Source organism: Parafannyhessea sp., from assembly GCF_051876455.1.
Taxonomy (GTDB): Bacteria; Actinomycetota; Coriobacteriia; order Coriobacteriales; family Atopobiaceae; genus Parafannyhessea.
Map to the genome: position 1 here is coordinate 1 of NZ_JBJEHW010000093.1, position 53,151 is coordinate 53,151.

Sequence of the window (53,151 nt, forward strand, 5' to 3'; positions counted from 1 at the left end):
AGGCGGACTTCTTGTGGGGCTTGTTCGGGAAGATGCCCGCCTCGTTCATGGCGTACAGGATGCGCCTGTGGACGGGCTTCAGGCCGTCTCGGACGTCGGGGAGCGCACGGGCTGTGATGACGGACATGGAGTACTCGATGAAGGACTGCTCCATCTCGTGTCCGAACTCGTGGAACTGCAGGCGGCCGCCATGCACGTCCACGCCGTCGCCATCGCCGCGGTTGTCGCCGCCCATCTCGAGCTGCGCGTCCTCGTCGTCCTCGTCCTCGTCGTCGGAGTCGTCGTCCGAATCGTCGTCCATGCCGGCCTCGTCGGCCGCGTCAGGGTCGTACACGGGGGCGTCCGACTCGTCCGCCTCCGCGCGGTCGAGCAGACGCTGCAGGTCCTCCGGCAGGGTCGCGCCGTCACCCGACTGGTCTTGGTTCTGCCCGTTTACGGGCGTGTTCTTCTCATCTGCCACTTAGCGTGCCTTTCTTCGTGGTTCCGCCTCGGGAGCCCTGTCTTACGCATCCAGGAATCGGGCGTCCTTGGCGTGGTGCTCGATGTAGTCGCGCCTGTACTCGACGGACGTGCCCATGAGGTGGGATACGGCGAGCTCCGCCCTCGCGGCGTCCTCGATCCCGATGCGCTGGAGGATCCTGGTCTTCGGGTCCATGGTCGTGTCCGCGAGCTGCTGCGGGTCCATCTCGCCCAGGCCCTTGTAGCGCTGGACGGTGTACTTGCGCTGCTTGCCCTCGGCGTCCCTGGGCACGTACTGCTCGATGGCCTGCGCGAGGAGCGTTTCCTCGGGCGTCTTGCCGTCCGGGTACACGTAGTGGATCTTCTTGCCCACCTTCACGCCAAAGATCGGTGGGCACGCGCTGTAGATGTAGCCGGCGTCGATCAACGGGCGCATGTACTTGTAGAAGAACGTCATCAGCAGGATGCGGATGTGCGCACCGTCGACGTCGGCATCGGTCATGATGATGATCTTGTGGTAGCGGGCCTTGTTGATGTCGAAGTCGCCGCCGTCGGTCGTCACGCCCGTGCCGATGGCCGTGATCAGGCTCTGAATCGTGTCGGAGTTGAAGGCGCGGTGGTCACCAACGCGCTCGACGTTCAGGATCTTGCCCCTCAGCGGAAGGATCGCCTGGATGTCGCGACGACGGCCATCCTTGGCCGAGCCGCCTGCCGAGTCACCCTCGACGATGAAGAGCTCGGTCATCGACGCGTCCCTCACGGAGCAGTCGGCGAGCTTGCCGGGAAGCGAGGCGGACTCGAGGATGCTCTTGCGACGCGTGGCCTGCCTGGCCTTCTGCGCGGCAAGACGGCCCTTCGCGGCGCTCGAGGCCTTGCGGAAGATCTCCTTGCCCTGCTTGGGGTGCTCCTCGAGGTAGTCGGCGAGGCCGCGTGAGACGATCTTGTTCGTGAGCGTCCTCATGTACGAGCTGCCGAGCTTTGCCTTCGTCTGGCCCTCGAACTGCGGGTCGGGAAGCTTGACCGAGATGACGGCAGTCAGGCCCTCGCGGATGTCGTCACCCGTGAGGTTGGCCTCCTTCTCCTTCAGGAGCTTGTGGCTGCGCGCGTAGTCGTTGATCGTCTTCGTGAGCGCGGTCCTGAAGCCCTCGAGGTGCATGCCGCCCTCTTCGGTGTAGATGTCGTTCGCGAACGACATCACGTGCTCCGAGTACCCGGTATTCCACTGGAGGGACACCTCGACCTCGCCCTTCTTCGCGAGGGGCGTGTCCTCGTCGGTCTTGCCCTCGATGTAGATGGGGCGAGAGAGGCCCGGAAGGACCGGCTTCTCGTACTGCTTTCCGTCCCAGCCGTTGAGGAACTTCACGAAGTCGTTGATGCCGCCTGCATAGCAGAACTCCTCGACGCGCGGGACGAGCTCGCGCTCGTCCGTCAGCACGATCTTGAGGTTCTTGTTCAGGAACGCCGTCTCGCGCAGGTGGTTGCGCAGGGTGTCGTAGTTGTAGACGGTGGTCTCGAAGATCTCCTCGTCCGGCCAGAACGAGATCGTGGTGCCCGTGGTCTTGGACTTGCCCACGACCTTCATCTTCTCGGTCGTCTTGCCGCGCGAGAACTGCATCTCGTAGATCTTGCCGTCGCGCCTGACCTGCGCGATGAGCTTCTTCGAGAGCGCGTTCACGACCGAGACGCCGACGCCGTGCAGGCCGCCGGACACCTTGTACGCGTTGTTGTCGAACTTGCCGCCGGCGTGCAGGATCGTGAGGACGACCTCGAGGGTCGGCTTCTTCTCCGTGGGGTGCATGTCGACGGGAATGCCGCGGCCGTTGTCCACGACGGTGATGGAGTTGTCCGCGTGCACCGTCACGGAAATCTTGGTGCAGTAGCCCGCCATGGCCTCGTCGACGGAGTTGTCGACGATCTCCCAGACCAGGTGGTGCAGGCCCGTCTCGCTCGTGGTGCCGATGTACATGCCGGGACGCATGCGCACGGCCTCGAGCCCCTTGAGGACCTTGATCTCCTGACCGTTATAGTTGTTCTTCTCTTCTGCCACTCACTTTTCCTCTCTACAGAGCAATAAAGCGCACCGTATATTTTAGTGAGCGCGTCGGATTTCATTGGGCCAAATACAAAATGGGTGGTCGAACTACCGAAAAATCACGTCAAAGGGCCTTGTAAGGCCGATATTCGCGAGAAAATCAATTCCCCGCCCTTTTTAGCATTTCCCTTCGCAGCGAGAGTTCCATCGCCCTTCTCGCCTTTTCCCTCAGGCCGTCCGGCAGGTCGCGCGTCATGTCCTCCACGCGGCGCTCCTGCTCTGCGGAAAGCTCGGGGAGCTCGAGGCGCTCCTCGCCATGGTCGAGCGACTGGTAGGTTCCCGAGTCCTGCTTGCGCATGTGCCGCGAGTCGGAAAGCCTGAAGCGGATGCCGGATACCTGCAGACCGTACCCGTGAAGGCGTGCCAGGTAGATCTCCTTGTTCGCGCTGAAGTCGGACAGGCGTGCGTGCGAGTCCACGTAGACGCACAGCACGGGGTCGCGGCCCTTCTTGACGGGCGACGTGTCCAGGAACACGCCCGTGGTGTGCTTGCGCTCCACGTCGCCGTTCGCGCCGTACCACGCGGCGCGGGCGCGCTGCGCGTCGCTCATGTGGGCGCGCATGTCGGACCTCACGACGCCGTCGAGCAGCGACGAGAGGGACGAGTCGTTCCTGAAGCGCTCCGTGTCGTAAACGTAGTCGCTCGCATATGCCTTGCGCTTACCCAACGACGTTCACGACCTTTGCCTCTTTTAGCAGGTCATCGGGGAAGTACCCCAGGTTCGTCGTCGTGACGACGGTCTGGATGCCGGATTGGACGAACCTCGTCATGGCGTTCCGGCGCTTCTCGTCCAGCTCGCTCATCACGTCGTCCAGCAGGAGCAGCGGCTGCTCCCCCACCACCTCGCGGGACAGCGCCACCTCGGCCATCTTCCACGCGAGCACGATGGAGCGCTGCTGTCCCTGCGAGCCAAACGCCCGCGCGTCGCGGCCGTCTATCGTGAAGCTGACGTCGTCGCGCTGCGGGCCCACGGTCGTCTGCTGGCGGCGGAGGTCGGTGTCCCTCTCCTCCTGCAGGCGTCGCGCGAAGACGTCGCAGATCTCGTCGCGAGAGGAGCCGGACAGATCGACCCCGAGGGACGACACGTAGGTGCAGTCGAGCTCCTCTCCGCCGGCGATCTGGCCGTAGACCTCTCGCAGGTGCGTCCTGAGCCGCTCGAAGAGCCTGAGCCGGGCCGCGAGGAGCGTCGCGCCGCCAAGGGCCACGGAGGCGTCCCATGCGTCCAGGAGCGCCAGGTCCGGGTAGTCCTCCTTCAGGAGGCGGTTCCTCTGCTCAACGGAGCGCAGGTAGGCGGAAAGGACCTTTGCATAGCCCGCGTTGGCCTGCCGGCCAAAGCCATCGAGCTCGTCCCTTCTGTACGATGCCCCGCGCTTCACGAACGACAGGTCGTCCGGGTTGAAGAGGACCGACATGAGCGTCGCCGGAAGGTCCAGGGCGACGCACTTCTTCCCGTTGCGGAAGAAGCGCCGCCGCGTGGGCTCGACCTCGCACGCGACGTCTATCACGCGACCGTCGCCCTCGAGCCTTGCGTGTATCTTTGCGGACTCGCAGTCCTCCCGGATCTGCTGGGAGGGCTTCGGCTTCCTGAACGAGGAGCCCGCGGTCAGCATCTGCAGCGCCTCCACGGTGTTCGTCTTCCCCACGGCGTTCGGACCCACCAGGATCGTCATGCCGTCGGAAAAGTCGATGCTCTTCTCCTCGAAGTTCCTCCAGTCCCTGAGCCCGAGCGTCTTGACGCGAAGTCCCACGGCCTACATCCTGACCGGCATGAGCAGGTAGAGGTAGTTGATCCTGGAGTACGACTTGAAGATGCCCGGCTGCATCGTGCTCTGCAGCTCCAGGGTGATCTCCTTCTGGTCGCTCGCGGCGTTGACGCAGTCGAACACGTAGTGGTAGTTGAGCGCGATCGACATGGCGCTGCCCTCCACCTCGACGGGCAGGAGCTCGGTGGACTCGCCCTGGTCCGGCGAGCTTGCGGAAAGCTTCATCACCTTGCCGTCCGGGTCGATGTCAAAGCGGACGGACGGGTTGGTGAGCGCGATGACGGAGACGCGCTTGAGCGCCGCGGAGAACTGCGCCACGTCGATCTTGACGGACGTGTTGCAGCTGGGCGGCAGGAGCTGCTTGTAGTTGGGGAACGTGCCGTCGATCTTGCGCGACACGTACGTGGTGTCGCCAAACGCGAACACGACCTGGCTGTTCGTCGTGCCGATGGTGAGCCTGTCCGTCATGGACGGCAGCGTCAGCACGTCGTGGAACGTGTTGCCGGGGACGATCGTCTCGAACGCCTCCTGGAGCGAACTCGTCTCCACGTTGGAGTCGCACACCGCAAGACGGTACGAGTCCGTGGCGACCAGCCTGATCGTGTTGTCCTCCACGGTGAGAAGGACACCGGACAGGATGGGTCGCGACGTGTCCTTTGAGGTTACCTTGTACACCTTACCGACCATCTCGGAGAGCAGGTCGCTCGGCAGCTCGACCGTACGCTCGAGGTCGTACTCGGGGAACTCCGGGAAGTCGTTGGCGTCAAGGGTGTTGAGGCGGAACGAGGACTTGTCGCACTGGATCGTCAGGACCCTGTCACCGCCGTCGAAGAGCACCGCGGAGTCGGGCAGGGTCTTCACGATGTTGGTGAGGATCTTACCCGAGACGACGGTCGCGCCTTCCTCCTCAACGTCCGCCGCGATCCTGTGACGGATGGATATGTCCAGGTTCGTCGTCTGGAACTCGAGCATGCCCTCCTGGGCACTTATGTATATGCCCGAGAGCACGGGGAGGGTCGAGTTTGACGCCATGCCCTTCGCCACCACCGAGAGGGCTTGTGCAAGGGCTGACTGGCTTACCGTAAACTTCATTTGGGACCCTCCGTCTTTATTAGTACTTATATATAAAAGAAAAGGTAGGAGTAATAATAGGCAGTGTAGAAAAGTCGAAAAGTAAAGAGAAGTGCAGCTAGACGCAATAGTTACGAAAACTCAGACGGCTTCAATTTCCCTTCGGTCTTTCGACGCTACAGGATGTCGAAAACTTCTTTCTTCGTCGTCCCGTCACTTTTCTTCCCTTCTCGACAGGATTTCTTCCAAGTTTTAAAACGACCTCGGCCTTCCTAGCGGTTGTCCGTAATGCTGTCCTGCAGGGTCTGCACCCTGTCCTGGAACATCCTGTCTTCCTTTCGGGTCTTGTCGACCCAGTAGATGCTGTGCTTGACGGTCGCGTGGCTGCGTCCGCCAAACTTCTTGCCGATGTCTGCCAGCGTGTTGTCGGTCAGCTCGCGCGTCAGCCACACCGCCACGTGACGCGGCTCCATCAGCTCCTTGTTGCGCTTGGAGCCCACCAGGTCCATGTGCGACACGTCGTAGTACGCCTCGACGGCCTTCTGTATCTGCTCGACGGATATGGTCTTCTGCCCGGTCGGCCACTTGGCGTTGGCAATCTTTATGATGTCCTCGCGGCCGATCTTCTCGCCCTGGCGCTCCTTGCGCGACGCGGTGATGAGGCACGTGTGCACGAACCCCTCGATGATGCGGATGTTCGTGCCGGAGCGCTCCGCCATGAGCTTGCGGTCGTCCTCGGATATGGTGCCCGTCATCCCGGGCACGTGCTCGCGTACGGCGTCCTGCTTCATCATGTCGTAGAAGTTGTTGATCAGCTTCAGCTTGAGCTCGTAGTCTGGCACCTGGATGCTCACGGTCACGCCGGAGTCCATGCGCGAGGTCTCGCGCTCGTCAAACTTGCTGTCGCCCATGCCAAGCTGCGAGGGTGAGCGGTCCGCCGCGAGCACGATCTGCTTGCCGTGCGACATGAGCGCGTTGTACGTCTCGAAGAAGAAGCTGATCGTGCCGGCCGCGCGCCGCATGTTCTGGATGTCGTCGATTATCAGCACGTCCACGTTCTGGTAGTTGCGCACGAGCGCGGCCTTGGCGGGCGTGTCTCCCACGTTCATTGCGCTCACGTAGTCGTCCACAAACTCCGTGCCGGTCCTATAGACGCACAGCCGCGACGGGTCGTTCTGCGCAATGTAGTTCTGTATGGCGCGCAGCAGGTGCGTCTTGCCCAGACCGCTCTTGCCATAGATGAAGAGCGGGTTGTAGCTCTTGTTCTCCCCGTTCGCGACCTGCTTGGCCGCGTCGAACGCGAACTCGTTCTCCTCGCCGGAGACAAAGCGGTCAAACGTGAGCTTCGAGTCCGCCGGGTCGATCTCCTCCTTGGCGAAGTCGCTCTGCTCCTTCGGCGCGCTTGCGGCTGCCTTTGCGACGACCGGGCGAGAAGGACGTGCCGTCGTGGTTGCGGGCATCGTCTGGGGTGCGGCCGCGGGCGGCTCCTGCGCCGCGACAGCGCTCTCGCGTGCGTTGATGCGCCCGACCTCCTCGCGCGTCATCTCTGACCCGGTCTCGACGGGATGGGGGCTCGTGTCGTGGGAGAGCGCCACCTCAAACGTGACGTGCTGGAACGCGGCCTGCTCGAGGCACTCCTCGATCACGGGGGTCTGCTCGGCTATCTTGCGCTGGGCAAATCCCATGTTCGTGGAGACGACCAGCCGCTCGCCGTCAAACGAGACCGCCTTGCAGCTCCTGAGCATGGCGAGCGTCGGGGCTGGCAGCCCGCGCTCCGCCAGGAGCGACAGGACGTCCGTCCAGAGTGCGATCGCGTCTGATTCTTGGGTAGAAGTCATCCTCACCATTTACCTCTGCAATGTTGAAAAGTGCCAACATTATATGATGAAAACTACCCCGTTTGTCCACTACGTTTGGGTGCCTATTGAACGCCCGGCTGGCCGCCGGCCTGCTGCGCGTACGACCTGCCCAGATCCGTCAGCACGTACTTCTGGGCCCCCTTGTTCTTCCGCACGAACCCGGCCTTCTCAAGGCGCTGCAGCTCCCTCGTCCACGTGGGCTGCGAGCTGCCAAACTGTCGCGTGAGGTCGGTCGGTCCCACTGCCTGGTTCATCAGCAGGTATCCGAGCACGGTGCGCCCGCGCTCGGACAGCGTGGGTGCCGCTGCCATCTGTGGCTGGGGCGCCGCGGCCTGGCCCTGCGCAGGTGCGTATCCCGGATAGGGACTTGTCTGCGGATACTGGGCGTACTGCGGAGGATACGGTTGGTACGGCTGGTACGGCGCCTGCGCAAACCCCTGCGTCCCCGCGCCGTAGGGCTGTGCCGGGTACGGCGTCTGGCCGTACGCGGGCATGCCATAGCCGGGGACCGGGCTTCCCGCCTGCGGGTAGCCAGGCGCCGCCGCGGCCTGCTGGGGTGGCATCGCGTAGGGCTGTCCCTGCGGTGCAAGCTGCGGAGGAAGCGGCTCCTCCTCTTCCTCCTGCACGTTGGATATGGTGACGACCGTCCCGCCGGAGATGTTGTCGTCAATCGTGAGCGTCCCGCCGCGGTCCTCCATGTACTGCTGCACGTAGGGAAGCCCGGAGCCAACGCCACGGATGTACTGCTTCATCTCCTCGGAGGCGCTCGTCGTGCCGTATTCGAGCGCAAGCTCCTTCGACTTGATGCCGGGTCCCTGGTCCGAGAACCTGATTGTCTCCCCTCCGTCGAGGATGCTGATCGTCGGCTCTATAAAGTATGCGTGGATGAAGTTCTCCACGATCTCCCTTATGACCATGAATGGGATGGTGCTGCCCTGCTCCTTCGCGAGGCGCACGACCGTCGTCGTTATCTCCTCCAGGTACGAGCGAACGTCCTTTGGCTCGACCACCACGACGCGCGGCGCGGCCGATGCGTCGTCGTACACGGCGATGCGGGCGGGATATTTCACCTCGAGACTCGGCCCGTCTGTGGAGGTTTTGGGGGTCTCGTCATGCCCGTCACCTGCGGATGAGCCCTCCACAAACGGATAGAAGTCGCGCGCCACGTCCAGCCCTTTCTCCAACGTTTTCAACATTTCATGAACCTATGTCGAAAACCATTCATCGAGAATATTCTGCGAATGAAAGATTTCGACAACTTGTGAAACGTTGTTGATAACTACAGAAAACGGTTTCCACTCGGGTGAAAAATCATAGCATCATTCGGAAACATAACCGCAGATGAAGCGGAAGGTTCAGCAAATTCATTCGCCCATTCTTTCATGAATGGTCCCATTCCCCGCCCAGTTTGGTGATGGTTTCGTAGTCGAGCGCCTTCCCGCCCGGCCGCGTGCGAGAAAAAATTGACATTTTGCCCGATAGACCACTACAATCTTGGGGCTTGACCCGATTAGTCCTATATGTCGATCCTCGGGAGGATTTCAAAATGAAGCGTACGTATCAGCCTAACAAGCGCAAGCGCGCCGTCACCCACGGCTTCCGTGCACGCATGGCCACCAAGGGCGGCCGCGCCGTTCTGTCCCGCCGTCGCGCCAAGGGCCGCAAGAGGCTTACCGTCTAGGAACGACCATGGAGACCATCAAATCCAGAAGAGAATTTGAAGAGGTCTTCTCTGGCGGAAAAAGAGTCAACAGTAGACTCGTGCGAGCTACGGTTCTGAAGTGCGACGGAGGCGACTTGGGAAAGGTCGCCTTCGTCGCGCCTAAGCGACTGGGGAATGCCGTCTATCGCAACCGCTGCAAGAGGGTTCTGCGAGAGGCGGCGCGTGCTTGTGGCCTGCCCGCACAAGGGTCCAAGGTCATTCTCTTTGCGACCAGGGCGACCCATGACAGTACGCCGCAAGACGTGTCGGTTGACATGCGCTCGATCCTCAGGCGGTCGGGACTGCTATGAGCAGCCATTATAACCGGGCGAGAAGGACGCCTCCGATCAAGCGGGCCCTTCTCGCTATGATTCGCTTCTATCAACGGTATGTGTCGCCGCTCTTTCCGCCGTCATGCATCTACGAGCCAACCTGCTCCGCATATGCCTTCGAGGCCATTAGTAGGTACGGCGCCCTCAAGGGCTCCTGGTTGGCGTTCAGAAGGATTCTGCGCTGTAATCCCTTTCACAAAGGCGGTTTCGACCCCGTCCCCAAGCTCTGATACCGGAGGAACCCATGTGGGATTGGTTTATTAGTTTCCTTACCATGATCCTTAAGTCGCTCGCAGACCTATGCGGGGACTGGGGCATCGCTGTCATCGTGCTGACGATCATCATCCGTCTGCTTGTCATGCCGCTCATGAACAAGTCGACCGCCTCGAGCGCGAGGATGCAGGCGCTGCAGCCCAAGATGATGGAGATCCAGAACAAGTACGCGGACGACCCCGAGCGCCAGGCCGAGGAGCTGCGCAAGTTCACTGCCGAGAACAAGTTCAACCCGCTCGGTGGCTGCCTGCCCATCCTCATCCAGATGCCCGTCTTCTTCGCGCTCTTCACGGTCGCGAAGCAGGTTCCCGCCTCCGCGCACTTCCTCAACATCATGCCGTCGCTCTCGCAGTCCGCTGCTGGCGCCATGGGCAAGGGCATCCAGGAGGCCCTCGTCTACATCATCTTCGACGTCCTGTTCGGCATCCTCACGTTCATCCCCATGATGATGAACATGCAGAACACCCCCGAGGAGCAGCGTCAGCAGACCATGGTCATGGGTGTCGTCATGGCCGCCATGATGCTCTGGTTCGGCTGGAGCGTCCCGGGCGCCGTTCTTCTCTACTATGATGCCTCCGCAGTGTGGCAGGTCGTGCAGCAGAAGGTCGTCACCCAGCGTGTCATGGACAAGGTGAAGGCCGAGACCGAGGCCAAGCTTGCCCAGCAGGGCGTGCAGGTGGATGTGGTCCGCAAGGAGCGCAAGCCTCGCCCGCACAAGAAGAACTAGTATCATTAGAGCCTAGGGATATTTGCGCGGCGCTTTAGTGCGCCGCGTTCGTTTTGGAGGTATACGGTGGAGGACGAGCAGAACGTCGTGCTCGAGGGGGATGAACCCACGCAGGGCAACGACGCCGATGACAAGTTCGCGAAGATTCGTGAGCACTACGAGGCCGATGTCGAACTGACGGACGACGAGATCGACCTCATCGCTGACGTCGCCGTGAAGTACATCAGGGGCCTTCTCGGCTGCTTCGGAGAAGAGCATGTGTCCATTGACGAGTACGACGGCGATGAGGGCGAGCTCATTCTCGACATTAGCGGTGGGGACCTTGCGGTCCTCATTGGGCGTCACGGCCGCACGCTTGATGCCCTCCAGATGGTCGTCTCCTCCTACGTGAGCAACAAGATTAAGTTCCACTACCCAATCGTTGTTGACATCGAGGGCTACAAGAGCCGCCGTAGGAACAAGCTCACCGAGATGGCGAAGTCCGCCGCCGCGCGCGCCAAGAAGCAGCAGGGACGCGTGGCCTTGGCTCCCATGAACGCCTATGATCGCAGGATCATCCACCTTGCGCTTCTGGATGACGAGGACGTCACGACGCATTCCGAGGGTGTCGAGCCCGAGCGGCGCGTCGTCGTTACATATCAGGCTCGTTAGCGCTGAGACATTCGATCGTTATGAGAGGGAGACACGGACTTCGTGTCTCCCTCCTTTTGTAGCCAGCTGCGCTTGGCTGATCACACCATGCCATTCCTGTGGTCATGTCCTCCGGTTTCAGAAGGTCATGGAGTGAATGACATTCCGCTCTTGGTGAGGAGCCAGGTCGAAAGATTCCTGCTGGGTGCGCCACGCTTGTGCGTCCTATAAGCCGACTCTTCAGATCGCAATATTCCATTACATCACAAACCATCGCAAGGGGTATGTTCTGAGGAGTCGCTGCCAGTCCATATTATTCCAGGTCGAGGTGTAGCGTTTTGTACCGCCTAAACTGCCGAGGGTTTCTGGTGGTTCTCCAAGTCAGAGGTGCAATCAAATTCATCAGGGGTCGCGCATGGCTTAATGACTACTTTCACCATACGAAGCAATCACATGAGAATACGGAAGTCGCTTCATTATCCTCATCTGATTGCTCCTTTATGAATCATGCAAGCCGCTGGTCTCATAAGCGCCTATGGACAGATCGAGATGCAACTCCGGCATGTGGGTCTTGTTACTGGAGCCCATATGAATCGTTTGTTTGGCAGGCATCCAGGCAGCAGTTGCTGTTTGGCAAGATATGCCGATGAGACAAAGAGAGTCGAAATTCGCGTCTACAAAATTGAGAAGTACTGTGTAAGGACGTGGTGACTTGACTCAGAAAGAAGGAACAATGGACTCGTCTCTGAATTCGGTGTATTTGTTTCTGGTTTGCTCTTAATGAGGCGTTGGCTACATCCATATACGTCCCATGTCCTTTGTGCAATATCTCTTTAGACATCTAGGCAGACATGACACGATGCCAGAAGACCTTGTCTATTGCATGGTAGACACCTTCTAGGTTGTGTCTCAGTAGCTTTTCTCATATAGGAGAAATTACGCACGATGCTTTGATTGCTGAACCCTGTCGACTTCCTTTATAAAGGCCGAACTAGGTATTGGCTTCTATGACGTACTGGACCTTCGTGCAGCTTCTTATGATGAACGGTAGTTTCGTGCTTCAGTTGCCTCGAACAACGAATTACTTTCTGGAGCTAATTCCCACTGTACTATCTAGGGTCAACCTCCAAGTTCGGCTCAATACTGCAAAACGTGGGAAGATTGGCTCAATGCTAAAGAGGGCTGGTCGATAAAGATCACGAGTCCGCACACATCTTAAGGTCTATCTATTCGTGACCACTCATTCGTGATGTCGCTTCACTGTCTTTCATTCTATGCTTTCGTATTGAGCCGATGGCGTAGTGGGACAGACGTACCAGCGTCGCGTATCATAATCATTGCTTCGAATTCTATGAGGACATTGGGTTCTGTACCATGTTCCATGACAGACAAGAATTCCCGTTTCGGGTATTTCTGGCATATTGAGAGGCCTATATGGAAACTAACATCAGCAGGATAATATCCGAAGCTGGAGATTTCGATATCTCTGTTACAGAGCAACAGGCTGAATCTCTTCTTAAGCACGTATTACTTGTGAATGAGAAGAACAAGAACATCAATTTGACCAGAATCACGTCAATCGAGGACGCAATCGATAGACATATCGTAGACTCCATCCTTTACCTTAAGGCCATGGATTCATTCGACGCTTCACTTCGTCTTTGTGACATTGGTACAGGAGCTGGTTTTCCTGGTGTGCCGCTAGCAATCATGACGAATTTTCAAGTGGACATGATCGACTCCGTAGGTAAGAAGGTTCGCTGTGTCGAGTCTTTCATCCAGGATCTGAATCTATCCAATCGTTGTAATGCAATGCACGTTCGTGTCGAAGACTTTGCTCGAGATCACAGCAAACAGTACGACTATGTGACTGCACGTGCAGTCGCGAGCCTGAGAGTACTTCTGGAATATTCAGCACCGCTCCTTAAGATTGGTGGATTCGCTGTTGCATCCAAGGGAAATCTGGAGCAGCAAGAACTAGATGAAGCTCTTAGGACTGCAAAGATTTGTGGAATGAGGATTGTTACACGTGAAACATATGAGCTACCGCATGAATCCGGGCACAGAGAGATTCTGAAGTTTGAGAAATACAAGCAGCCATCAGTTCACCTGCCAAGAAGAACTGGAGAGGCGAAGTTGCAGCCCTTGTATTGAAGTAACATGGCAAGTGTTTCACGTGAAACAGTTGGGAGCAACATGACTTATAAAGACGTAAAGCGCGCCTTTCCAGACAGAGATTCAAAGGTGCTTGCAATCATTAACCAAAAAGGTGGCGTTGGAAAGTCCACGACAGCAGTAAATCTTTCTGCAGCACTAGGCGAAAACAAGAAGAAGGTTCTTGTTATCGATCTTGACCCTCAGGGCAATACGACGAGCGGATACGGAATAGAGAAGGAAGAGCTAGAGCACGACGTATATGATGCTCTTCTCGATGACTACCCTATTGAGCAGCTCATCACTGAGACCGTTGAACCCAACGTTTTCGTAATTCCTGCAACAATCCAGCTTGCCGGTGCGGAGATCGAACTCGTCTCAGCAATGGCACGCGAAAGCATTCTAAAGAGTATCCTCGCGCCGATTAGGAACGAATTCGATTATGTCTTTATTGACTGTCCACCCTCGCTGGGGTTGCTGACAGTGAATGCTCTTGTAGCGGCTGATTCGCTTCTCATTCCGATACAGTGTGAGTTCTACGCGCTTGAGGGAGTTACAAAGCTTCTTGAGTCGATGAAGATGGTAAAGACACGTCTTAACCCTGATCTCGACGTGTTTGGCGTGGTAATGACTATGTATGATGCAAGAACTACGCTTTCAAAACAGGTTGTCGAAGAAGTTACAAAGTACTTTGGGCGAAAAGTCTTTAAGACAATAATCCCGAGGAACGTAAAACTGTCAGAAGCACCTAGTCATGGTCTCCCGATTACACTGTATGCGCATGTCAGTAAGGGCTCGCTAGCCTATATGAAGTTAGCAAAGGAAGTGACGCGTCGTGGCTAGAAAAGGAGGACTTGGAAAGGGTCTCGAGTCTCTGATGGGGACTGCGGACGCTGAAATTTCTGCTATATCGACTGATTCCACTCTTCCTCTCTCAAAGATCAAGGTAAATAAGGATCAGCCTCGAAAGAATTTCGATCAAGATGCGCTCGAGGAGCTTGCAGACTCCATTAAACAGAATGGCGTCTTGCAGCCGATTCTTGTCCGGAAAAAGGGCTCGAACTATGAGATAGTTGCTGGCGAGAGAAGGTATCAGGCTGCGAAGCTCGCAGGTCTAAAAGAAATACCAGTCAATATCAAGGATATTGACGAGAAGGAGGTCTTCAAGCTAGCCCTCATTGAGAACCTGCAACGTTCCGATCTGAACCCGATTGAAGAAGCAAAGGGTTATGAGAAGCTCATTAAGGATAATGGCTTCACGCAAGAGGAACTTGGGAAGGCAATCTCAAAGTCCCGTTCGGCCATTGCGAACACGTTGAGGCTGCTAGATCTTCCTGACGAGGTCCAGCAGATGATGCTTGATGGAAAGCTGACTGCTGGTCATGCCAGGGCAATTCTCGCCGTTTCTGGTACAGAGGGAAAAATAAAGCTTGCCCACAAGGTAGTAGACGAGAATTTAACGGTTAGACAGACAGAAAATCTCGCACCCCTATTTTCTGGCACTGGCAATGCGGAAGAGAAGCCTCATAGAGAGCCTACCCCACTCGCCTACAAGCGTGCGGCAAGACAATTGCGTACGGCACTCAACACCAACGTCCGAGTCAAGAGACTCAGAAACAAGAACAAGATCGAGATTGAGTTCTCGACGGATGAGGATCTTGCAAGAATAGTTGACCTGCTTTCAAGTGAAGAGAATTCAGGAGAAAGCGAATGAAGAAGTCGACGGCATTAATCGGATGTGGCCTAGCCTCAGTAGCATTGTTCTTAAGCATCTGCTATTTGATGCTGAACAACGAAGCGAAGGATTCTCTTAGGACGCTATTGCAACTCATGAAAGAGAAAAGCAATGAGTCAGCGGAAGCGTCGAAGACGAAAGACTCGCAAGCGACAGGCATAAGTCGAAACAAAGAGAAGACAAGAGCCGAGTGGGAAGCAATCGGTTATTAGAAAAAGAGGCCAACCAGAATCAAGTCTGGTTGGTCTCTTTGCTCATATAAAAGAACCTAGTGCGTCATGCGCTCGACATTCTGTTTGAGCTGTCCACAAGCGGCATCGATGTCGGATCCACGTGAGTTACGAATGGTGGCTTCGACACCGACGTTAGCAAGGCGCCTTACGAATTCCTGTGCCCGTGCCTCGGTTGAAGGCTGGAACTTCGAGCCCTTTACATCGTTAAGCTGAATGAGATTGACGTGTGCGAGGTTGTCGCGACAGAAATCACAAAGCGACGCGAGCTCCTCCTCGGTATCGTTCACACCCTTGATGAGTGCGTATTCATAGGTTGGCCGACGACCGGTCTTGTCCACATACTCGCCCATGACGTCATACAGGTGAAGGAGAGAGTACTTCTTGACGCCGGGCATGAGCATATCGCGGGTGCGCTGCACGGCCGAGTGCAGCGAGACTGCGAGAGTGAACTGCTCGGGCTCGTTGGCGAAGCGTTTGATCATGGGAATGACGCCACAAGTGGAAACGGTCAGATGCCTTGCTCCGATACCAGCCCCTTCTGGTGAATTGAGCTTGCGCAGAGCGGAAAGTACGGCATCGTAGTTCATGAAGGGCTCGCCTTGTCCCATGAGAACAACGCTCGTGACGCGTGTATCGAAGTCATCACGTACGTGCATGACCTGCTCGTATATCTCTCCGGCAGTGAGGTTCCTAGTGAAACCAGAGGCACCTGTGGCACAGAACGCGCAACCCATCGGACAACCGGCCTGAGAGGACGCACAAACGGCAAGCTTGCCTCGGGTGGGCATACCAACGCACTCGACGGAGACGCCATCGGGATACCTCAGGAGATACTTCCTACTCCCATCCTGAGAGATCTGCTTTACGAGCTCCTCGGTTCCACCGAGGGTGAGGTTCTCTTCGAGAACGGCTCGAAGCGATTTGGGAAGGTTAGACATCTGCGAGAAGGACGTCGCGTTCTTCTCCCATACCCATTCCTCAACCTGCTTGGCACGGAACGCGGGCTGGCCAAGCTCCTGGAAGAGGGTGACAAGCTCCTTATGACTGTAGTTGTGAATGTCCTTCTTCTGGCGCGGGCGAGAAGAGGGCTGCTGAGTATTGGCATCTTGCATGATTTGGGACCTCGCCTGGGTCTACGTGATGTTGTGGAGTATCCTCGATTGAGTTAGCTCGCCTTTCGAGTTGATACTACCGCACAGAGTGCTGAATGAAGGAGCTTAAGATGGAGAAGACCGACGTTACACAATGCAGCGTGGTTGTGCTTGCCGGTGGATGGTCGGACGAGAGGGAGATCTCGCTTCAGTCAGGGAGGGCTTGTCAGAAGGCACTTGGCCAGGCGGGCTTCGAAAAGGTCGACTTTTTGGACGTCGCCGAGCCTGACTTCGTGAAGAAGCTCGCCGACGGCAACTACGATGTGGCGTTCGTGGCGATGCACGGTCGATACGGTGAGGATGGTTGTATCCAGGGTTTGCTTGAGATTATGCATATTCCCTACACCTTCTCCGGCGTGTTGGCGTCTGCGACCGGTACCGAGAAGGAAGTTGCAAAGTCGATATACAGGTCCGCGGGAATCCCCGTTCCCGAGGGCGTTGACCTGAAGGGCGACACGCAGGTAGACGATAAGATGGCTGCGGAGCTTGTGAATAAGCTCGGGTTGCCAATCTTTGTGAAGCCCGCCGCGAACGGTTCGAGCTTTGGCGTGTCTCGCGTCACCTCCGCCGACGAGCTTGCTGCGGCAGTGGCGAAGGCAGGGTCCGAGGGGGACCGTGTTCTGGTGGAGTCCTGCATCGAGGGAACCGAGATCTCCGTTCCCGTCATCGGCAACGACAACCCCCATGCGCTGCCAATCATCGAGGTTGTGACCGGTGCTGACTTTTACGACAGCAAGGTGAAGTACGAGCCGTCCGCTCTGCACCACGTCATTCCCGCCCGCCTGCCCGAGGCGGCATACGCGAAGGCGCAGGAGCTGGCCGTGCGCGCACATAAGGCACTGGGTTGCCTTGGTGCATCAAGAAGCGACTTTATTGTAAAGTCTGATGGCACCCCCGTAATCCTGGAGACGAACACGATTCCCGGCATGACGGAATCGAGCCTGATGCCGGACTCCGCCCGCCACGAGGGCATCGAGTTCCCCGAACTCTGCCGCAAGTTTGTGGAGTACGCGCTCGAGGCGCACGGAACGAAAGAGTAGTAAGGACACTGCATGGCAGAGGCCGAAACGGCGCAGGGAGGGGCGACTCTGGAGTCGCTCCTCCTTCCTGGTACACCAGAATCGATAAGGAAGCGGTACTTCTCGCTCGCGGAACGTGCGAAGAAGGCCGACTTTGGTCCCCTTGAGGACGACATAGTCGTTTTGGACACGGAGACTACGGGGCTTTCCTTTAGGGATTGCGACCTCATCGAGATCGCGGCGGCGAGAATCTCCGAGGGAAAGGTATCCGAGAGGTTCCAGACGTACGTGCATCCGGGAGGGCCCATCCCCAAGGAGATAACCGCGCTTACGCACATTCGCGACGTGGACGTTGCGGATGCCCCCGAGGCCCCCGAGGCCGTTGCCATGCTGGCCGATTTTGTGGGTGGGGCACCGATCCTGGCGCACAACGCGACGTTTGACAGGACGTTTATCGAGCGTACGCCCGGCGGCAGGGACGTGACAGACAACTGGATCGACACGCTGGCGCTTTCAAGGATCGCGCTGCCGCGGCTGAGCTCGCACAGACTGTCCGACATGGCGCAGGCATTTGGCTGCGACTCCGTGACGCACCGGGCGAACGCCGACGTCGAGGCGCTGTGCGGGATGTGGCGCATCATCCTGCTGGGGCTGAGCGACCTTCCCGAGGGACTGCTGACGCTTCTTGCCCAGATGCATGATGACGTTGACTGGGAGTTCAGGCCAATCATCAGGCATCTTGCACTTGAGCGCGAGGATGAGGACACGTCCTTCTCGCTCAAGGCGCTGAGGCACGAGCTTCTGAGGGAGGTTGTGGCGCAGCCAAGGCAGGACGCGGCGGAGAAGGCCGACGACCTCAAGGCGATGAGCCGCGACGAGGTTGAGGCCGCGTTTGCGCCAGGCGGGTCCGTGTCAAAGCTATATGACAGGTACGAGCCGAGGCCCGAGCAGGTCGAGATGGCGCTCGAGGTGAGGGACGCGCTGGCGACCTCGACGCACAGGTCCATCGAGGCGGGGACCGGCGTTGGGAAGTCCATGGCGTACCTGCTTCCCGAGGCCGCGTTCGCGAAGCGCAACGGCGTGACCGTGGGCGTGGCGACGAAGAGCAACGCACTTACGGACCAACTGGTATCGCACGAGCTACCTGCGGTTTCGAAGGCGCTTGGCGGAATCACGTTCACGAGCCTGAAGGGGTACGACCACTACCCCTGCCTGCACAGGCTTGACCTTGCTGTGAGAAACGACCTGCCGACCGAGTTGCTTTCCGATGCGACGAAGTCGCTCTCTGCCGTGGAGTCCGACGTCCTGACGGCGATTGCGGTCACGTACGCGTATTGCTGCCAGTCGCCCGAGGGGGACCTGGACGCGCTCGGCATCAGGTGGCGCTACGTGCCGCGGGCCCTGCTCACGACCACGCCCGCCGAGTGCCTGCGCAGCAAGTGCCCGTACTTCCCCAACGAGTGCCTGGTGCATGGCGCGAGGAGGCGAGCCGCCTCAAGCGACGTCGTGGTCACCAACCACTCGCTCCTGCTGCGCGACATCGAGATGGAGGGCAGGATACTGCCACCCATCCGCCATTGGGTGATAGACGAGGCGCATGGCTTTGAGTCCGAGGCGCGCAGACAGTGGGCAGTCGAGGTGTCCGGCGAGAAGACCCGCGCTGCCTTCGAGCTGCTGGGCGGTACCAAGAGCGGCGCCCTGCACAACGTGATGACGCATGCGGCGGGCCTTGAGGGCTCGACCCTGATCATAAGGCTTCTTACCAAGGCGGCTGCCGCAGCTGCGCGTGCCTCCGTCAGCATGGGTGACGTGTTTGTGGCGCTGCACGACCTAGGCAGGGTCTCCGGCCCGAACGGAGCCTACGACAACACGACCCTCTGGATAGACGACGAGGTGAGGGAGACGCCGGAATGGGCGGCCCTGACCGAGACCGCGCAGGTGGCCGTCGACCGCCTGGAGGAGACGACCAAGGACATCGAGTCCGCCAGGACCGAGCTCGCGAAGACCGCGCCGCAGCTTGCCGCCGAGATTTCCGAGGCGGGAAGGTTCCTGACAGAGCTGCTCGATTCCCTCAAACTCATCATGGACGGCAGGAACGAGGCCTACGTCTACTCCGCGCAGATATCGCGCAGGAAAAAGGACATGGGCTCCGACATGCTTCACGCCGAGAAGCTCGACATTGGCGCCGACCTCGGCGAGAAGTGGCTTCCCGAGATGATGAGCGTGGTGTTCACCTCCGCGACGATCGCGGTGGGAAAGAGCTTCGAGCACTTTGACCATGCTGTCGGACTCGACAGGCTAGACGCGTCGATGCACAAGGACGTGCGCCTTGCCTCGAGCTTCGACTACGACAGGAACATGTCCGTGATCGTTGCGAAGGACATGCCGCAGCCGAGCGACCCGCGGTACATCGAGCGCCTGGCAGACCTTCTGTACGACGTCCACGTCGCGATGGACGGGTCCGTGCTCACGCTGTTCACGAACCGCAGGGACATGGAGGGCGTGTACGAGATACTGAAGCCAAGGCTGGATGCGGCCGGGCTTTCGCTCATCTGTCAGGAGAGGGGTTCTTCTCCCCGGCGCATAAGGGAAAGCTTCCTGCGAGACAGGAGCTCGTCGCTGCTGGCGCTCAAGTCGTTCTGGGAGGGGTTCGACGCCACGGGCGAGACGCTGCGCTGCGTCGTGATCCCCAAGCTGCCGTTTGCGAGCCCGCGCGACCCGCTCGTTCGCGAGCGCGACCGCCGCGAGCAGCGTGCATGGTGGCGCTACTCGCTCCCCGAGGCGGTCATCGAGGTCAAGCAGGCAGCCGGAAGGCTGATCAGGACCGCCTCCGACAGCGGCATCCTGGTGCTGGCGGACTCGCGACTGGTGACGAAGCGCTATGGCAGGCAGTTCCTGACGTCGCTCCCCAAGCCATCGGGCACCATGCTCGAGTGCGAGAACGTGAGCAGGTACATAGAGATGTGGCGAAAGTCACACGAGTAGCGAGCTGGCGTAGTCGCGTACCGCCCCGCAGAGGGCAGCGTCCGAGATGGCGATGGCATTTCCGCAGGCAGAAAGCCTGCGGAGAAGCCAGTTGCCGCCAAAGTAGGCGCAGCGCGCGAGCACGTGGCCCGACGGGAGCGCCGTGAAGCTGGTCTTGTTCCAGTGGAAGGTATCCGCAAGACTTGGGTCTAGAAGTACGAAGGTGACCTGCCTGGGGGCGCTCGCCTCGGGTGCGAGCGACGGTGGATCGATGCGGGCGTCCTCGCGCACTGGCCGCAGGTTGGACATGCGATCGAGCCTGAACGTCCTCGCGCCGTTGCGCGAGAGGTCGAAGGCCTCCAGGTACCAGGAACCGTTGTCGTGATCGACACCGTGCGGCATGACCATCCTGCGCGAGGCCTGGTTGGAGAGCGACGAGGTGTAGTCGAAGCACAGGTCCTGGTTTCTTGCGATTGCCTGCGAGCAGGTGCGCAGGGCCTCTGCCTCAGAATCCGCCACGCCCGACTTTGGGGAGACGTCCCTTGGCAGGTCGTCTTGCAGGGGTCTTGCGACAAGCCCCCGTGCGAGCTTTGCGAACAGGGGGTCATCGGGCGTGACACCCGCGTGGCCAAGCGCGGAGATGAGTGCCGCGGACTCCGTCCTGGTGAGCCGGAGCGGCTTGCCCACGAGCGTGCGGAACATGAGGACAGTCTCGCTCATGTCATCCGCGGGCAGCAACGGAAGCCTGTAGAGGCTCTTGTCATCAGAGGCATCGGCAAGCATGCTGAGCAGGTGCTTTGCATGGTCGAGGCTGCATCCGAGGCGCTGCGCGACGACGTTGGCACTGATGGTCGAGCCCTCGCGGTCGAGCGCGCCGACAAGCGCGGAGAGCTGGCGGGCCTCGAGCAGACCGCCCTTGCGGCCCCGGCGCCCCGTCCTTCTCGCCCGTGCATCCGCATTGGCGGCGGGCTCCTCCGTGGCGGTGGGCTGGAGCGATGCGGCTGCGGAGAGTCTGCTTTTGTAGATATCTGCAAGCGTCGAGGGTGACTGCGGGACGAGCCCGACGTCGATGGCCCATGCCGCGGCGACGTCCTGGTTGGACACGTCCACGGTCCAGGTGCGACCGTCTTTGGAGAGGCTGCCGTACGAGGAGATCGCCCGACGCGCCTCTGGCGTGAGGGCCTGGTCGGTCTGGGGCTGGGACACGATGAAGTCTGCCGTGCAGACGACGGGCCCAAGCTGGAAGGGCAGCCTGATGTAGTCGTTTACGGAGAAGTCCGCAGGTATCTGGTAGGTATGCGATGCCAGGGGCTTGACCTTGCCAAAGCGGTCGAGCCTGAAGGTGCGCGGGCTGCCGGATAGCTGCCTGGTGCCGCGGTCGTAGTCGCAGGCCACGAAGTACGTGCTGCCCCTCATGCCAAAGGAGCCGAGCAGCGCGAGGGTGTAGTTCTTCTCGCCCGCGCCCCTTGCCTGGTAGGAGGCCGTTATGGGGTGCCGGTTCTGGAGCGCGCCCACGAGGTCTGCGAGGCGGACGTCGAAGGAGCCGGGCTCGCCTGCGTCGCGGGACGCGACGACCGTCGTGTAGCTGCGGTTTACCTTTGCGAGCGCAAGCGTGAGCTCGTCGCGGTAGGGAAACGAGGGATCGTTTGCCAGCGGCATGCAGACGACGTCGATGAGGGTCGCGTCCTCGAGGGAGAGGCCCGGGTCCGTTGCGAACGTGGCGTCAGTGTCGACGTCCCAGAGCGCGCCATCGGCCGTACGGTCGACCTCGCGGACCACGATTCCGCAGGTCGCAAGGCTCTTGCGGTCGCGCTGGAACTTCTTTGCGAACGCGTCCTCGGACATGTCCGCATAGTAGAGGTCGCGCAGCTCGCCGGTGGAAAGCGGCTTCTTGCTGTTGGAGAGGCAGATCATGAGCGAGGTGAGGCGAAGCGCCTGGAGGTCGTCGCTGTTGCGCTCCTCGTATGAGAACGACCCTTCATCCCAGTTGTCTGCTGCCATGAGCGCGACTCCCTACGACCCGTGTTGCCCTTCCGCGCACCAATATAAGGTAGGTTATGCGCGTTTGGGAAACGCGGGGACATAAGACGTATACTTTGACGATGGAGTAGTAGCGGATTTGGTTGTCTTGGCAAAGGACAATAGCATGGCGACAACGCGCACCTATCTTGATTATCTTGACGAGAAGATCGATATCTCGCCCGCTAATAGCCAGGAGGAGCTCGATGCAGCGGAGCTGATTGGCTCCCTTATGGAAGAGCACGGACTCGACGTCCAGATGCAGGAGTTTGACGCCCCGTCGCAGGGTGACCTCGCACACAATGTGCTTTACATCGTTATGTTTGTTGGCATTCTTCTGGCGGGATTCCTCTCCACGTGGGCGGGAGTCCTGGGGCTCATCCTCGTGGCGGTTTCGTTTGTCTTCCTGGCACTTGCGTATGCGGGACACGACGTCCTGGCGAACCTTGGCCCGCGCGGCAGGAGCCAGAACGTCATAGGCGTCCACCGCGCGTCCGGCCCGCTTGTGATGAAGGGCAACCGCCCCATCGTGATCGTGGCTCACTACGACAGCCCCAACGAGGACCTGCTGAGCCACCCGGGGATCTCCGCGTACCAGCCCATGATCAGGCGCGCCACGTTTGTGTGCAGCGTGATCGTTCCGCTGTGCGCGCTCTTCCAGCTGCTGGTGTTTCTGCCGGAAGGCTTTAGGCGCATCTTCTGGATCGTTGGAATCCTGGCGTCGCTCCCGCTGCTTCTGGTGGGAGTCTCCGCAATCTACCAGAGGTTTGCCCCCTGCACCACGGGCGCGAGCGACAACAAGTCCTCGCTTGCGGCGATGCTGGGCGTGATGGACATGGTTGCCCCGCACGACGACGCCGCCAAGCGCTACGTCGCACTCCACCCCCGCAGGCAGGAGCAGATGGCGTACGACCAGCCCGCCCCCGAGGACGGCGCGGACCAGTACTATGCCGCGGCGGCCGCCGAGGGCCAGCAGCCCGAGGGCATGGCGCCGCAGGAGGCACCCGCCGGCTACGAGGAGGGGCAGTTCTTCTCGCCCGAGGGCGCGCCGGCGAACGGTGCGGCGACGGACATGCCGTACGCCGAGCAGGGTGCCCAGGAGCAGTACGCGCAGCCGCAGGAGTATGACGCCGCCCAGCAGTACGCGCCCGAGCAGGGTCAGTACTATGAGCCCTATGAGTCTGGTACCGAGGCGCCGGCATACGACGGCGAGGGACAGGCGACTCCCGCGGGCGAGGGTGCGGAGCAGTATGGCGAGAAGGGCGAGGCGCCGTACGAGGAACAGCCTCAGACGGCGCCCGTGGACGAGACGATCGTGCGCGAGTCGGCCGTTCCCGTCGAACGCGAGCAGGCTTCCACGGAGCAGCCGCAGGGCGACGGTCACCCGGCGTCGAAGGCGGCGGGCCTTGCCGGGTTCTTCCGTAAGGCTGCCGACAGCGTGACGGAACGCGTGCAGGGATTCCGCAAGGGCAACGCCGAGCGTAGCAACGCGGTTTCGACTGCTGCCGGCGAGGCCGGTGCTCCCTCGGCGTCCGAGCGTGGATTTGCCGAGGACGGGTTCGCGACGAGCGGGCAGCAGGCGACAGGCAACCGCGAGGACGAGCCGACCGCCGGCGCCGCCGGTACCAACCGTGGTGACGTGACGGGTGCCCACGACGTGAGGACGCGCTCCGGCCAGCGGCTTGAGGACATCATCCCCGAGGTTGGGGAGAACCCGTTTGACGGCAACGTCCGTCGCGGCCCCGACTTTGTGGGCAGCCTGAACATCCTGCCGACCGACTGCGAGATCGTGTACGACAACCCGCCGCGTCCGAAGCCCGACCTGACGAAGCTTCCCCAGGTGCCAGAGATTCCCGACTTCGAGAAGGAGTACGAGGAGAAGTACGCACACCTGTATGAGCAGGGCGCGGAGGCCGCTCCTCAGGAGGAGCGGGGCTACGAGCCTGCCGAGCACGTGGCGACCGACGGCAGCCAGCCGCAAGACGTCGTGTACGAGCCGTACGACCCCGCGGCCTCCGTGGACGAGACGAACGTGAACCCGTACATGGTCCAGGAGCATCCGACCGTCGACTACATACATTATGTGACGTACGACGAGCAGTACCCGATAGTGGAGGAGTACGAGGTTCTGGAGGAGCCCAAGCCCGAGCCGACTCCGGAGCCCAAGCACGGACACATGGCGCCGGCGGCGCAGTCCGAGGACAACTCGGCGGCACAGGCGCCGACCGAGACCGAGATTCCGGCAGAGCCGCAGGAGCCAGAGGTCCCCGCGCAGCAGACAGATGACAGCGAGGACGCAGCCGCCGCTGCGGCAGCCGAGGCGCTGTGGGGCACGCAGCCGAGCCAGCAGGCGGAGGCGCCCGCAGCCGAGCCTACCGATGACGCGCAGGCTGACGCCGACGCGCGTAAGTCGAAGCTGATCGACCTTCCGGAGATTGCTCCTACCACCGCGGCGCCCAACCAGGATGAGGCGCAGTCCGCCGCTGGCAGCACGGAGCCCGAGGGAACCCCCCAGGACCAAGGCTCGACCAACGGTCCAGAGGACTACTACGTGCCCGTTGACGACGAGCCGGTTGCTCCGTACTACGAGGACGAGCCTGCAAACGAGGACGAGCCCGCGACTGAGCCCGCGCCCGAAGCGCGGGAAGCCGCGCCGGTGGAGGCCTCGGCTGCAGATGCTACGAACGCGGGCGCCTCTGACGGCGATATGCGGGACATGGCATATGCGCCGGCGGAGGACGAGGCGACTGCCGCAAGCGAAGAGGCATGGGAGACGATCTCGAGCAACGGGGCTCCCGTGGAAGATGCCGCCGAGTCCGAGCGCTCCGGCGAGAAGAGGCCTGGCTTCTTTAGCGGCCTGCGGGCAAAGCTTGCGTCTGCCTTTGGAAAGGGTGGCAAGAACGAGCGCTCGTCCTTCTCGCCCGAGGGGACGCAGCAGAACGAGAGCCTTGACTCGACCATGGACATGCCCGTCCTGGACATGAACGAGTACGAGCCCGCGAGTTCGTGGGATGACGAGCCGACCGAACCCGCGCCGGCCGTTGGCGACAGCGACGAGGCCGCGGCACCCTCGGACGAAACCGAAGAGGAAGCCACGCCCGCGCCGGAACAGCCGGCAGAGCCTACGGAGCCGACGGCAGGGGAGGAGCCCGCTCCCGCTGAGGGCGTGGAGTCCGAGCCGCAGCAAGCCGAGCCTGAGTATGCCGAACCCAAATCAGAGCCCGAACCAGAGCCGGACTATATAGAGTCCGATGCCGCGAGCTATCCCGACGCGTACGAGGAAGCTCCCGAGGAGCAGCCCGAGGACGAGGCTCCCACGGTTGACGTGACGGAAGAGCCCGAGGCTGCGGCCCAACCCGAGCCTGCGGCCCAACCCGCGCCGGCGGCCGAACCGGATTGGGAGCCGACCCCCGCGGAGGAGGCTCCCTTGCAGGAGCCTGCGGAGGAGCCCGCTCCCGTCGAGCCGAGCGCACCGGCCGTCGAGCCTCGCGCGCCCAAGTACAACTACTTTGTGGATGACACCCCCATCGTGGAGGACTACGAGGTCATAGGCGATTCGGGCGAGAAGAACGTGCCGCCTTCGCAGGAAGACAACGGATACAGGGACGCGTCTGATGGCGATGCCGCGGATGCCACGACCAAGCTCGGTACCGTCGACGACTACGCGTCGGATACGTACGAGGAGCTTGAGAGCACGGCGCACATGCGTCCCCTCAAGCGGACCGCGACGCTGAGGGACGAGTACACGGACAGGGTCGAGCCGATGCCCCGCGTGGGTGAGGAGGCCTCGCCCATCGAGCCCCTGTACGACGACGCGGAGCAGCCCGTTCCGGACAACGACCAGGCTGTTGAGCCGGAGGCGCCGACCGAGGAGCCCGAGCCCATGCCAGAGGCGGAGTCCGAGGAGGTCACGCCTCGCGAAGAGCCTGCAAGTCAGACGGCGGAGCCCGCTCCTGACGCGTCGGACCAGGTCGAGCCTGAGCCGGAGGCGACCGGGGATCAGGACGCCACGGACCCCGCTGCAGAGGCGATGTCCCACCTGAACTTTGCGCCAAACGAGGAGGTGCCGGAAAGCGAGCTGGAATCCAAGGACGCATCGGGGCTCGACGCGCCTGTGGACGATCCGGACGCCGCAAGGCAGGAGAAGGTTCCCGAGCCTCGTCCCATCGACGATCCCAACTGGGGTCGCAGCGAGTACCGGCCCGAGGCCAGCTCCATCGCGCGCCGCGCGGTGCTGTTCGACCTGCCCGACCCAAGCGAGTCCTCGAGCGACCCGTTTGCATCTGGTCCGCTTGACGGTGCCAAGAAGGCCGCCAACGCCGGACGCACGCCCGTTGGCGCCGGCGCGGAGCGCGCCGAGTCCGGCCCCGTTGGCACGCGAGAGCCGATTGGCCTGGTAAAGGGGGCACAGCCCATGCAGAACGAGGCCATGCGCTTTAGCGTCGACCGCAACAGGAAGAAGGCCCCGACCCATCACAAGGTGAAGCTTCCCAACCTGTTTGGAGGCCGTCCCAAGAAGCTCGACCCAAGCGAGGGACAGGAATCCATGAGCGAGTGGCTTGGCGTCGAGGAGGACTACGACGCCAAGAAGGACGGCCGCAAGATTGGCGACTGGGACCACTTCAACGAGCCCGACGAGGGCGAGGGCGAGAAGAACCAGCGCAAGGGTAGCTGGAAGGGCGGTGCCACGACGCGAGCCGGCTTCAGGGTCGTCGAGGGTGATGCGCCCGACGGCGCGAATCCCGCCCAGGGCGACGTGCCTGCCGACGGACAGTACGAGGACCAGCCCTACGATCAGCAGCCCCAGCAGGATGCCGACGCACCCGCGGAGGCAGAGGGCTACGACCTGTACGGAACCCCGACCGAGCAGCCCGAGGCCGCTGGCCAGAACTGGGACGACCCTGCCTACCAGCAGGAGGCTTACCAGCAGGGGGCCTATCAGCAGAATGGCCAGATGCCGCCCGAGCCGACGCAGGAGGACCTGCGCCAGGCGGTGCTGGGCATGAGCGACGACGAGCTCCTCGCGCACGACATCTACTTCGTGGCGCTTGGCGCCTCCGCCAAGGACCATGCGGGCATGAAGCACTTCCTGGCGGACCACCGCCGCGACATCAGGGGTGCCTTCCTGGTGAACCTTGACTCCATCGGCGCGGGCGACCTCGTGTTCCTCACGCACGAGGGTAGGACCAACACGCGCAGGGCCGACAGGCGCATGGGAAGAATGCTCCTCAACATCGCCAAGGACCTCCACATCCCGCTCGGCCGCGCGAAGCACGACTGGGGCGAGACGGACGCGACGCTCGCGATGCAGAACTCCGTGCGAGCAGCCACGCTCATGGGCGTGGGCCCCGGCGGCGTACCCGCGCTTTCCGCAACGTCCGAGGACGTTCCCGAGAACGTGAACCCCGCCCAGGTGGTCGACGTGACCGACCTGATCGCGGAGCTCATACGCCGCTCGTAGGCACTGGATTCGACTTGGAAGGCAACCGCAAGCGTAGGGAAGGGCAGGCCATGGCACGCAGGGCTGAGGACGAACATCGCGAGGACGGGGTCACCCCCGAGCTCGACCAGCTTTCCAGCACCCTGATGGGCGACGCGTTTGACCTGCTCGCGGCTGGCAAGGACGTGGACGTGCTGCTGGTGGTGGAGGACGCCGGCGGCAGCGCGGCCTCGTACGCGTTTTCCGACGACGGCATGGAGGAGTGCCTTGCCGGGGCACACGCAAAGGTGCGCGACCTCAGGCACGCGCACGGCGACCCCGAGGTGGGCCTCGGTGAGCCCGTACGCTACGCGATAACGTACGAGGGTGCCGTGGCCGACGAGTCGGGCGCCTACCAGGATGCCGTGCTCCTGGAGTTTGGCGAGAAGGGCTACAAGTCCTACTCCGCATACTCCTACGTGAAGGGCAGAGGCGAGGGTGACGGCTTCGCATGGACGGAGCCCGCGCCCGCCGGCGAGGTGGAGCCGCTGCTGTAGGCGGCACGTTCTTCTCGCCCGGCGCAGACAGGCGAAGGCAGGGGAGAAGGACGACGCATCCCAGTTGCAAGCGATGCGGTAGCAGTTTAGATGGAAAGCCAAAACGCAGACGATGCGCCTCGCGGCGCTGTTATAGAGTCATGCGGGTACCAGGCGATAGACAGAAGAGGTAGACATGCTCCAGGAGCACATCAGGAACATTGCAATCATAGCGCACGTCGACCACGGCAAGACGACGCTCGTCGACCAGATGCTCAAGGCGACGCACGCCTTCAGGGAGAACCAGCAGGTGCAGGAGCGCGTGCTTGACTCCAACGACCAGGAGCGCGAGCGCGGCATCACGATCCTTGCGAAGAACATCTCGATCGAGTACCGCGGCGTGAAGATCAACGTGATCGACACCCCGGGCCACGCGGACTTTGGCGGCGAGGTCGAGCGCGTCCTGAAGATGGCGGACGGCGCCGTCCTGCTGGTTGACGCCGCCGAGGGCCCCATGCCCCAGACGCGCTTTGTGCTTTCCCACGCCATCGCGGCGAACCTGCAGATCATGATCTGCATCAACAAGATCGACCGCGAGGGCGCCAACCCCGAGAAGGCCCTGAACGACTGCCTCGACCTGATGATGGACCTGGGCGCCGACGACGACCAGCTCGAGTTCGCGATGGAGCACGTGGTGTACGCCTCCGCCGTGAACGGCTACGCGCGCCTGGACCCCAACGACGGCAACATGGACATGTACCCGCTGCTCGACATGATCGTGGACGCGCTGCCCGCGCCGGACGTGGACGTGGACGGTCCCCTCGCCATGCAGTGCGTGACCGTGGACCACTCCGACTACGTGGGCCGCATCGGCATCGGCCGCATCTACAGCGGCACCATCCACGACGGCGACAAGATCCTGGTGGTGAAGAACGACGGCTCCCGCACGATGAGCCAGGTCAAGCAGCTCTTCACGTTTGACTACCTGGGCCGCAAGGAGTGCAGCGAGGCCGAGGCCGGCGACATTGCGGCCGTGGTGGGCCTTGACTCCACCGACATCGGCGACGTGTACACCGACCCCGATAACCCCGTCGAGCTTGACCCGATCGAGATTGACCCGCCGACCCTCTCCATCATCTTCGAGGCGAGCACGAGCCCGCTCGTGGGTCGCGAGGGCGACATCGTGGGCGGCCGCCAGCTGAAGGAGCGCCTGGAGCAGGAGCGCGAGAACAACGTGACCATGCGCATCGAGGAGACGCCGGACAAGACCGGCGTGGAGGTTGCCGGCCGAGGCATCCTGCACCTCTCCGTCCTGATGGAGCAGATGCGCCGCGAGGGCTTCGAGTTCCAGGTCGGCCGCCCCAAGGTCCTGTTCAAGAAGGACGAGAACGGCAACAAGCTCGAGCCGATCGAGGAGGCCGTCGTCGAGTGTCCCAACGACTACTCCGGCAAGGTGATCGAGGTCTTTGGAAACGCCGGCGGCACCATGAGCAACATGAGCGCAGGCATCCAGCAGACCCACCTGGAGTTCCGCATCCCCACGCGCGGCATCATGGGCCTCAAGACCCGCATCATGAACGTGACCCACGGCGAGGCCGTGTTCTATCACAACTTCCTGGAGTACGGCCCGTTTGCCGGCGAGATCGGCGGCCGCCAGAACGGCGCCATGATCTCCATGTCGACCGAGAAGGCCGTAGCCTACGCGTTGGGCACCCTGCAGGACCGCGGCCAGCTCTTTGTTGGCCCCGGCGACGAGTGCTACGAGGGCATGCTCGTGGGCGAGCGCTCCAAGCCCGGTGACATGGTGGTCAACGTGGCCCGCACCAAGCAGCTGGGCAACCAGCGCAGCTCCACGGCAGACATCGCCGTGCAGCTGACCCCGCCGCGTCGCTTCACCCTCGAGGAGGCGCTGGAGTACATCATGGACGACGAGCTGGTCGAGGTCACGCCCAAGAGCATCCGCATGCGCAAGCGCATCCTGTCCGAGACCGAGCGCCGCAAGTGGCGCGTCAAGAACGGCCTCGTCAACAAGTAGCCTGCGACGGCAGACAAGCCGCAGTTAAGGAGGAGCCGGCGAGAAGGATGCGAAGTTCTTCTCGCCGGCTTTGCGTTGCACGCAGCTTTGGGATGGCCGGGGCCGTGGTGCTGAGGGCCGTGAGACCGAGGGCCGTCTTGCGGCTAGCTTTGGCTGGAGTCCGTATCAGGTGAGTCCGAACTGGGACCGGCGTCCGTATCCGCATCGGGCGATCCCAGGTCCACGTCGTCCTCCACGATGATCCTGTCGATCACGGGGCTGCCGTCCTGGTCGTCATCCGCGCTGCCAGCGTTGCCGTTGGCGTTGCCAGGGCGCGCGCCGTCCTGGGAGTCCTCGCGTTTCTCGAACGTGACCTGGTAGTTGCCTGACTTGCCAAGGCGCTGCAGGATGCGCTTGGAGCTTTCGACCCCGTCCTCCTTTGCCATGTGGTAGATGACCTTGACGCGCCGCGTGACGGCCGGCGCGAGGTTGACGTTGGCGGGGGAGAGGATGTTGAACCTGAGCGAGACGCGCCTGGTCAGGACGACCACCGCCACGCAGATGGCCGCGGCCCACTGGCTCGTCACGTCGAGGTGGAAGACGAGGATGTGGTAGCTCAGGGCCCCGGCAACCGCGCACAGCGCGTAGAAGTTGCTGCGTTGGAAGATGCGGGGCGTGTCTCCCAGGAAGATGTCTCGCAGCATGCCGCCGCCCACGCCCGTCACCGTGCCGAGGAGCACCACCGCCCAGGCGTTGAGCCCGTAGACGATCGCCTTGTCGGTACCTGCCGCGACGAAGAGCCCGACGGATATGATGTCGACCCACTCGAGCAGGTGGGGGAAGCGCTTGAGGGCGTTGGGGAAGAGAAACCCAAGGAAGCCGACCGCGACCGTCATCGGGATGGCGTAGGGCGACTTTGCCATGTAGACGTCGTTGTGCTGGATGATGATGTCGCGGATGAGGCCGCCGCCCAGCCCGCCGACCATGGCGAGGACGATGTATCCCACGAGGTCGAGCTTGCGCTCGCGCGCGACGAGGATGCCGGACACGGAGCCGACGGCCACGGCGGAGGCGTCGAGCCAGGCGGGGATCGCGACGGCGGTCACGTCGGGGCCGGTGGCGGATATGAGGGAAGGGAGCACGTTCTTCTCCTCTGGACAAAGGTTCGTGACATGGGTCGGACTCTGAATATAGGCGTTGCGGATTGACACGTCCGCCCGCGAAGTGAAGAATGGGGCGAAATCCCAGACGATTGGAGTAGCCGTGGTTACCACCCAGATGTTGACGATAGGCTCAGGCAAGGCAGAGGGCATGATCTTTGGCGAGCTTGGGGGAGAAGGACATGCATCCCTCATCGCGATCAGGTGCCAGCGCGGCTACCTGATGTGCGGCTACCTGAGCCTCGAGAAGGCCGAGGCGCTGGGCGACGCAGCGGTGCGCGTTGCGGGCGGAAGCTTTGAGGACGTGCTGGCCAACAAGATAACCGGCATGACGCCCCAGGCGGCCGAGCTCGGCGTCACGGCGGACATGACCGGCGCCCAGGCGGCCGAGGTCCTCAACCGCTAGCCGGTTTGGGCAAGATTCCGCCTTTTGAAGAAATAATGGTAGTAGCCACGCGGCGCAAAGTAATGTATACTTACGTCCGCGGTTTTGAGGAGAGTTGTCCGAGTGGCCGAAGGAGCACGATTGGAAATCGTGTATACGCCTAAAGCGTATCCTGGGTTCAAATCCCAGACTCTCCGCCAGAATACTTGCGTGGCGCCTTCGGGCGCCACTTTTAAATAGCCAATACCCCACGGAGGGGTGGCAGAGTGGTTGAATGCGGCGGTCTCGAAAACCGTTTACCCGCCTTGCGGGTACGAGGGTTCGAATCCCTCCTCCTCCGCCATTTGAGCTGATGCGGGCAGGACCTAGGGTCCTGCCCGTTTTTTTGTTGCGCGGCGGGCGCGGCTGGGACCAATCGACTCTAATCCCACCGCATCTTGCGGCGGGCTTTACTTTAGAGTGGACATACAAGATACTTTCCCAACGAATGCAGGGCGCGAGGCCCGCAGGGTTGGACGCGCCGCAAGGCATCCAGAAGGAGCGTGCGCATGAGCGACAAACGAGACGCCTACTACTCGAGGTCGTGGAAGCTTCTCTCGCATGACAAAGGCTGGTGGAAGGTTCTCCTCGTGATGGGCATCGCGGACTTCGTGCCCGTGGCCGGTGCCCTGGGCACCTTTGGGTACCGCCTGGAGTGGGCGCGCCTCACGGCATGGGGCGTGGACTCCTATCCCAAGCAGAAGAACGTCCGCGTGGGCGAGTGCATCAAGAGCGGCTGGCGCGGCTTTGTAGGGTTCCTGGGCTGGGCCGTGGTCTGGGCCATCGTCTACGGCGGTATCAACAGGCTGGCGAACGGCAACGACACGGTGAGGCTCCTGCTGGACATCGCCACGCTCTTCGTGGGTGTGCTCTACCTGGTCGTGGCGCTCCGTGCGACGGTCTACCAGAACTTCAAGGCGGCCTATCAGGTCAACAGGGTCTGGGACATGGTCAAGGCCGACTTTGGTGGCTTTGCCAAGATCGTGGGCATCGGGTTCCTGATTGGGCTCATCTTCGGCGTGATCCTCTTCGTGCTCGGCCTCGCAATCTTCATGCCCGTCCTCGTCAACCTCTTCTTCGGCATCGGGGGAATGACGTCGTCCAGCGACCTGATTGTCAGGATGCCCGAGATTCTCTCCGCGCTCAGCGGCGTGTTCCCGGCCATCGCGCTCCTGTGCTACGCGGCAAGCCTCGCGAAGAACTTCGAGGAGCTCATCGTCACGACGGCGGTCGGCCTGTGGATGCGCAACTTCGACGTCCCGCACTGGGGCGCGAGCAAGGACCCGCTTCCCGCCACTGCGGCGCTGCCCGAGCCCACCAAGCCCCAGGACCCCACGCAGCCTCCCGCCGATGGGCCTGCCACGACGCCCCAGCCTGGCCCCGACGGATCGGACGGCCCCACGATTCTGTAGAGTCGGTGGACGCCCCGTGGCCCATCAGGGCCAAGGGCGAGAAGAACAACCCATGTACGTGCGACGACGTGTCCCCAGCCAGCTATCCGCAGACTGGGGACATCCATATGCAAGCCGGCTTTGCTAGCGTCGCGTGAAAGAGGCGTGGGGCTGATGCGACGTGTGGGGAACGTATGGTGAGTCTGGGAATGTCGGCGTCTTGGGATGGGTGAGAAGTTCGTGTGTTACGATTGCAAATCGACCTTTCCTGCTCCGGATGATACCTTCACAAACCGGAGCCGTTAGCCCAGAGGAGGTGACCACATGAAGGCTTATGAACTGCTGTATTTTGTCGATCCCGCGGCCACTGAGGAGGCTCGCGCCGGCGTCTCCAAGCGTATTGACGTCGCTGTCACCGAGAACGGCGGCACCATCGACAACGTCGAGGACTGGGGCAAGCGCAAGCTCGCCTTTGAGATCGACAAGCTCACCGAGGGTGACTACATCCTCGTCGACTTCCACGCAGACCCCGCTCAGATCGCCGAGCTCGATCGCGTTCTCCGCATCAACGATACGGTGAAGCGTCACATGATCGTCCGTCGCACCGACAGGGACTAGTTAGGAAGTGCGGGCGCCTGCGCCCGCGGATGAGAGGCGTGAGCAAGCATGAGCATCAACAGGGTGAACATTTCCGGCAACCTCACTCGTGACCCGGAGCTGCGTTCGACCTCCGGTGGCACCCAGGTCCTTACCTTTGGCGTCGCCGTGAACGACCGTCGTCGCAACCCCCAGTCCGGCGAGTGGGAGGACGTCCCCAACTACATCGATTGCGTCGTGTTCGGCAACCGTGCCGAGCCGCTCAGCCGTTTCCTCTCCAAGGGTACGAAGGTTGCCATCGAGGGCAAGCTTCGCTGGAGCTCCTGGGAGCGCGACGGTCAGAAGCGCAGCAAGATCGAGGTCATCGTGGACGAGGTCGAGTTCTTCTCGCCCAGGAACCAGGGACAGCAGGGTGGTGGCCAGCAGGGCAATGGTGGCTACCAGAGCTATTCCGCACCCGCGCCCGCGCGCGCTCCACAGCCCTCGCGTCCTCCCGTTCAGACGCCGCCCTCGGCTGACGTCTACGACGAGGACATCCCGTTCTAGATTTTTTGATGGCGGTCACCTTCGGGCGGCCGTCGAACGAAAGGCAAATAGACATGGCTAAGCAAAGGCAAGTTGAACAGCGCCAGCCGCGTCGCAAGTATTGCCAGTTCTGCAAGGAGGGTGTCGAGTTCATCGACTACAAGGACACCCAGCTCCTTCGCAAGTACATGACTGACCGCGGCAAGATCAAGCCGCGTCGTGTCACTGGCGCCTGCACGCAGCATCAGCACGACATCGCGGTCGCCATCAAGCGCGCCCGCGAGATGGCTCTCCTGCCGTACACCGTCACCGTGGTTTCCAGCCGCGGCGGCCGCAATCGCGGCTAGTTGAGCCTGTGAGAAGGACGTAGCATCCTTGGCTGACACTTCTGAAAACGACCGCCCGCCCGTTCCCGGCAGCGTTGGGAGCGACGAGGGCGTACGGGAAGTGACGAAGGGCCCAAAGGCCGTCCAGGGGGCCCTCTTCTGGACGATGCTGGGCGGGGCCTGCATGTTCGCGGGCGTTGAGCTCGCGAGCATCATCGCGGCCTACGGGATCGGCCTCTCGCTCCAAGGCGGGAGGGGGTCCAGGCGCTCATCGTTCGTGGTGTGCTGCCTGTCCGCCGTTCTCGTGTGCGTGCTTGCGGGTCCCGAGCAGATTCCCTACGCGCTCGTGGGGTGTCTGGCGGCATTCTCCTTCTCCGGAGACGGGTCGGAGGCGGAGGTCTCGACGGGGGTCAAGTGCCTTGCCGTCCTGGTCCTTGCGGTCCTGGGCGCTGGGATAGACGCGACGTACGCCTATCTCAACGGCACGAACCTGCCCGCCGTGATAGACCAGGCCGTGAGGACCTACGCCAAGGTTGCGAGCCAGTCCACCAGTGCCGACATGAGCGACCAGATCGCGACGGTCCGCGCACTGGCCAAGGTCTACTGGCCGATGGCGTTCGTCAGCAACGCCATCGTGCAGGCACTCTGCGCCCATGTGGGTGGTGTGCTTGCGGCTCGGAAGCGGAACGCCCGGACCTCCCGGACGTTTTGCGAGTTCGACGCGCCGGTGTGGGTTGCCATCGTCTTCGTGGCGGGTGTGGTCCTGAGCCTAGCGGGGCCGTACGTGCCGACCTGGTCCTCCCAGGTGAAGATGGTGGGAGAGAACGTGCTCAACACCGCCAGGATCGCCCTGGGGCTCCAGGGTCTGGCGGTCGCCCTGTGGTACGCGAGGAAGGCGGGCCTTGGCCCCCTGACACGTGCGCTGCTGGTGATGGTCGCGTTCTACCTCGAGGCGTCCTTCTTGATAGTGAGCGTTCTGGGTCTTGTGGACATATTCGTGGCAAACTTCCGCGGGCTTCCTCGCGGGAAGGCGAAGTCCCAGCAGGGCCCAACAGAGAGTAAGGAGTCGGCGTAAGCCGACCAACAAAAGGAGTTCCCATGAAAGTCATCCTTCTGGGTGAGCTCAGGGGCAAGGGCGGCGAGGGCGACATCGTAGAGGTCGCTCAGGGCTATGCGGAGAACTATCTGTTCCCCCAGAGGATCGCTCAGCCTGCCACCCCGGGCAACATCAAGCAGCTTGAGGAGCGCCGCCACAACATCGAGAAGCGCGAGGAGAAGCGCATCGCCGATGCCAACGCGACGAAGGCAAAGCTCGACGGCCAGTCCGTCACCATCGACGCCAAGGTGGGCGAGAACGACCAGCTCTTTGGTGCCGTTACCGCCGCTCAGATCGCGGACGCGATCAAGGACCAGCTCGGCGTCGAGGTCGACCGCAAGCGCATTTCCACCGGTGGCGCCATCAAGACCGCCGGCTCGCACGTGGTTGACGTCAACTTCTACCGCGAGATCAGCTCGAAGGTCACCGTCCTCGTTGGCGTGACCGCCGAGGCCGAGGCGGAGGAGGAGCCTGCCGAGGAGGCCGCAGAGGCCGAGTCCGAGCAGCCCGCCGCCGAGGAGTCTGCCGAGTAGCGTCAGACCCTTGCGAAAGGCGTGGCCCTGAGCTGGGATTTTCAACAGGAATTGCAGGTAGGGGCCACAGTCTGCCAAAGGATTGGCAACTTGTGCAAAGAGCACGGGTCACTCGAACAGACTTTCGTTCGGGTGGCCCGCGCTTTGCGTTTGGGACCGACACTCAATCTACCTGCGGAAACGCAACGTTTCCGCTGTTAGATGGGCTATTCTTGAAAGGCCGCTGAGCTTACGTCCGCAAGGCGTCTCGTGGAGCCAAGATGTTGAAAACTCGCCTTCCAACATTTTTCCAAAATTGTTGAAAAGTGAGAAAAGCCAAGAAATGCCCGCTTAGGGCGTCCCGGTATCAACAAAACGGCGTTCATAGTGCGTGGCGGCTCTTACGCGGGGTTGACAAAGACATGACGGCGCGCTTAGGCACGAAGGTGCCGAAGGCGCGAGAGGAACGGAAGAAGCATGGCCGAGAGTACGTACGATAGCTACGCCACGCCAGGTGGGAACGGCGGGCAGGAGCACGTGATGCCGCAGGACCTCGCGGCGGAGAAGAGCATACTCTCGGCCATGCTGCTTTCCCAGGAGGTCCTGCAGGAGTGCCTTGTCGCCCTCAACGAGGACGACTTCTACCTCTACTCCCACAAGGCGATCTTCCGCGCGATGAACGAGCTGTTCGACCGTGGCCAGGTCGTGGACCCCGTCTCGCTCGCGGACCACCTGCGCAGCACGGGCAACCTCGACCGCGTGGGCGGGATGGCCTACATCCTCGACCTCAACACCAACTCGTTCTCGCTCGCCAGCTGGCAGCATCACGTCGAGATCCTCCACAGGGACGCGACGCTCCGTGCGATCATCGAGGCGGCCTCCAAGATCACGGCGCTCGCCTTCGACGCGCCGGAGGACACGAAGGAGGTCGTGGACTCCGCCGAGAACCTCCTGCTGGGCGTCACTAACCGTGAGATAGGCGACAGCTACTCGACCCTGACCGACGTCATGGGCGACCTCTACAACGAGCTGAGCGAGATGAGCCAGAACCCCCAGGGGATGATCGGCGTCTCGACCGGCTACCCCGGGATCGACGCGAGCCTGCAGGGCCTCCGCCCCGGCCAGATGGTCGTCGTCGGCGCCCGACCCGGCGTGGGCAAGACGTCCTTCGCGCTCAACCTTGCGGTCAACGCCGCGGCCGCGGGCGCGAGCGTCGCGTTCTTCTCGCTCGAGATGAGCAAGGCGGAGATCGCGCAGCGCCTGCTTTCCGCACAGGCCAAGATCCCGCTCTCCGCCATCCGCGGCGGCAACATCAAGGACGACCAGTGGCCCACGATCCTGGACGCCACGCGCGACCTGTCGCAGCTCGACATCATGATCGACGACACGCCGGGCACGACGGTGACGGAGATCAGGGCCAAGGCGCGCCGCATGCTCAAGGACAAGCCCAAGGGCATGGTCATGGTCGACTACCTGCAGCTGCTCTCGCCACCGGCGGGCGGGCACCGCGCTGACAGCCGCGCAACAGAGGTCTCCGAGATGTCGCGCGGCATCAAGATCATGGCGAAGGACCTCGAGGTCCCCGTGGTGGCGCTATCGCAGCTCAACCGTCAGGTAACGGACAGGAAGGGCCAGCGCCCGCAGCTTTCCGACCTGCGCGAGTCCGGCTCCATCGAGCAGGACGCCGACATCGTCATCCTGCTGGACCGCTCCATGACCGAGGAGGAGGCCGCGCGCGACGACCGCCCGGACATGAACGTGACGGAGTTCATCATCGCGAAGAACCGTTCCGGCCCGCTCAACATCGTGCCGCTCATGTTCCTGCCCGGATCCACCAAGTTCGTGGAGGTCGACACCAGGCACATGGAGTAGCGCGGAAGAATTGCATACGGCGTCAGTTTGGGGGCGCGAGAAGGGCGGCGGCTCTTCTCGTGCCCTATACTGTGACGTGCCGGCGCAGGTGCGCCGAAGGCAGTTTTTGACCCAACAGGAGGATGCAATGCCTGCAACAGTGCTCGTTGGTACGCAATGGGGAGACGAAGGCAAGGGCAAGGTGACCGACCTCATCTCGGGCGACTTCGACGTCGTGTGCCGCTACGCCGGTGGCGCGAACGCCGGCCACACGGTGGTCGCCAACGGGCACAAGCTGGCCCTGCACCAGGTGCCCTCCGGCGTCATGTACAAGGGGACGTACCCCGTGATCGGCAACGGCTGCATCGTGGACCCCGAGGTGCTGCTGGGCGAGATCGACACCCTCGAGGAGCAGGGCATCTCGTGCGATGACCTCAAGATCTCCGGCAACGCGCACATCGTCATGCCGTACCACAAGGACCTCGACGGCGCGCACGAGAAGAAGCTCGGCAAGAACCTGATCGGCACCACCAAGCGCGGCGTCGGTCCCTGCTACATGGACAAGATGAACCGCACGGGCCTGCGCATCCAGGACATGCTGGACGAGAAGATCTTCCGCGAGAAGCTGGAGGCGGCCCTCAGCTACACCAACCCCATCCTCGAGAAGGTCTACGAGCTCCCCACCTACACCGTCGACCAGATCTGCGAGACGTACCTGCCGTACGCCGAGCGCATCCGCCCGTACATCGTGGAGAGCTCGCTCTTCCTGAACGAGCAGCTCGAGGCCGGCAAGAACATCCTGTTCGAGGGCGCGCAGGCCACGATGCTCGACATCGACCACGGCACGTACCCCTTCGTCACCTCCTCCAACTGCACCGCCGGCGGCGCGGTCACGGGCTCGGGCGTCGGCCCCACCCACATCAAGCGCGTCCTGGGCGTCGCGAAGGCCTACCTGACGCGCGTGGGCTCCGGTCCCTTCCCCACGGAGCTGTACGACGAGATCGGCGACAAGCTGGGCGAGGTCGGCCACGAGTACGGCGTGACCACCGGCCGCAAGCGCCGCTGCGGCTGGTATGACGGCGTCGTCGTCAACTACGCGGCCCGTGTCAACGGCCTGACGGACCTGGCCATCACCAAGCTCGACGTCCTGGGCTGCCTGGACGAGATCAAGGTCTGCGTCGCCTACGAGTGCGACGGCAAGCGCTACACCACCGTCCCCGAGCACCAGAGCGTCTTCTACCACGCGAAGCCCGTGTACGAGACGCTCCCGGGCTGGAAGTGCGACATCTCCGGCGTCCGCAACTTCTACCAGCTGCCGCGCGAGGCCAAGGACTACATCGACTTCCTCGAGCAGCTGGCGGGCGTGCGCGTGTCCATCATCACCGTCGGCCCCGACCGCGAGCAGACGATCGACCGCTACTGGAAGTAGGCACACGTGAGCGCCGCCTCCGCAAACAAGAAGTTCGCCATCGTGTGCGACAGCGCCTGTGACCTCCCCCTCTCCACGCTGGAGAGGGCGGGGGTCGCCCTCGTTCCGCTCGTCGTGCGCATGGGCCACGAGCAGTTTCGCGACTGCCTCGACATCGACACGCCCACGTTCTACCGCGAGTCGCCCAAGCACAAGGGGCAGATAAACACCTACTCGCCGTCCGAGGTTGACTTCCTCACCGTCTACCAGGCGCTGGCCGAGCAGGGCTGGGATCGCATCGTGTCGCTCCACGTGTCGTCGCAGATGCGCGACGCCGGCGAGGTGGCGCGCTCCGCCGTGTCCAAGGTGCAGGGCGCAAAGGTCACGGTCATCGACACCCATGCGGTCTCCGCGGAGTACGCCCTCGTGCTGTCGCGCCTCGTGTGCGACCGCAACGCGGGCCTGGACACCTACGAGGCCGTCGAGCGCGCCCAGGCGCTCTCGGCGTCGTCGCGGATGCTCATGATTCCCACGCCCGATGCGGACGTGGCGGCCGGCATCGGCCACAAGCGCAAGGGCATCCTGGGGCAGATGAGCATGCTCCAGAGGCGCGCCCTCAACGTGCGCGGCCTCGTCAAGGTGACGCCCGACGGCCAGGCGGAGGAGATCTTCTCGTCCTCCGACATGGCGCGCATCGCCGGCGTGCTGGCGCGCACGCTCAGCCGCTACTCCGCAAAGGTGGGCGCCATCACCTACGCCGAGATGTACTCCGGCGACCCCAGGATCCTCCAGAAGGTGGAGAAGCCCCTGGACACCAACGAGTTCGAGTCGGCTTGCGCGGCCGTGCTCAGGGCGAACCCCAGCACCTGCGCGCAGCTCGGCATCGGCGCCGTGGGCATAGCCTACGCGCCAAGCTCGCTCATCACCGCCGAGGAAGCCGCCTCGGTTCTCAAACCAAAGGCCGCCCAGTAGCGGGCGGCGTCGAGCCCAAGGAGGGCATCATGGCTGGTACTGACAACAAGATCGACATCCTGCTACTGGGCTCCGGCGGCCGCGAGCACGCCATCCTGGCAAAGCTCGCCGAGTCGCCCCGTGCGGGCAAACTGTACGTGGCGCCGGGCAACGGCGGCATGTACCAGCTGGCCCAGAAGGTGGACGTGGACCAGGACTCCCCGGAGTCGGTCGCGGCCTTCGCAAGGGAGAAGAACGTCGGCCTCGTGGTGATAGGCCCCGAGGCACCGCTCGTCGCAGGCGTGGCCGACGCCGTGCGTGCGGAGGGCATTCCCGTCTTCGGCCCCAGCGGCAAGGCGGCGCAGATGGAGGGCTCCAAGAAGTTCGCCAAGGAGGTCATGGCGCGCGCCGGCGTCCCCACGGCCAGGTACGAGTCGTTCACGGACGAGCAGGCCTGCGCGGACTACGTCCGCAAGGTGGGCGGTCCCATCGTGATCAAGGCCGACGGCCTCGCCGCGGGCAAGGGCGTGATCGTGGCCCAGACCACCGAGGAGGCCCTCGACGGCGTGCACGAGTGCTTCAACGCCTTTGGCGACGCGGGCAACGTCGTCGTGGTGGAGGAGATGCTCGAGGGCCCCGAGTGCTCGCTCCTCGCGCTGACCGATGGCAAGACCCTCGTGCCGCTCGCGACCTCCCAGGACCACAAGCGCGCCCTCGACGGCGACCGCGGCCTCAACACGGGCGGCATGGGCGTCTACTCGCCCGTGCCCATCCTGCTGCCGGGCGAGCTTGACCAGATGGTCGAGATCGAGCGCAAGGTCGTGGCCGAGCTCGCGGCGGAGGGCAACCCCTACAGCGGCTGCCTGTACGGCGGCTTCATGCTCACCAAGGACGGCCCCAAGGTACTCGAGTTCAACGCGCGCTTTGGCGACCCCGAGACGCAGGTCGTGCTGCCCCGCATGAAGGGCGACCTGGTGGAGTGCTTCCTGGCCTGCGACAACGGCACCCTGAGCCCCGACATGGTGAGCTGGGACGACGACTGGGCCGTATCCGTGGTCCTCACGAGCGCGGGCTACCCCGGCCACTACGAGAAGGGCAAGCTCATCCACGGCATCGACGACGCCAACGCGATGGACGGCGTGACCGTCTACCACGCCGGCACCAAGCTGGACGAGGACGGCAACGTCTACACCAACGGCGGCCGCGTGCTCGACGTCACGGCCGTGGCCCCCACGTTCGAGGACGCGCGCAACCTCGCCTACGAGGCCTGCGACAAGATCTGGTTCGAGGGCAAGACCTATCGCCACGACATCGGTATCAAGGCGATCAAGGGCCGCGCGAACCTGTAGCGCCCGAGTGGGTACAACCTAGCTAGCAGTAAGTCGCGGCGCCTCGGGCGCCGCGACGCGTATACGCAAGCAAGGGGGACACGGTGTCGAAGGACAGCAAGCAGGAACAAGGTCAGAAGGAGCCCGCCCAGCAGAAGGCGACGGACGGCAAGGCAGCGCGCAAGGCCGGCGCGGGCGAGAAGAACGCGACCACGGAGGTGCACGCGGGCCTTGGCGAGGAGCCGCTCGAGGAGGAGCCGTACTACAGCACGGCCGACGAGGACGAGTTCGCTGACGACCTGGACCTGGACGACGACCCGGATGGCTCCGAACTTCTCGACCACGCCATCGAGGGCATGAAGGCGGGCATGGGCGCCTTCACGTTCGACGGCGACCGCTCGCGGCACGACCACAAGTCCGGCGCCCCGCAGAGCCGTCACCTGGTGCTGGGGGACGACGACCCGCGCGACAAGGGCCTCACGGAGCAGGTCCTGGGCGAGGACGTGGTCTTCAGGGGCCACGTGTTCAACGTCGACCGCCTGCGCGTGCAGCTGCCCGACGGCGCCCGTGCCGAGCGCGACGTGGTGCGCCACCCCGGCGCCGTGGCCATCGTCGCGCTCACGGAGGACGGTCGCATCTGCCTGGTGAGGCAGTACCGCGCGCCGCTGGGTCGCGTGACGGTGGAGATTCCCGCCGGCAAGCTGCAGCCGGGGGAGGACCCGCTCGACTGCGCCCGACGCGAGCTGCAGGAGGAGACCGGCATGAAGGCGAAGAAGATGGCCTTCCTGACCACGATCGCCACCTCCGCCGGCTTCGCGGACGAGCTCATCCACATCTACATGGCCACGGGCCTCACGCTGGCGGAGTCGAGCCCGGACGCGGACGAGTTCATCAACGTCGACCTCGTGGAGCTCCCGGAGCTGGTCGACGCCGTGCTCGACGGTCGCATCGAGGACGCCAAGACCGTGGTGGGCGCCTTGGTGTGCGACGCCGTGGCGCGTCGCCTGGGATAGCCGGAGCCTGCCCGGAGCCTCGACCGGCCACCCGCGCCCGCGCGCCGTTTGGGTGCGTGGGCGTGGTGTGCGCCCGCGCCGCGCGTTCGCAAGCGCGGTGTAAAACGGATATCATGGACGGGTTAGTCGGCAGCGGTCGGGGGAGTTCATGCCAAGGGAGAAGGACAGGTCGCACAAGCGGCGCACCCTCAACGCCCAGGAGGCGGAGGAGCTCTTCTCGACCGTGGACGAGACCGGCCACACCAACGAGGAGACCGCCAAGCGCCAGCGCAGCCGGCGCAGCCAGGGCCGCCACGGCGTCGAGGTCGACCCGCTTTCCGACAAGGACCCCTCGGGCTCCAACCTGGGCGAGGTCATGACCAGGACGGCCACCATCATCCTGCTGATATTCTTCCTCGGCATAATGGCGCTGCAGGTGTCCTGTGGCGTGGCGCGCCGCGTGAGCACGGAGTCGCTTGGCAACCAGGTGAGCATCTCGACCGTGGTCTCCGCCATGAACAACGGCGTGGAGTGGGGCAACGGCTACACGCAGTTCCCGGAGGACTTCTCCGTCCAGGAGGCGGACGAGAACACGCACCGCATCGAGGTGACCGTCACGGACGAGACCTCGAGCGACGTGCTGGGGGTCTTCTCGTCCTCGCAGATCCAGGCGGCGGCCCTCGCCACCAACGCGCTCATGAACCCCGACATCAACACCGTCATCTACAACGTGAACGTCCACGTGGACAAGAACGGCAAGATCCAGAAGTCGCAGCTGCTGGGCTACCTCAAGCCAACGGGCGAGGTCAAGAGCCTGATGACCTTCGTCTGGACCAAGACGTCCACGTCGCAGGGCGTGCGCTTCAACTGCTCCATCACGGGCGTGGACGCCGCGACGGAAAAGCAGCTGCGCGGCTCGATCACCAACGGCGTGCTTGACCAGGTGTTTGGCCCCAGCGCGGACGACAAGTCCGACTCTGGCACCACGACGGTCACCACCACGATCGGCAACACGACGACCAACAACAAGACGGGCACGACGGGGTCGACCAGATCGACCACGGCATCCAGTTCGACCAGCTCGACAACGTCGTCCGGCTCCACCGGCACGGGCACCGCGGCCACCAAGGGCACGAGCTCCTAGGCGCGCTCGCGGCGTCGCGGCGCCATCCCTATACTGTAAGCAGCCTGTGGGAGCGGGTTGGCCCACGGGTGGAGAAGAACAACCACCTTGCTTTGGAGGCAATCATGGCAGACAAGCCAGTCGTGGGAATCATCATGGGATCCAAGTCGGACATGCCGGCGATGGAGGCGTGCACCAAGGAGCTCGAGGAGCTGGGCGTTCCCTACGAGCTCGTGGTGGCCTCGGCGCACCGCGCACCCGCAAAGGTGCACGAGTGGGCCTCGACCGCGGCCGACCGCGGCCTCAAGGTGATCATCGCGGCCGCCGGCAAGGCCGCCCACCTGGGCGGCGTCGTGGCCGCCTACACGCCGCTGCCGATCGTGGGCGTCCCCATGAAGACGTCCGACCTCGGCGGCATGGACTCGCTCCTCTCCATGGTGCAGATGCCCTCTGGCGTGCCCGTGGCCTGCGTGGCCATCGGCGGCGCCAAGAACGCGGCCATCTACGCCACGCAGATCCTGGGCGCGACCATGCCCGAGTACCGCGAGAAGATCGTGGAGCTCAAGAAGCAGATGGCCGAGGCGTAGGGCAGGCTGATGGGAAAGCATTCCAGGCCGAGCGCCGACTCCACGGCCGCGGCGCCGCGCGCCGCGGGCTTCGTGCCGGCGACCTCCGCGGTGGCCTACGCGTCGTCCGTGCAGGCCGACCGCAGCGCGGCCGGCGGCAACGGAGGCGCCGGGACGTCACGCGGGGGCGACAGGCCCCAGAAGCCCAAGCGTCGCGGCCGCGGCAGGCGCGTGCTCAGCACCATCTTCCTGGTGGTGGGCATCGCCCTTCTCGCCGTGGCGGGGTACCTGTACTTCCACGCGCAGAGCGAGTACAACCACCAGCGCCAGAACAACCAGAAGCTCGAGAAGATTGCCGACGTCAAGACCAACAAGACGACCGGCGCCCCCACGATTGACTTCGCGGCGCTCGAGGCCGTCAACAACGACATCGTGGGCTGGATCGACGTCGAGGGCACCACGATCAACTTCCCCGTGTACCAGGGCAAGAACAACACGCAGTACCTGCGCCACTCCGCCACGGGCGAGTACAGCATCGGCGGGCAGGTCTTCATGGACTGCCAGAACACCAAGCCCGGCATGGTGGACGCCCAGACGCTGATCTATGGGCACCACCTCAACGACGGGCAGATGTTCGCGCCGCTGGACGACCTCAAGAAGCAGGCGAACTTCGACAAGATTTCGACCGTGTGGTACGTGGACCGCAACAACAAGGCGTACGAGATGGAGCCGCTGCTGCTCTACATCATCAAGAGTGACTACGACGACGACTTGCGCACCTTCAACTTCTCGTCCACGGACGAGTTCCACACGTACCTCAACAAGATGCTCGCGAAGGCGTCGGCCAAGCGGTCGGACGCCGCGCAGGTCATCCAGGGCACGAGCCACGTGATGACGCTCGTCACGTGCAACTACGACTTTGGCCACGGCCGCGCCGTGCTGCTGTGCGTGCCCAAGAGCGAGGCCGCCGCGGCGACGGGGCAGGGCTCGAGCTCCAGCTCGGGCGCAAGCTCGACGTCGACCTCTGGCACGACCTCGACCTCGTCATAGGGGTTCGTAAACAAAATGCGCACGTGGGGGCACGAAAGCGGTCCCACGTGCGCAAACTTGTTAGACTGAAAGCGTCGCATGAAACAGGCGCCCAAAGCCAGCGCCGCATATGGAGGAGAAGAGCATGGAGACCCAGCCCAGGCACATCACCTACGCCGATGCCGGCGTGGACGTAGACGAGGGCGCCCGCGCGGTCGACGCCATCAAGGCGGCCGTGAAGGAGACGAACCGCCCCGAGGTCATTGGCGGCCTGGGCGGCTTTGGCTCGTGCTTCAGCATGAAGGGCTTCAAGGACATGGAGGACCCCGTGCTCGTGAGCGGCACGGACGGCGTTGGCACCAAGCTCGCAATCGCCCAGCTGCTCGACCGCCACGACACGGTGGGCGAGGACCTCGTGGCCATGTGCGTGGACGACGTGGTGCCCATCGGCGCGGAGCCGCTGTTCTTCCTGGACTACGTGGCGATCGGCAAGCTCAAGGCCGAGCACGTGGCCAAGATCGTGAAGGGCATCGCCAACGGCTGCAAGAAGTCCGGCTGCGCCCTGGTTGGCGGCGAGATGGCCGAGCACCCCGGCGTCATGAAGCCCGAGGACTACGACCTGGCCGGCTTCGTGGTGGGCGTCGTGGACCGTCCCAAGATGATTGGTCCGCACCTGGTGCACGAGGGCGACGTGATCCTGGGCCTGCCGAGCTCCGGCATCCACTCCAACGGCTACAGCCTGGTGCGCAAGGTCGCGATCGAGGGCAAGACCGTTGAGGAGCTCGAGACCCCGCTTCCGGAGCTGGGCGGCGAGAGCCTGGCCGACGCCGTGATGCGCCCGACCACGATCTACGCCGGCGGCCTGGTGGCCGCGCTCAAGGCCGGCGCCCCCATCCACGCGATGGCGCACATCACGGGCGGCGGCATCACGGAGAACCTCAACCGCGCGCTCCCCGCGGACGTTGACGCCGTGGTCGACCGCGGTGGCGAGGACGGTCCCGCATGGGACGTGCCCCCCATCATCAGCTACTGCGTCAAGGCGGCGGGCCTCACGCCCGACGAGGCGTACAAGACGTTCAACATGGGCGTGGGCATGAGCATCATCTGCGGCCGCGACGACGTGGACGAGGTGCGCGAGGCGCTCGTGGCGCAGGGCTTCTCGCCCTTCGTGATGGGCGAGTGCGTCAAGGGCGAGGGCAAGGTGACCTACCGATGAGCGATCGCCGTCCCATCAGGCTTGGTGTCCTCATCAGCGGCAGCGGCACCAACCTCCAGGCCATAATCGACCGCATCGCCGCGGGCACGCTGGACGCGGAGGTCGCGATCGTCATCTCCTCCCGCCCCAGCGCGTACGGGCTCAAGCGCGCGGAGGCCGCCGGCATCCAGACCATGACCCTGAGCAAGGAGATCTACGCCGACCCCATCACGGCAGACGAGGTGATCGCCTCCACGCTGCTTAGGGAGAAGGTCGACTACGTCATCATGGCGGGCTACATGCGCATGGTGCATGCGCCCATCCTGCAGGCGTTCCAGAACCGCGTGGTCAACCTGCACCCGGCGCTCCTGCCGAGCTTCCGCGGCGCGCATGCCATCCAGGACGCCTTTGACTACGGCGTCAAGGTGACGGGCGTGACCGTGCACTTTGCGGACGACAAGTACGACTGCGGCCCCATCATCGCGCAGCGCCCGCTGGCCGTTGAGGAGGGCTGGGACGTGGACGAGCTCGAGGTCCACATCCATCAGATCGAGCACGTGCTGTACCCGGACACGATTCAGCTGCTGGCCGAGGGTCGCGTGCACGTGGACGGCAACAAGGTGCGCATCGACCCGCCCGCGGAGGCGTAGCCACGGCGTCACGTGCGACCTGCGCATAAACGATTTGACGAGAAGAGCGGGGCGTCCCACGTGGGCGCCCCGCTCTTGTGCGTAGGGTGATGCCTGTCGGGACCGGGCGGGCCCCGTGTCGCTAGCGGTCCTCCGGTGCTGCGGCCGCCATGCCCTGGGGAGCCTGCGGCGTTTGGTCGTGCTGCTGCGACGGCGCGTCGTCCTTCTCGCCCTTGGACCGTGCGCGACGGCGTGGTGGCGAAGCGAGCGCTCGTCCGCCGTCGAACGCGATGTCGCCCCAGGCGTACAGGAACGGGAAAGCCGTGAGGAGGCTGATGACTGCCGTGGGGAGGGCGCCCATCGCGCTGAGCGGGGTGTCCCACATGAAGTGCGCCAGCACGGGGATGAGGAGGTAGAGCCAGCCGCGGAGGCGCCGGCGCTCGCAGAAGAGCAGCCACGCCGCGACGGCCACGAGCGCCGTGTAGACCCAGTGGGAGGAGAGGGCGCCGGAGATGCGGACGTTCAGCGTGAAGGGGACGGCGTTGGCGAGCTCGGCGCGCGAGCCCGCGACCTGGGACTCGATGTAGCCGAGGTCCTCGGACACCTGGAAGCCCATGCCGACGCACATGCCGCCCACGAGCCAATCGCGCGCGCCGCGTAGGTGCACGAGGCCGAGGACCAGGACCAGCGTCAGGAGCTTGAGCGTCTCCTCCACGAGCGGGGCCTCGATGGCGTCGCCCCACGTGTTGGCGAAGCCCTTGCCGGCGGCCGCGCGGATGAGGCCGGAAACGGCGTCGTTGAGGTCGCCGGCCAGCCAGCCGGGCACGAACCAGCCCGCGAAGAACGCGAGCACCACGAACCAGCGCGGCACGCCCGACTTGAGGCGCGTGTAGCGCACGAAGACGAAGAACGGAACCAGGTAGACGAGCAGGAGCGCGAAGCACTCGAGCATCGCCTGGTAGCGCGCGGCGGTCAGGGACGCGGGGTGGACGTCTCCCAGGTCCATGCCGCCAAACTCGTAGCTCACGCCTATGAAGAAGAGCGTGAGGAACACGGCAAGGCCGACCCACCAGCGTCGGCGCCTCCTGGCAAACGGGCTGCGGGCTGCGCTCGCCGCGGCCGAGACGGTTTCAGAACTCATGAACTAACATCCCCTCGCGCATGCGTAAAAAGTAAGCCCCCCTGTAAAGAGGGCCAACACAGGCTGACGCTTTGCGGGATGAAGGTCAATCGCGGGGGAACGGGAGCGGCTAAAACTGACTGAATCGCCACGGGGGAGAGCGAAGCACGGCAGTGTCCTTCTCGCCTGCAAGGTATGGTTTGTAAAATGGCGATTCAAGGAGGTATCCCCATGAAGTACGTTCGCTCTGCCATAAGACAAGAATGCGGCCACATGAAGCCGGCGGAGACAGTCGCCGGTTCGATCTCTGCCGAACGTGCCTCCAAGGGAGGTACGTTCGCGGCAAATGTTGAGCGAAAGTTGGATGAGGCGGATGCGGCGGCTGAGCGGTCTGCAGCGTGCCGCTTGCCGTCAGAAGTTTTTGTCGCTGCAAGGTCGAGGGTCAGAGCGGAAGCCGGAGGATAGCCCACGACTCCTTGTGATACTTTGCCTTTGAGCTGTCTGGCTACTTGCACTCGAGCGTGGCGACGCACTCCACGTGCTTGGTGTGCGGGAACATGTCCACCGGCGCCACCTGCGTGATGCGGTAGCCGTGCTGGCGGAGAAGGACGAGGTCCCGTGCCTGCGTCTTGACGTTACAGCTGACGTAGACCACGCGCTTGGGGGCGAGGCGCGCCACGTCCGTGAGGAAGCGGGGCGTGGAGCCTGCGCGCGGCGGGTCGAGCACGACCACGTCGAAGCCGCGGCTGCCGTCGCGGACCACTGCCTCCATGTAGGCCGTGGCGTCCGCATGCACGAAGGTGCAGTTGGCGTCCAGCCCGTTGTGCTGGGCGGCCCAGCGGGCGGAGATCACGGCGCCGCCCACCTGGTCCACGCCCGTGACGCTCACGTCCGCGCCGGCTGCCTTGGCCTGCGACGCGGCGCAGATGCCGATGGTGCCGCAGCCGCAGTACGCGTCCAGCAGGCGCGAGCCGTTGCGGAGCGCGGCGCCCTCGATGGCGAGGCGGTACAGGACCTCGGTCTGGGCGGGGTTGGTCTGGTAGAAGCTCGTGGGGCCGATCCTGAACGTGCAGCCCAGCAGCGCGTCGCGCATGGTGCCGGGCCCGTAGAGCGTGCGGCTCTCGCGCCCGAGGATGGCGTTGGTGCGCCGCTGGTTGACGTTGAGCACGATGGACGTGAGCTCGGGGTGGCGCTCCACCATGCGGCGCACGAACTCGTCCTCGCGCGGCAGGCGATTGCCGTTGGCGACCACGGTCAGGAGCACCTCGTCCGTGGCGTAGCCGCAGCGCACGACGGCGTGGCGCAGCACGCCGCGACCGCGGTCCTCCTGGTAGGCGCTCATGCCCAGCTCCTCGCCCACGCGCGCCACGTCGGTCAGTACCGCGCGGGCGCCCGGCGCCTCGACCAGGCAGTCGTCGCAGCGCACGATGCGGTGCGTGCCCGCGCTGTAGAAGCCGGAGCGGATGCGCCCTCCCTTTGCGGGCGAGAAGGGCGTGGCTGCCTTGTGGCGGAAGCCCTTGGGCTCGTCCATCCCGGCGATGGGCAGGACCTGCGCGCCGTCCTCCCGCGCCATGTCGCCCAGGAGCTCCTCGACCTGCTGCTGCTTGCGACGGAGCTGGATGGGGTAGGGCACGGCGAGCCACTCGCAGCCGCCGCATTGCCGTGCGATGGGACAGGTGTAGGTCTTGAAGCCCATGTAACCTCGAAAGATCGTGATGCCTTCGGGCGCGTGCCCGCGTTCTTCTCTGCAATTGTAGCCGCACGGCGTGTCCGTTTGAGGAGGGTACGAAACTGAAAATAAGCATGTCTCATATACATGTCAGGCATGCACGTTATTGATGGAAGAAGGAATTCAAGGTATCTGAACTGCCGTTCACCGTCAATATAGCTCGCCTGTAGGAAGCACAGTCGTAACTGATATCCAATAAAACGGAAAATCGGATTCGCTACTCTCAGCTTACGCATGTAAGACGGACGGTTGTTGCGTTACGAGGAGGCATGATGGCAGGCAGAACGAGGTGTAGGGTCATCGCGCGGGAGCGCGTTGCGAGGGCGGCGGCCGCCGCGGCGCTGGGGTTTGCCCTGGCGCTGGGTTCGGCGGGCGTCGCAATGGCCATGCCGGCATACAACAAGCCGGTGTCGGTCGAGCAGCCCGATGGCTCGACGGCGAAGATCACCACGCACGGCGACGAGTGGTTCCACTATGCGACCAACGCGAACGGCGTGGTCGTGCAGCGCGACCCCTCCGATGGGTCGTGGCGTCAGGTGGTCGGGTCCGGCTCGTCGCTCTCGCTCGGGAGCGCGGCCGAGGACGCGGCCGACTCCGGCGCCATCACCGCGGACGACCTCTCTGACAACTCCGCGCGCGTGGCGTACTATGCGCTCGCGGGCCAGACCTACACCGGCAAGAGCTCGAGCAATGCGACGACCTCCGCGCCCATCACGGTGACCTCGCTGCAGAAGACGCAGGCCACGACCGCCACGACGGCAAAGGCGACCAAGAAGTCCGCGCTCATGAGGACTGCGGCGCAATCCACGAGCGGCACGACGACCAGCATTCCGCTGCTGACCATCGTGGTCGGCTTCAGCGACGAGCCGTACAGCAACACCTACGACTGGAACGAGAAGTTCTTCTCGGGCGAGTACAGCGTGTCCTCCCTGTACCGCATCTCCTCCGAGGGGAAGTTCACCTGGACGCCCGCGAGCGAGAGCAGCGCCTACGGCGTGGGCGGCAACACCAACACGGCCGACAAGGCCAACGACGGCGTGATCCACGTGACCCTGGACCACACCTACGGCAACCCCGACCCGTTTGGCAACCAGGACGCCGACTACGTTAAGGACATGGAGGACGCGATCAAGGCCGCGGCCCAGTACGTGGACTTCTCGCAATACGACACTGACGGCGACGGCAAGATCGAGGCCAACGAGCTGGGCCTGGGCGTCGTGTTTGCCGGCTACGAGGCCGCGACGGGCGTCATTCCGACGGGCCACCACGGCATCTGGTCGCACCAGTACTCCTTTACCGAGGAGGTCGGCAGCCCCTACGAGGTGAGCACTGCGAGCGGCGGCACGGTCGGCATCGACCGCTACATCGTCCAGTCCGAGAACGAGTCCATGTCCGAGGGCGAGTCGCACCAGAGCGGCATCGGCGCGCTCGGCCACGAGCTTGGCCACTTCCTCGGCATGCCGGACCTGTACTCCACGACGTCCGACAGCGGCGCGTGGGACAACTACTCCACCATGTACCTCTCCATCATGGACTACGGCTCCTACGGCCAGACCACGAGCGGCGAGTACCGTCCGACGTTCTTTGACCCGTATGACCGCTACCTGCTCGGCTTCATCACGCCCGAGGAGATCACGAAGGACGGCACCTACACGGCGACGTCCGAGACGGACCCCGCCGGCTACAAGTGCTACATCATCCACGTGAGCGACGACGAGTACTACCTGATCGAGAATCGCCAGTACGCGTCGTTCGACGCGGGCATGGAGCCCATGTACATGAACGGCGACAACACGATCAAGAACCCGACCGGTGGCATCGTGGTGTGGCACGTTGACAACGGCGTCGCGACGAAGTGCGGATACCCCGGCATGCCCGGCGTCGAGGCCGGCCTCGCCAACACGGTGAACGTGAAGACGCACCGCCCCGGCGTCATGGAGAACTACTTCGAGAAGACCGCGGGCAGCCCCAACCTGTACGCGCCGTTCCTCAACGCGACGGAGAACGCCGCCTATGGCGCGAGCAAGCTCTCGCTCTACAACGGCTCCGACGACCCCTCCGCAAAGACGGACACCGGCATCACCGTTTCCTCCACCGACGCCGGCTCGACCTCGATGCAGTTCACGGTCGACTTCCCCGTGAGCATCTCCACGCAGCTCAAGGACGCGACCTACACGGTGGGCGATAAGGCGGACGCCCTGACGGCCGACGTCGCGAACGCGGACGGCACCGTGACGTACAAGTGGCAGGTCTCCACGGACGGCGGCAAGACCTGGAAGGACGCCACCTCCGCAAGCTCCGCAAAGGCCGGCGCCAGGCCCGCCGCGGCCAGCGCCTCAACCGGCGCGAGCCTCACCCCCTCGACGGACACGGCCGGCACGTACCAGTACAAGGTGACCGCGACGGACGAGAGCGGCGTCTCCGCAGAGTCCACGGCGACGGTCACGGTCAACGCCATCACGCTCAGCAAGGACGCTCTTCTCGACGCCAGCAAGCCAAACGGCGACAAGCGCTTTGCCTTCAGCTCGCTCAAGGACGTCACCTACACGGGCAAGGAGCAGAAGAAGCAGGACGTGACCGTCAAGGACGCCAAGCTGGGCAAGGACCTCGTCGAGGGCAAGGACTACAAGCTCGCGTACAGCGGCGACCTCACCAACGCAGGCACCGTCAAGGTGACGCTGACCGGCCTCGGCAACTACGCCGGCGCCGTCGAGCTCTCGTACCAGATCAACAAGGCGGCGCTCACGGTCAAGACCGAGTCCGCCACGCGCGCGTACAACGGCAAGACGCTCACGGCCAAGGGCAGCATCTCGGGCCTCGTGAACGGCGAGACGGCGAGCCTCTCCGTCACGGGCGCGCAGACCGAGGTCGGCAGCTCGCAGAACACCGCGACCGTCAAGTGGGACGGCACGGCGCGCGAGGCCAACTACGAGGTGACCTACAAGCTTGGCACGCTCACCGTCAAGAAGGACGACGGCTCCGCCACGACGGGCGAGAAGAACGGGTCCTCCTCTGACGGCACCGGTTCCAACGGCACCTCTGGCACC

Annotated in this window: 43 protein-coding genes, 2 tRNA genes and 1 pseudogene; 34 read left to right on the forward strand and 12 right to left on the reverse strand. The window is 63.2% G+C overall.

Going from position 1 to position 53,151, the window contains the following annotated elements:
* From ACI38Z_RS04260 to ACI38Z_RS04290, 7 genes are all read right to left on the reverse strand, one after another.
* A partial coding sequence (locus ACI38Z_RS04260; protein WP_439788946.1) for a DNA gyrase subunit A occupies positions 1 to 460 on the reverse strand: 460 nt, incomplete at its 3' end.
* A 42-nt stretch (positions 461 to 502) separates the two neighbouring features.
* Complete coding sequence (gene gyrB / locus ACI38Z_RS04265; RefSeq protein WP_439788947.1) at positions 503 to 2,506, reverse strand: DNA topoisomerase (ATP-hydrolyzing) subunit B; 2,004 nt, start codon at positions 2,504 to 2,506, stop codon at positions 503 to 505.
* 145 nt (positions 2,507 to 2,651) lie between these two features.
* A complete protein-coding gene (locus ACI38Z_RS04270) occupies positions 2,652 to 3,218 on the reverse strand; it encodes a hypothetical protein (protein ID WP_439788948.1) in 567 nt (188 codons plus the stop codon).
* Entirely contained in the window at positions 3,211 to 4,299 is a 1,089-nt protein-coding gene (gene recF / locus ACI38Z_RS04275; protein ID WP_439788949.1) for a DNA replication/repair protein RecF, read from the reverse strand. Before recF ends, ACI38Z_RS04270 begins: the two co-directional genes overlap by 8 nt.
* Before the next feature lie 3 nt (positions 4,300 to 4,302).
* On the reverse strand, positions 4,303 to 5,406 hold the full coding sequence (gene dnaN / locus ACI38Z_RS04280; protein ID WP_439788950.1) for a DNA polymerase III subunit beta: 1,104 nt from the start codon (positions 5,404 to 5,406) through the stop codon (positions 4,303 to 4,305).
* A gap of 251 nt (positions 5,407 to 5,657) precedes the next feature.
* A complete protein-coding gene (locus tag ACI38Z_RS04285; RefSeq protein WP_439788951.1) occupies positions 5,658 to 7,223 on the reverse strand; it encodes a chromosomal replication initiator protein DnaA in 1,566 nt (521 codons plus the stop codon).
* 83 nt (positions 7,224 to 7,306) lie between these two features.
* Positions 7,307 to 8,410 carry an ATP-binding protein gene (locus ACI38Z_RS04290; RefSeq protein ID WP_439788952.1) on the reverse strand — a complete coding sequence of 368 codons (1,104 nt, stop codon included), beginning with the start codon at positions 8,408 to 8,410 and terminating at the stop codon, positions 7,307 to 7,309.
* Between the two features lie 380 nt (positions 8,411 to 8,790).
* Here ACI38Z_RS04290 and rpmH point away from each other — a divergent pair, with 380 nt between their 5' ends.
* The 9 genes from rpmH (at position 8,791) to ACI38Z_RS04335 (ending at position 15,009) form a co-directional block, all read left to right on the forward strand.
* A complete protein-coding gene (gene rpmH, locus ACI38Z_RS04295; protein ID WP_439788953.1) occupies positions 8,791 to 8,925 on the forward strand; it encodes a 50S ribosomal protein L34 in 135 nt (44 codons plus the stop codon).
* Between the two features lie 8 nt (positions 8,926 to 8,933).
* Entirely contained in the window at positions 8,934 to 9,257 is a 324-nt protein-coding gene (locus ACI38Z_RS04300; protein WP_439788954.1) for a ribonuclease P protein component, read from the forward strand.
* Entirely contained in the window at positions 9,254 to 9,508 is a 255-nt protein-coding gene (gene yidD, locus ACI38Z_RS04305) for a membrane protein insertion efficiency factor YidD (RefSeq protein WP_439788955.1), read from the forward strand. The genes ACI38Z_RS04300 and yidD overlap by 4 nt, the downstream gene beginning before the upstream one ends.
* A gap of 14 nt (positions 9,509 to 9,522) precedes the next feature.
* Entirely contained in the window at positions 9,523 to 10,278 is a 756-nt protein-coding gene (locus ACI38Z_RS04310) for a YidC/Oxa1 family membrane protein insertase (protein WP_439788956.1), read from the forward strand.
* Positions 10,279 to 10,344: 66 nt separating this feature from the next.
* Complete coding sequence (locus ACI38Z_RS04315; protein ID WP_439788957.1) at positions 10,345 to 10,929, forward strand: protein jag; 585 nt, start codon at positions 10,345 to 10,347, stop codon at positions 10,927 to 10,929.
* Positions 10,930 to 12,342: 1,413 nt separating this feature from the next.
* The gene (gene rsmG / locus ACI38Z_RS04320) at positions 12,343 to 13,062 is read left to right on the forward strand and encodes a 16S rRNA (guanine(527)-N(7))-methyltransferase RsmG (RefSeq protein ID WP_439788958.1); all 720 of its coding nucleotides are present in this window, start codon (positions 12,343 to 12,345) and stop codon (positions 13,060 to 13,062) included.
* Between the two features lie 42 nt (positions 13,063 to 13,104).
* A complete protein-coding gene (locus ACI38Z_RS04325) occupies positions 13,105 to 13,905 on the forward strand; it encodes a ParA family protein (protein ID WP_439788959.1) in 801 nt (266 codons plus the stop codon).
* Complete coding sequence (locus ACI38Z_RS04330; RefSeq protein ID WP_439788960.1) at positions 13,898 to 14,776, forward strand: ParB/RepB/Spo0J family partition protein; 879 nt, start codon at positions 13,898 to 13,900, stop codon at positions 14,774 to 14,776. Before ACI38Z_RS04325 ends, ACI38Z_RS04330 begins: the two co-directional genes overlap by 8 nt.
* Entirely contained in the window at positions 14,773 to 15,009 is a 237-nt protein-coding gene (locus ACI38Z_RS04335; RefSeq protein WP_439788961.1) for a hypothetical protein, read from the forward strand. The genes ACI38Z_RS04330 and ACI38Z_RS04335 overlap by 4 nt, the downstream gene beginning before the upstream one ends.
* A gap of 56 nt (positions 15,010 to 15,065) precedes the next feature.
* Here the strand turns inward: ACI38Z_RS04335 and rlmN are convergent, their stop codons facing one another.
* Complete coding sequence (rlmN, locus tag ACI38Z_RS04340) at positions 15,066 to 16,142, reverse strand: 23S rRNA (adenine(2503)-C(2))-methyltransferase RlmN (protein ID WP_439788962.1); 1,077 nt, start codon at positions 16,140 to 16,142, stop codon at positions 15,066 to 15,068.
* A gap of 110 nt (positions 16,143 to 16,252) precedes the next feature.
* Between rlmN and ACI38Z_RS04345 the strand changes: the two genes are divergently transcribed.
* Both ACI38Z_RS04345 and ACI38Z_RS04350 read left to right on the forward strand, forming a co-directional pair.
* Positions 16,253 to 17,221 (forward strand): D-alanine--D-alanine ligase family protein, encoded by a 969-nt coding sequence (locus ACI38Z_RS04345; RefSeq protein ID WP_439788987.1) that lies wholly within the window; start codon positions 16,253 to 16,255, stop codon positions 17,219 to 17,221.
* Between the two features lie 12 nt (positions 17,222 to 17,233).
* Complete coding sequence (locus ACI38Z_RS04350) at positions 17,234 to 20,185, forward strand: helicase C-terminal domain-containing protein (protein WP_439788963.1); 2,952 nt, start codon at positions 17,234 to 17,236, stop codon at positions 20,183 to 20,185.
* Here ACI38Z_RS04350 and ACI38Z_RS04355 read toward each other — a convergent pair.
* Complete coding sequence (locus ACI38Z_RS04355; protein ID WP_439788964.1) at positions 20,174 to 22,165, reverse strand: helix-turn-helix transcriptional regulator; 1,992 nt, start codon at positions 22,163 to 22,165, stop codon at positions 20,174 to 20,176. The genes ACI38Z_RS04350 and ACI38Z_RS04355 overlap by 12 nt on opposite strands.
* Before the next feature lie 145 nt (positions 22,166 to 22,310).
* Here ACI38Z_RS04355 and ACI38Z_RS04360 point away from each other — a divergent pair, with 145 nt between their 5' ends.
* From ACI38Z_RS04360 to typA, 3 genes are all read left to right on the forward strand, one after another.
* The gene (locus ACI38Z_RS04360; protein ID WP_439788965.1) at positions 22,311 to 27,644 is read left to right on the forward strand and encodes a hypothetical protein; all 5,334 of its coding nucleotides are present in this window, start codon (positions 22,311 to 22,313) and stop codon (positions 27,642 to 27,644) included.
* Positions 27,645 to 27,694: 50 nt separating this feature from the next.
* Positions 27,695 to 28,159 (forward strand): hypothetical protein, encoded by a 465-nt coding sequence (locus ACI38Z_RS04365; RefSeq protein WP_439788966.1) that lies wholly within the window; start codon positions 27,695 to 27,697, stop codon positions 28,157 to 28,159.
* Positions 28,160 to 28,334: 175 nt separating this feature from the next.
* Positions 28,335 to 30,173, forward strand: a complete 1,839-nt coding sequence (gene typA, locus ACI38Z_RS04370; protein ID WP_439788967.1) for a translational GTPase TypA — start codon at positions 28,335 to 28,337, stop codon at positions 30,171 to 30,173.
* 143 nt (positions 30,174 to 30,316) lie between these two features.
* Here typA and ACI38Z_RS04375 read toward each other — a convergent pair whose 3' ends face one another.
* Entirely contained in the window at positions 30,317 to 31,294 is a 978-nt protein-coding gene (locus tag ACI38Z_RS04375; RefSeq protein ID WP_439788968.1) for a trimeric intracellular cation channel family protein, read from the reverse strand.
* A gap of 121 nt (positions 31,295 to 31,415) precedes the next feature.
* Here ACI38Z_RS04375 and ACI38Z_RS04380 point away from each other — a divergent pair, with 121 nt between their 5' ends.
* The 19 genes from ACI38Z_RS04380 to purN all read left to right on the forward strand — a co-directional run bounded on the left by ACI38Z_RS04380 (position 31,416) and on the right by purN (position 47,276).
* Positions 31,416 to 31,718: a DUF1805 domain-containing protein gene (locus tag ACI38Z_RS04380; protein ID WP_439788969.1), complete on the forward strand. Its 303-nt coding sequence runs from the start codon at positions 31,416 to 31,418 to the stop codon at positions 31,716 to 31,718.
* Positions 31,719 to 31,806: 88 nt separating this feature from the next.
* Positions 31,807 to 31,897, forward strand: a tRNA-Ser gene (locus ACI38Z_RS04385).
* A 52-nt stretch (positions 31,898 to 31,949) separates the two neighbouring features.
* A tRNA-Ser gene (locus ACI38Z_RS04390) sits at positions 31,950 to 32,040 on the forward strand.
* Positions 32,041 to 32,245: 205 nt separating this feature from the next.
* Positions 32,246 to 33,148, forward strand: coding sequence for a DUF4013 domain-containing protein (locus tag ACI38Z_RS04395; RefSeq protein WP_439788970.1), 903 nt, complete (start codon positions 32,246 to 32,248; stop codon positions 33,146 to 33,148).
* Between the two features lie 303 nt (positions 33,149 to 33,451).
* A complete protein-coding gene (rpsF, locus tag ACI38Z_RS04400) occupies positions 33,452 to 33,745 on the forward strand; it encodes a 30S ribosomal protein S6 (protein WP_439788971.1) in 294 nt (97 codons plus the stop codon).
* A gap of 48 nt (positions 33,746 to 33,793) precedes the next feature.
* Entirely contained in the window at positions 33,794 to 34,270 is a 477-nt protein-coding gene (locus ACI38Z_RS04405) for a single-stranded DNA-binding protein (protein WP_439788972.1), read from the forward strand.
* A gap of 53 nt (positions 34,271 to 34,323) precedes the next feature.
* The gene (gene rpsR, locus ACI38Z_RS04410; RefSeq protein ID WP_439788973.1) at positions 34,324 to 34,596 is read left to right on the forward strand and encodes a 30S ribosomal protein S18; all 273 of its coding nucleotides are present in this window, start codon (positions 34,324 to 34,326) and stop codon (positions 34,594 to 34,596) included.
* 28 nt (positions 34,597 to 34,624) lie between these two features.
* On the forward strand, positions 34,625 to 35,650 hold the full coding sequence (locus ACI38Z_RS04415; protein WP_439788974.1) for a DUF2232 domain-containing protein: 1,026 nt from the start codon (positions 34,625 to 34,627) through the stop codon (positions 35,648 to 35,650).
* A 23-nt stretch (positions 35,651 to 35,673) separates the two neighbouring features.
* Positions 35,674 to 36,204, forward strand: a complete 531-nt coding sequence (rplI, locus tag ACI38Z_RS04420) for a 50S ribosomal protein L9 (RefSeq protein ID WP_439788975.1) — start codon at positions 35,674 to 35,676, stop codon at positions 36,202 to 36,204.
* 456 nt (positions 36,205 to 36,660) lie between these two features.
* Entirely contained in the window at positions 36,661 to 38,055 is a 1,395-nt protein-coding gene (dnaB, locus tag ACI38Z_RS04425) for a replicative DNA helicase (protein ID WP_439788976.1), read from the forward strand.
* Between the two features lie 127 nt (positions 38,056 to 38,182).
* Complete coding sequence (locus ACI38Z_RS04430) at positions 38,183 to 39,463, forward strand: adenylosuccinate synthase (RefSeq protein WP_439788977.1); 1,281 nt, start codon at positions 38,183 to 38,185, stop codon at positions 39,461 to 39,463.
* Between the two features lie 6 nt (positions 39,464 to 39,469).
* Positions 39,470 to 40,414 carry a DegV family protein gene (locus ACI38Z_RS04435; RefSeq protein ID WP_439788978.1) on the forward strand — a complete coding sequence of 315 codons (945 nt, stop codon included), beginning with the start codon at positions 39,470 to 39,472 and terminating at the stop codon, positions 40,412 to 40,414.
* A gap of 29 nt (positions 40,415 to 40,443) precedes the next feature.
* A complete protein-coding gene (gene purD / locus ACI38Z_RS04440; RefSeq protein WP_439788979.1) occupies positions 40,444 to 41,742 on the forward strand; it encodes a phosphoribosylamine--glycine ligase in 1,299 nt (432 codons plus the stop codon).
* 347 nt (positions 41,743 to 42,089) lie between these two features.
* Positions 42,090 to 42,734 carry an NUDIX domain-containing protein gene (locus tag ACI38Z_RS04445; protein ID WP_439788988.1) on the forward strand — a complete coding sequence of 215 codons (645 nt, stop codon included), beginning with the start codon at positions 42,090 to 42,092 and terminating at the stop codon, positions 42,732 to 42,734.
* A 148-nt stretch (positions 42,735 to 42,882) separates the two neighbouring features.
* Entirely contained in the window at positions 42,883 to 43,857 is a 975-nt protein-coding gene (locus ACI38Z_RS04450; protein WP_439788980.1) for a hypothetical protein, read from the forward strand.
* A 104-nt stretch (positions 43,858 to 43,961) separates the two neighbouring features.
* On the forward strand, positions 43,962 to 44,423 hold the full coding sequence (gene purE / locus ACI38Z_RS04455) for a 5-(carboxyamino)imidazole ribonucleotide mutase (protein WP_439788981.1): 462 nt from the start codon (positions 43,962 to 43,964) through the stop codon (positions 44,421 to 44,423).
* A 9-nt stretch (positions 44,424 to 44,432) separates the two neighbouring features.
* Positions 44,433 to 45,452 (forward strand): class B sortase, encoded by a 1,020-nt coding sequence (srtB, locus tag ACI38Z_RS04460; RefSeq protein ID WP_439788982.1) that lies wholly within the window; start codon positions 44,433 to 44,435, stop codon positions 45,450 to 45,452.
* Positions 45,453 to 45,576: 124 nt separating this feature from the next.
* A complete protein-coding gene (purM, locus tag ACI38Z_RS04465; protein ID WP_439788983.1) occupies positions 45,577 to 46,647 on the forward strand; it encodes a phosphoribosylformylglycinamidine cyclo-ligase in 1,071 nt (356 codons plus the stop codon).
* Positions 46,644 to 47,276 carry a phosphoribosylglycinamide formyltransferase gene (gene purN, locus ACI38Z_RS04470; RefSeq protein ID WP_439788984.1) on the forward strand — a complete coding sequence of 211 codons (633 nt, stop codon included), beginning with the start codon at positions 46,644 to 46,646 and terminating at the stop codon, positions 47,274 to 47,276. Before purM ends, purN begins: the two co-directional genes overlap by 4 nt.
* A 121-nt stretch (positions 47,277 to 47,397) precedes the next feature.
* Here purN and ACI38Z_RS04475 read toward each other — a convergent pair whose 3' ends face one another.
* On the reverse strand, positions 47,398 to 48,396 hold the full coding sequence (locus tag ACI38Z_RS04475; protein WP_439788985.1) for a PrsW family glutamic-type intramembrane protease: 999 nt from the start codon (positions 48,394 to 48,396) through the stop codon (positions 47,398 to 47,400).
* Between the two features lie 484 nt (positions 48,397 to 48,880).
* Positions 48,881 to 50,071 carry a 23S rRNA (uracil(1939)-C(5))-methyltransferase RlmD gene (gene rlmD / locus ACI38Z_RS04480; protein ID WP_439788986.1) on the reverse strand — a complete coding sequence of 397 codons (1,191 nt, stop codon included), beginning with the start codon at positions 50,069 to 50,071 and terminating at the stop codon, positions 48,881 to 48,883.
* Between the two features lie 305 nt (positions 50,072 to 50,376).
* On the opposite strand from rlmD, the pseudogene ACI38Z_RS04485 reads away from it, so the two are divergent.
* Positions 50,377 to 53,151 (forward strand): annotated as a pseudogene (locus ACI38Z_RS04485) (hypothetical protein); the annotation flags it as partial.

Excerpts from the sequence above, each read along its gene's own strand:
- dnaN (WP_439788950.1), bottom strand. The coding sequence starts at position 5,406 with ATGAAGTTTACGGTAAGCCAGTCAGCCCTTGCACAAGCCCTCTCGGTG.
- ACI38Z_RS04285 (WP_439788951.1), bottom strand. The coding sequence starts at position 7,223 with ATGACTTCTACCCAAGAATCAGACGCGATCGCACTCTGGACGGACGTC.
- rpmH (WP_439788953.1), top strand. The coding sequence starts at position 8,791 with ATGAAGCGTACGTATCAGCCTAACAAGCGCAAGCGCGCCGTCACCCAC.
- ACI38Z_RS04300 (WP_439788954.1), top strand. The coding sequence starts at position 8,934 with ATGGAGACCATCAAATCCAGAAGAGAATTTGAAGAGGTCTTCTCTGGC.
- yidD (WP_439788955.1), top strand. The coding sequence starts at position 9,254 with ATGAGCAGCCATTATAACCGGGCGAGAAGGACGCCTCCGATCAAGCGG.
- ACI38Z_RS04310 (WP_439788956.1), top strand. The coding sequence starts at position 9,523 with ATGTGGGATTGGTTTATTAGTTTCCTTACCATGATCCTTAAGTCGCTC.
- rsmG (WP_439788958.1), top strand. The coding sequence starts at position 12,343 with ATGGAAACTAACATCAGCAGGATAATATCCGAAGCTGGAGATTTCGAT.
- ACI38Z_RS04325 (WP_439788959.1), top strand. The coding sequence starts at position 13,105 with ATGACTTATAAAGACGTAAAGCGCGCCTTTCCAGACAGAGATTCAAAG.
- ACI38Z_RS04335 (WP_439788961.1), top strand. The coding sequence starts at position 14,773 with ATGAAGAAGTCGACGGCATTAATCGGATGTGGCCTAGCCTCAGTAGCA.
- rlmN (WP_439788962.1), bottom strand. The coding sequence starts at position 16,142 with ATGCAAGATGCCAATACTCAGCAGCCCTCTTCTCGCCCGCGCCAGAAG.
- ACI38Z_RS04345 (WP_439788987.1), top strand. The coding sequence starts at position 16,253 with ATGGAGAAGACCGACGTTACACAATGCAGCGTGGTTGTGCTTGCCGGT.
- ACI38Z_RS04350 (WP_439788963.1), top strand. The coding sequence starts at position 17,234 with ATGGCAGAGGCCGAAACGGCGCAGGGAGGGGCGACTCTGGAGTCGCTC.
- ACI38Z_RS04355 (WP_439788964.1), bottom strand. The coding sequence starts at position 22,165 with ATGGCAGCAGACAACTGGGATGAAGGGTCGTTCTCATACGAGGAGCGC.
- ACI38Z_RS04360 (WP_439788965.1), top strand. The coding sequence starts at position 22,311 with ATGGCGACAACGCGCACCTATCTTGATTATCTTGACGAGAAGATCGAT.
- ACI38Z_RS04365 (WP_439788966.1), top strand. The coding sequence starts at position 27,695 with ATGGCACGCAGGGCTGAGGACGAACATCGCGAGGACGGGGTCACCCCC.
- typA (WP_439788967.1), top strand. The coding sequence starts at position 28,335 with ATGCTCCAGGAGCACATCAGGAACATTGCAATCATAGCGCACGTCGAC.
- ACI38Z_RS04395 (WP_439788970.1), top strand. The coding sequence starts at position 32,246 with ATGAGCGACAAACGAGACGCCTACTACTCGAGGTCGTGGAAGCTTCTC.
- rpsF (WP_439788971.1), top strand. The coding sequence starts at position 33,452 with ATGAAGGCTTATGAACTGCTGTATTTTGTCGATCCCGCGGCCACTGAG.
- ACI38Z_RS04405 (WP_439788972.1), top strand. The coding sequence starts at position 33,794 with ATGAGCATCAACAGGGTGAACATTTCCGGCAACCTCACTCGTGACCCG.
- rpsR (WP_439788973.1), top strand. The coding sequence starts at position 34,324 with ATGGCTAAGCAAAGGCAAGTTGAACAGCGCCAGCCGCGTCGCAAGTAT.
- rplI (WP_439788975.1), top strand. The coding sequence starts at position 35,674 with ATGAAAGTCATCCTTCTGGGTGAGCTCAGGGGCAAGGGCGGCGAGGGC.
- dnaB (WP_439788976.1), top strand. The coding sequence starts at position 36,661 with ATGGCCGAGAGTACGTACGATAGCTACGCCACGCCAGGTGGGAACGGC.
- ACI38Z_RS04430 (WP_439788977.1), top strand. The coding sequence starts at position 38,183 with ATGCCTGCAACAGTGCTCGTTGGTACGCAATGGGGAGACGAAGGCAAG.
- purD (WP_439788979.1), top strand. The coding sequence starts at position 40,444 with ATGGCTGGTACTGACAACAAGATCGACATCCTGCTACTGGGCTCCGGC.
- ACI38Z_RS04445 (WP_439788988.1), top strand. The coding sequence starts at position 42,090 with ATGGGCGCCTTCACGTTCGACGGCGACCGCTCGCGGCACGACCACAAG.
- ACI38Z_RS04450 (WP_439788980.1), top strand. The coding sequence starts at position 42,883 with ATGCCAAGGGAGAAGGACAGGTCGCACAAGCGGCGCACCCTCAACGCC.
- purE (WP_439788981.1), top strand. The coding sequence starts at position 43,962 with ATGGCAGACAAGCCAGTCGTGGGAATCATCATGGGATCCAAGTCGGAC.
- srtB (WP_439788982.1), top strand. The coding sequence starts at position 44,433 with ATGGGAAAGCATTCCAGGCCGAGCGCCGACTCCACGGCCGCGGCGCCG.
- purM (WP_439788983.1), top strand. The coding sequence starts at position 45,577 with ATGGAGACCCAGCCCAGGCACATCACCTACGCCGATGCCGGCGTGGAC.
- purN (WP_439788984.1), top strand. The coding sequence starts at position 46,644 with ATGAGCGATCGCCGTCCCATCAGGCTTGGTGTCCTCATCAGCGGCAGC.
- ACI38Z_RS04475 (WP_439788985.1), bottom strand. The coding sequence starts at position 48,396 with ATGAGTTCTGAAACCGTCTCGGCCGCGGCGAGCGCAGCCCGCAGCCCG.
- rlmD (WP_439788986.1), bottom strand. The coding sequence starts at position 50,071 with ATGGGCTTCAAGACCTACACCTGTCCCATCGCACGGCAATGCGGCGGC.